Origin of the sequence: Peribacillus sp. AS_2 (genome assembly GCF_026891895.1) — a bacterium.
Taxonomy (GTDB): domain Bacteria; phylum Bacillota; class Bacilli; order Bacillales; family DSM-1321; genus Peribacillus; species Peribacillus frigoritolerans.
The window spans coordinates 1-57,516 of the sequence record NZ_JAPTGA010000010.1 but is presented as its reverse complement, the minus strand read 5'-3'; the positions used below and the strand labels follow the sequence as shown (position 1 = coordinate 57,516).

Sequence of the window (57,516 nt, the reverse complement as noted above, 5' to 3'; positions counted from 1 at the left end):
TCCATTATAAGATGCCGAGACTATGAGAACAGCTCCTTCTTTTGGAAGCCGATCGGTGTAATCATTTAAAGGGGCAACTTCGGCATGGAAGCCTTGCCGCTTCCCTGTTTCGGCAAGGTCGCGAGCAATCCCTTCCGCTGTTCCCATGTTTGATCCAAACAGGACGAGTAATGGTGTTCCATGTACTGATTCGGTTGGAGATACCGCGGCACCTTTTTCCGGAGACTTTGGTTCTGAAGAAGCAACGGTAAACGATAACGCCTTCTTCCTCGGTGAAACGCGCATGGTCAATCCGTCCGGTTTAAGAGTCAATGTTTCTTTAACTTCCAATTGATATTCTTCATGATCGATTAGGTCAAAGTGCTGTAAAACCATGCCAAGCACCAGTGTCGCTTCATGAAGGGCAAACTGCTGTCCGATACAGGCGCGCTGCCCGTTTCCAAACGGTTTATACGCATGATAAGGGATGGAATCCAAATCCTCGAACCGCTCAGGAATGAACGATTCAACGTCATCACCCCAAACGGATGGATCACGGTGAAGCTCGGGAATGAGCAGTGAGAAAACATCATCTTTCTTCACATTGTATTTTCCATCCAGCATGGTATCTTCTTTTGCATATACGGAAAACGACGGAGCTGTCGGCCATAGACGAAGCGTTTCATTCAGCACCATCCGGACATATTTCAGCTTTTTCACTTGTTTGTAATCAGGAACATCATCACCAAGCACTTCATCTACTTCTTGCTGCGCTTTTTTTAACTTGTCTCTGTTATTCATGAGGAAATAGATGGCGAACGAGAGGAGACCGCTCGTCGTTTCATGCCCAGCTATTAAAAAGGTAATGATTTGGAAACGAATATTTTCATCATCCAGTGATGCACCCGTTTCAGGATCGACTCCTTTCAACATATGGGAAAGAAGGTCATCTTCTCCGTGATCGCCATTTTGTTTTCGTTCGGCAATCAATTCATCCACTAGAGAGAACATATATTGAATGTCTTCCCTGAATTGTTTTTTAGATTTGATCATCAGTTTATCTTGGATGCCAAGCCGCTGCGTTTGGCTCATCGCTTCATCCAGCGCACGCACCATACTGTTGACAAATGGATGGGTGGTCTCCCGATAAAAACTGTTAAAGCGGTAATTGAACCCGCATAGACCGATCGTATCCAAGGTCAATCGTGTCATATCCTCAGAAACATCTATCTCATCAGCCGGATTCAGGCGAGCCCATTTTTGAATGAGCTGGGTAGCAAGATCCACCATTTTAGCATGATAGCCCCTCATTGCCTGCTGGCTAAAGCTGGGCAGCAGGATGTTATGTGCCTTTTTCCAATTCGGTTCCTTCGTTTCACTTGTGAAGAGACCATCACCGCCAAACGCCCTCACTTTCTGCAGGGCTGGACCGACTTTCTTATCAAATCTTGTTTCATCACATATTTCTTTAGCAAGGGCAGCACTGGATACAAATGTAGTGATTCGACCCGGAAATTGAAACTGAAAAATCGGCCCAAGTTCCCGTGCCAGCTTCATGAAAGACTGAAGGGGCTTATCCTTATCAATGATAGGCAGGCTGCCTAGGGGGCCATATGTCTTTGGCTGTGGAAACTGAGTTGTATTTTCCATTTTATTAGCACCTCATTACGATAGTTAGAATGCGGAATGAACGTTCATTCCGTTTATATTGAAAGTGTCTCAAACATGCAATCGCACTGCATCCCAAAAGCTTTCTTCCACATCTGCCAAAAGTTTAGGGTCAGGTTCAAACTCCCCGATGCGAACAAGTCGCTCAAGCTCAAGAAAAGCTCCGTAAATGATGGCAATCAAAGCTGAAGAAGGAAGCTCCTTAATTTCTTTTTTCTCTTTTCCTGAATCAAAGAAGTTTTTGAATATATTCAATAGCCCTTGAAAGCTGGCATGACTATCTTCATTTAAAAAATGGGCTCCACTATGGATTTTAATAAAATAAAGAGCTTGGTCCTGCTCGGTTGTAAAGTGAACCATCGTTTTAAAAATATGGTGAAACTGCGTGCGAATTGAATCATCATGAGGAAATCCATTCTTGACCGTTTCAGTGAAAATATCCAAGTACTCTTGAAAGATCTTGTTGCCCAGCACTTCCTTATTCTCGAAATAACGATAAATGGTACCCGCTCCAACTCCGGCCGATGCAGCAATCATCGGAATCGTCGTCGCATCATATCCCCGTTCTGCGAAAAGCACTAAAGCGCTTTTTACTATACTGTTTCGTTTATTTGCTGCCGTGATCATAATGATCCCCCCTTTTTTCAAAAGATGCGGAATGAACGTTCATTCCTTTAATCCAAGTGTATACCCAATAAAATCCAATCTCAATCGCGCATACTACCCATATTTTGTGAATTATTTATTAATGGAGGGGGATAAAAGTCTGAAATTATTTCTTTTCAAGGAATAAAATGGGATGATGAACTATCGTTTGCCCCATAAGAAAAAGAGCTGATAGTCACAGCTCTTTCACAGGTTTACTGAAATTATATAGGCAAACTTTTTGTTCACACGAAAAAAAACTTATGCTTGATCATAGCGTTCAGATAGTTTCTTTTTATGGGCATTGAACACTTCCTCCAAGGGGATATTGTATTTGTTCGCAATCACAATCAAGTTTCCTAACACATCTCCCAATTCTTCGGTTAGTTCCTGTATATTCTCTTCAAACGAACCAATCACTTCATCAGGTCTATCCCTGCCGATCTCAAGGGAGCGAATGGCTCGTGCAACCTCTCCAGTTTCTTCTGCCAAAAAGCCAATGCGAATGAAAATGTCCAATTCTGACCATCCCCGTGCTTCATAATATTCTTTTACCCATTGTTGAAATTCGGTGACGTCCATATCGATCCACCCTTCTTTTTTATCATTCAAGTTTAACAAATCCCCTTTAATTTTGTATGATAAGAAAGCAAGATTACTAAATGGGAGATGTGATATTTTGAAAAGTCTAGCTGTATTTTGTGGATCAAGCAAAGGTGCATCTGCTGTCTATGTAGAAGAGGCTAAAAAACTGGGTGCGGAACTGGCAAAACGTAAGATTACCCTAGTTTATGGAGGATCAAGTGTAGGAATCATGGGTGCAGTTGCAGATTCCGTCTTGGAAGCAGGCGGAAATGTAATTGGCGTAATGCCGGATTTCCTGGAAAAAAAGGAAATAGCACATAAGAACTTAACCGAGCTGATCGTCGTGGAATCCATGCATGAAAGAAAAGCAAAAATGGCTGAGCTTGCAGATGGGTTCATGGCTTTGCCAGGCGGGCCTGGAACATTGGAAGAATTCTTTGAGATTTTCACTTGGGCTCAGCTTGGTCTTCATCAAAAACCTTGCGGACTCTTAAATATCAATCACTATTATGATCCCTTGGTCGCTTTATTCAACCATATGGCCGACGAACAGTTCCTTCATGAAAAGTTCCGTTCCATGGCGCTGGTGGATGTTGAACCTAATGGACTTCTTGATCAATTCATTACATATGAACCGCCAACCGTCAAAACTTTCATTACCGAGAAACAAACCTGATCATTAAAAAACAGCCGGTCAAGATCAATAATGATCTTGGCCGGCTGTGATAAACTGCAGGTTAGGTAAATATCCGGTTTAAATAATCTCCATGCCCTTTGATAAGTTGCACTTCATGTTCGGATGAAATCCAGAAGAAATGAAATGTCAGCCCCGCTTCATCTCCTCCACCCGTCGGCTGATGGTCCCATTCATCAGGAACATTCGATACACTTATTTGATAAAAATATCTATTATGTATGGCACCATCGACGTTCTCCCAAAAATCTTCTGTTATTAATTTCTCCACATGAAAATTTTCCAGACCTGTTTCTTCTTTCATTTCCCTAATGACTGCTTGGTAAGCATCTTCTTGAGGCTTCACCGTTCCCTTGGGTATCTGTATACCGGCTTCCTTAATGGGATGTTGAAAAACCAATACCTGTGTTTCTCCATTATTGATTCTTGTCACATACCCGTAAGCTTTTTTTATCGGTATCATCATCAATCACCAAAAGCAAAAATGAGCCCTGTCTCGCATACAGTTTCCCCCTCGACAGTAGCCCTTCCTGTACCTTTACCGATAGGACCTTTCAAGCGAGTAATCTCCACTTCTAAACGTAATTGGTCCCCTGGTTTTACTTGCCTTTTAAAACGGCATCCATCGATCCCGGCCAAAAGCCCGATCCGCCCTTTATTTTCTTCTTTTGTAAGCATGACAACAGCACTTACCTGTGCTAATGCCTCTACGATCAACACACCTGGCATCACTGGGTAATCGGGAAAGTGACCAGAAAAAAACTCTTCATTTGCCGTGACGTTTTTAATGGCCACCGCCCTCTTTCCTTCTTCCAGTTCCAAAACCCTATCAACTAAAAGAAATGGATAGCGATGCCTGATAATGTCTTTGATTTCTTGGATATCAATCAATATTAAGTCCCCCATTGCGATGGATTGCTTTCACTTAATTTTACCATTAGAATCACGATATGGATATTTTTGTATTATAACAACCCTGCTTTCGCTTACAAATCCTTTGATTTTTTTTCCTTCGATTTAGTTAACGGGGATAGAACCATTTCTTCATACCTCTCATATCCCCCTAATAATTTATGAATCAAGCTTATTTTAGGAACAATAAGGTATACCGCCAATCCTGAAATGATGCTCAGTATTGCTCCTGCCAGCACATCCGCCGGAAAGTGGACACCTACCCAAATACGGGAAATGCCAACAAGGAAATCCAGCATGATCCATAACAACCACCAACCTCTTTTGAAAAGCCAAAACGATACACAAAACGAGAAAAACAAGATCGTATGGTCGCTTGGAAATGAATTATCCACTGCTTTTTCAATTAACTGATTAACATTGGCCAATTCGGCAAATGGCTGATTATTCGAATGTAATCTCCCTGCCATTTTTCCCATCATTTCAGCTATTACAAATGTAATCATCCCACAAACAACCATCATCCTACTCTGTTCATTTCGAGTGAACCATATTACGATGACTGCCAAAGCTAATAAAAATACCATGTACTCGGCAATGAAAATGGCAGAAGGGTTTAAATAATCGTACTGTTTCCCTAAGTCATTGATCATTCTGAATACATTGGTATTCAACTCAAAAAAGTCCATTTCATACCCAACCTTCCTCTTTTTCTTACATATTAAAGAGAAAGGAAATATATCGCCATCGTTCTTCCTAACAGTTTAAGCTGCCATCTTACAATTTTGTCACCGGTTAAAGAAGCTTAGTGAGGTCTTGTATATTCCCTGAACTTTCTATATAATCCAAGGAAAAATACGGAGGTCAGTCAAATGAATAATGATAGGAACTCTGTTCTAATTCATGAAAAACAGGAAACGATTTGGAATGCGATCACGAATGATGAAATCATTTCAAAATGGTATGCCCCGGGTTCAAAATGGAATATTCCTAAACTCCAGGTTGGAGAGAAGGCAATCTTCGTATTAATGCCCAGTGCACATAACAGCCTTAAAGAGAATGAAAGCATCCCAATGAGCTTTACAATCCAAGAGATAATCCCTTACGAAAGGTTTTCTTATTCCTCGGATTCGGATAAACTCGTTTACACTTTTGAAATATTCCCAGAATCCGAAGGCACTAGAGTATCTATTAACATGGACGGATATGAACTTAGTTTGGCTAACTTAAAAGCATATTTAGAAGGAAAAGAACTTCCCTATACCTAATCATTCATTTGAAAGAGAATCTAGTTCATTTCATAGCGTCTGAAGGGAGACGGCTGTATTTATAATAGAAGAAATTCGCACAAGGAGGTAAAAAATGCTGAACATACAGAAAAAGTCCGATACTGTCATCATTGTCATTCACGAAATATATGGCCTGAACCGACATATGCATGGTTTTTGTGAGTTATTATCAAAACAGGGTTTTGATGTGATCTGTCCGGATTTGTTAGAACGTGAGACGCCATTTGATTATTCCCAAGAGGAAGCTGCTTATCGGCATTTTATGGCGAACGTAGGTTTCACGGGTGCTTTATATAAGATAAAGGATATAATATCGGATATAAAAGATGCATACCAAAAGATTTTCATTCTTGGATTCAGTGCAGGGGCAACTGTAGCTTGGCTGTGCAGTGAGGAAGAGTGTGTCGATGGAATTGTTGGTTACTACGGTTCGCGTATTAGGAATTATGCAGAATTGGCGCCACGATGCCCTGCACTGCTATTTTTCCCGCTAGAAGAGCCATCATTTAATGTCGACGAGTTAATTTCAGCTTTAGAAAGTAAGGATGTCGAAGTTCATAAATTCATAGGGGGACACGGATTCAGCGACCCTTACCATTCAAAATATCATGCAGAATCAGCACAAGCAGCCGTTAGCAAAATGCTGGAATTTTTTATGGTGAATTAAGGTTCCACATTCACCCTACTGCCGTTTTGTATGGATCCAATGTATGGAACCCGCATCACTATGGGGGTGACAGTCATTTTGAACCTTTTTATATTCTGTTTCCAATTCTTTCAAGGTTAACTTCATAAGCTGTTCCACCGTCTTATTTACAGTATGGATCATAAGTTTATAGATTAATTCCTTCCGCCTTTCTTCCGCACCCTTCCTCATTTCACCCTCTCCTTCTATTCTGATATTATATGAAATGTATCCCTAGACAGGGGGAATGATCGTCGGATTCCTTCTCTTCGAGTTTGCTTATTTTAATATATTCATTTTCTAAATCGGTTAAGGTCAATTCAAATAGATGGATGTCATTCTTTTTATAAACTCCCTTGTTAATCAACTTATTGATCAGGAAGTTCCTTTTTTTCTCAATGGCTTTACGCAATAATATCCCCATGATAAATCCTCCTTTTTAATACGTATTGACTTGCCCATTCACAAAAAACCGGAGACACCTCTTTACATGAAAGAAAAGTCTCCGGTTTTCCGGTCAATTAACCTATAATTCCTATTTAATTACTTGGTATTATTATAATACTAACTACATGCTCCGCAGTCAACTATTTTTTCCTGTATCTTATTTATTTTTGCTTCGCTTCATGAAATGCCGCTTTCACTTGATCCAACAGGTCTTTATCCGAAAGCAATTTATACGCTGTAAATGCTAGAGCTTTTGCTCCGGTCAAGATGGCTTTGTCTCCAGCAGGAGATTTGGCACAGTCGCGGAATTCATTCGTATGGGCAATCAACTCATCATGTCCAATTTTTATATAAGGATGTGCTGTCGGCACTGCATGGCTTACATTACCTGCATCCGTCGAGCCGAAGCCACTCTCTTTTCGAGGAGCCACCGCTTCCCCTAATTGAGTCAGTTCTTCTTTTAGCAGTTCATCCAGAACTGGATTGATGACAAAATCGAGTACTTCATTTTGGAAACGTTCCACTTTAACCGTGCTTCCTGTGGCAAGTGCTGCCCCTTCAGCAACTGCACGTATTTTATTGGATACTTCTTGGCAAAGTTTCCATGTTGTTGCTCTAATGTAAAATCTGGCGGAAGCATATTCAGGAATGATGTTAGGCGCTTCCCCTCCATTGGTGATGATTCCGTGAATTTTGACCTCGGCCGGGAGCTGCTGACGCAAAGCATTAATGCCATTGAACAGCTGAATCACACCGTCAAGTGCATTCACGCCTTCTTCAGGTGCAGCTGCTGCATGTGCTGACTTCCCGTAAAAATGAAAATCAAGGGGGTCGACAGCCAAAAACGGACTTGTTACACCCGTTTTTCCTGCAGGATGGATAAGGATGGCCGCATCCACCCCATCAAATAGACCGTGCTTCACAAAGCTTCCTTTTGCACTTCCATTCGGCCCGCCCTCTTCAGCCGGTGTTCCGAAAACGATCACCTTTCCGCCCGTTTCCTCCAGCACTTGAGCCAGGGAAATGCCTGCCGCCACGCTCGTTGTGCCGATGATATTATGGCCGCAAGCATGACCTAAACCCGGCAATGCATCATACTCGGCTAAAAAGGCAATTGTAGGTCCTTGCTTTGAAGAGACTTTTTTGGCGATGAATCCTGTTTCATGCCCGGCAATATTGCGGGTCACTTCAAATCCTTCATTTCGAAGTATTCCGGTTAACGTATCCGAAGCGAAGAACTCTTGATTCCCAATTTCAGGTTTGGCATGAATGGCTTGGCTCGTTTCGATATATAATTCGGAATGAAGGTCGATATGATCTTCAATGATTTGCTTATGCTGCTTCAGCACTGATTCTCTCGCCATGTCTTAATCTCCCCTTTTTCTTGAATGCATCCATTACTTTTCATTAGCTGGTTTTGTCCAAGCGTCCTGATAATTCACTAATTCATCTACAGAAACATAAGCAGGGATGGTGTTTCCTTTAAACGTTTTTTCAATGAACGCTTCCACTTCTTTCGATTGATAAAGCTCCACTAATTTTTGCAGCTCAGGACGATCGGCATTTCCCTTTTTAACTGCAATGATATTAATATATGGTTTCGCCGTTTTACTTTCATGGAATAAAGAATCTTTTAATGTAAGGCCTGCTTCGACGGCAAAGTTATTATTGATGGCTGAAGCATCGGCATCATCCAATAGACGCGGTGTATTGCCGGCAGCAACAGGCTGGATTTTCAAGTTTTTCGGATTTTCCTTAATGATTTCCAATGATCCCGATCCATTGAATTCTTCTTTCAATGTAATCAATCCAGCTTCCTGAAGCAGGAGCAGTGCCCGGCCAAAGTTTGTTGCTTCATTCGGAACGGCTATCGTAGCACCATCCGGAAGATCTTTGAGACTTTTATGTTTTTTCGAATAAAGGCCCATAGGTGCAATGACAGTCGACCCGATGGCCTCCAATTTCAGATTTTGATCTTGAACGAATTCATCGAAATAGGCGACAGTTTGGAATGAATTGGCATCAATTTCACCTTCGCTTAACGCAAGGTTCGGTTGGATATAATCATTGAAAGTGACCAGTTCGATATTAAGTCCTTCCTCTTTCGCCAAGTCGACAATGTATTCCCATGTTCTCGTATCCCCGCTGCTGACACCGACTTTCACAGTTTTTACATCATCCGAACTTCCTGATGCACCCTCATCGTTCCCGCATGCTGCAGCCACGATGGCCAATGCCAATACCATGATCGTTAATAAGATTTTTTTCATTTTTCCAACCTCCTGTTAGTTTTATCTTCTTCTTATTTTTCTTGAAACAAAGTTCCCGGTGGATTGCAATAATTGAACGATGATCACGAGCGCCGCCACTGTGACGATCATCGTCATCGTATCGAACCTTTGGTAACCGTAAGCCAAGGCTAAATCCCCGACCCCGCCTGCACCGACGGCACCTGCCATCGCCGTAGATCCAACAAGCCCGATTGTCGCTGTTGTAAATGTCAGGATCAACGAGCTGAGTCCCTCGGGAATCAAAAAGCGGTAAATGATTTGCCATGTCGTTGCTCCCATCGCCTGAGCTGCCTCGATGATCCCTTTGTCCACTTCCAACAGCGAGTTTTCCACAAGTCGGGCAATATAAGGAGCCGCGTAAAAGATTAGCGGAACAATGGCCGCATTCGTTCCGATCGCACTGCCGACAATCATTCTTGTAAACGGAATGAGTGCTACAAGCAAGATGATGAAAGGAACGGACCGCAGGATATTGATGATCGGATTCAATACATTAAAAATCCATTTATTCTCCAGGATGTGACCCTTTCTTGTAATGACAAGCAGGATACCGAGCGGAAGCCCGATCAATCCGGAAAATATCAATGAGATGGCTACCATATAAAGTGTGTCACCGAAAGCTGTCGACAGCTGCTCTGCCGTTATTTCCATTCCCCAAAGCGTATTACCCATTTATACTTGCACCTCCTGGACGAGAATCCCCTCATCTTTAATATATTGATAAGCCTTGTCGACCTCATTTTTGCTCCCTGTCACTTCGATGATCAAATTCCCGAAAGGCGTTTCCTGGATTTCAGAAATATTGGCTGATAAGACACTTAAATGAACATCATATTTCTTCGAGATGGTTGAAAGTAAAGGAGTACCCGAAGTAGTTCCAATAAAATTAATTTTCCAAATAATCGGGATATGGGACCCTATGCTTTTTAAGAAACTTTGTGGAATTTCGTCATGTATGACCGTTCTCACGAAGTTTTTTGCAATATCCGTTTGCGGCTTGGCAAAAACTTCGAAAACCGAACCTTGTTCAACGACGCAGCCGCCCTCCATGACCGCTACCTTATTGCAAATTTCCCGAATGACAGACATCTCATGAGTGATTAGCAGGATGGTGATATTGTATTCTTTATTAATTTTTTTTAAGAGCTGCAGAACTGCACTCGTTGTTTGTGGATCCAATGCCGACGTAGCTTCATCACACAATAAGATCGATGGATTCGTAGCCAATGCCCTCGCAATGCCGATCCGCTGCTTTTGCCCGCCGGATAATTGTTCCGGATAACTCTTTGCTTTGCTCGATAAGCCAACGAACTCCAACAGCTCGCCTACACGTTTTTGAATTTCCTTAGCCGGAGTTCCCGATAAAACCAGCGGCATAGCAATATTATCAAAAACAGTCTTTGAGTTTAATAAGTTGAAATGCTGAAAGATCATCCCGATTTTTTTCTTTTCTGCCCGTAATTCCTTCGGGCTTAATTTGGTTAAATCCTTGCCACCGACAATCACCGAACCATCTGAAGGATGTTCAAGCAAATTGACCAACCTGATCAACGTACTCTTTCCGGCCCCGCTATAACCGACTACCCCGAATATATCCCCCTTTTCCACTGTCAAATCAATGCCCTTCAAAGCCTCGACAGTCTGTTTCTTTGTTTGATAAACCTTTTTAACATCCTGAAACTCAATCATCCAATCTCCCCCCATGCTGTTTATTTGTACGAATTCCTTATCCAGAGAGAAGAGCTCATAAAGATAGGGTAAAATTCTGCGAAACTTACGAGTATTTGCGAAATTCACGAGTAAAACTGCAAAATTCACGAGTAATTGCGCCAAACTCACGAGTAATTACGTGAAATTCACGAGTAAGTCTGCGAAACTCACGAGTAAATCCACCAAACTCACGAGTAATTACGTGAAACTCACGAGTAAGTCTGCGAAATTCACGAGTAAATCCACCAAACTCACGATTATTGCGCGAAACTCATGAGTAATGCACCCATTCTCCAAATAACCATATACATTTTGAATAAACAAAAGAGGCCTCTTCCGTCATCAGACAGAAGAGGCCTCTTTTAGACATAAAAAAGAGTAAACTCTTAAATTAATTATCTAAGAAAAGCTCCTTCTTATCTTTCAAACTTTCGTCCGTTGGAATTAGCACAGTATTTTTACAAAAGTAAAAACCCGCTGCCGAGGTATCATAGGGCCAAGTCCCTCCACATCTCTTGATAAGAATTAACGTTATATTTAATTATGTCCTTCACTATATATTCTAATTTCGCTAAAGTCAACCATATTTTTCATCGCGATAAATAGTTTCATAGTATAGTGAATCGAAACTTTTTTATTATATCAATATATTTTATATTTCTACTTTTATAATGATTTACTCATTCTCCATACAGGGTATTCTTCATTTTCTTCCCTTATCTTCACCATGCCTGAATTCGTATATAAAGAAATCGCCCTTTGATTATCCGGAGAAACCCTTAAGTGATATTCGGATACATTAAATTGCCTGAAAAAGTTTTCTGCGTAGCGGACCAATTCCTTGCCAAGGCCTTTACTGCGGTATTCGGGAATAAGATAAAATAGATTCACATAGCCAATTTCAGTTCCTTCGTACTCCCGAATTTGAAGTTCCATTTGTCCAATCGGTTCTTGGTCCTTTTCAATGATCACCTGTCCATCCGGAAATTTGCGGACCCTTTCTTCCATTCGTTGCAGATAGGCATATTCATCTCCAAAACCCGCATCAGTTCCAAAACTTACAATAAAGGAATCTTTCCGAAATTTAATGATAGTATCTTTATCTTTGTCCGTATCAATGGTACGAAAGATCAACTTCATCCACCCCTATCATTTTAGTGAAATAGTTTCCAAGCAGAGAAAACTTTCTTTTTCATAAATAAAAGTCTTAAAGGGGCCCTTTTGTTTTTGTACCTTGATGAAAAAACATCTGCCATCTTCCATTCGCACATTTCCAGATTGAACTTCTTAAGGTATGTTCCAGCTTATCTTCATCAAAAATCCGGTATGTAATTAACACGGTATCATCAGACAATGGATGCATCTCAAATTGACTTAGGGTCATGTTCACTGCTCCGGCTCCCTCTTGCCCCATAAAATCGCTTTTTGACCATATGTTACCCGAACTGCCGAACTCAAAGAAATCATCTTTCAATAAGGATGAAAGCTCTTCTGGAGATGTCCGAACTTCAGATTTTAACAATTTCTCCTCCAGCTGATACAAATGCTCTTTTAACAATGAAGATTCCATTCATCTTGTCCTCCTTTTTCAACTATTGGTGAAGTTCATGATCCATGCTGGCAAAGATTTTATATCCAGTTGGTTTGGTTATAATTGCGGTCACAGCATTTTTTTCTTTTTTTGTTTGGCTGTTTTTCCATACTTTATTGCTATTTACCAAGTAATGTAGAGTGGTTGATTTCTCCTCCAGATGCTCGCTTTCCTTGGTGCGGGCGGTGAGCCTCCTCGGCGTAAACGCCTGTGGGGTCTCACCTGTCCCGCTGCTCCCGCAGGAGTCTCGCACTTCCGCTCCAATCAACCTTAAATTGTTTCGTTTTAAAAACAACAATCATTACGAAAAGAGCCTTTCTTTTTTAACCGTTTTTGTCCTACCTATTTTCTTATTAAGAAACTGGACTCACGACGGATTTTTCTAAGTGTTAAGAACAATTTAACCACAATACTAGCGGTAATTCCTTTTTTACTGCCGTCCAATGCGAACTATTCCTTACTAAAACATAATAATAAGTTCCTCAAAATGAATCATCGAGTCCATAAAAAAAAAGGAGCTGCAATAACAGCTCCTTTCTTCTGTGCATCCGGTCGTTTTCCCATCAGTGTTATCGTGATAGGGTTCCTTGCAGACGATTGGTTTCGGCGATTACTTTTTCTTCATCGATCGTTAAGCAGCGGCCATCTTTCACGACCATTTTGCCATCGATGTATACATCACATACGTCATTTCCGCGCGCTGCATAGAGCAGGTGCGAATAGGCTTCACTCAGTGGCTGCAGGTGTTCTTTGTTATATGGGTAAATGGTGATGAAATCTGCTTTTTTACCAGCTTCCAGTGATCCTGTGTGACCCATGCCTATCGCTTCGGCGCCCATTCTTGTGGCCATGGCGAGTGCTGTTTGGGCAGGGAATTTTGTGGCATCCTTATACATTCCTTTTTGCAGTAATGCGGCTGTCCTCATTTCTTCGAACATATCGAAGTTGTTATTGGAGGCGACGCCATCTGTTGCCACTCCCACTTTAATGCCTGCATCAAGAAGGGCGACGACATCTGCTATCCCAGATCCGAGCTTCAGGTTACTGATTGGATTATGGGCAACGCGAACATCATACTGTTTTAGGATCGCCCGTTCTTCATCATTAAGGACCACACCATGTGCCATCACTGTAGGCTGATCGAACAGGCCTAGACGGCGAAGGTGCTCGACAGGACGGGATCCGTACCGTTTTTCGATGTCGAGGATTTCAAAGTCCGTTTCCGATACGTGGATGTGCACCATCAAATCATTCTCTTTCGCAATTCGTGCACTTTCCATGATCGCTTCAGGTGTGCAGGCATATGGGCTATGTGGTGCGACCATGGTAGTCAGGCGGCCATCGGCAAATGCTTTATAGTTTTTTGAAAACTGCTCAGCCCCCATGAGGTTCGCTTTTTGGTCTTTTTCGGTACCCAAGCTGAAGATCGTATAGGAAAAGGCTCCGCGCATTCCTGTTTCGCCTATCGTCTCCATGACAGCACCTGCATCTATTCCATTAGGATTGAACATATCCGAAAATGTCGTGGTTCCTGATTTCATCATTTCCATAATGCCTAGCTGTGAACTTACAGAGGCGATTTCCGTTGTAAACTGGCTTTCAATAGGCCATATTTTCGTTTCAAGCCATGGCTTCAGCAGCATATCGTCCCCGATACCGCGTAAAAGGGTCATTACAATATGCGAATGGGCATTCACAAGACCTGGCATGATCCATTTCCCGCCAAGGTTGACCACATGATCTGCATCTGCCAATTGCTGTTCATCATGCTGGCCGATGTAGGATATGGTATGATCTTGTACAATCATCATGCCGTTTTCAATGATTTGGTTTTCCTTGTCCATCGTAAAAAATGTAGCATTCACATATATTGTTTTCATAAGTATTTCCTCCAAAGTCGTATCAGTATCAACATGTCCTATTCCGCATTCTAAACTAGCACCTTACAGGTAATCAAGTAATTCCATATTATCAGGGGCCATTTCACTTTACCTTAGGAACCTATTGGAAGAGCACCAAGATAAATGCTTCAATTAAATGGTTATCCTTTGTGAAATCAGCTGCTTAAAAATATCTTCCCTTTATTGCTCGTGACAATAATTGCTTCTTGAACATCTTGAAGGCTGTAGTGGGAATTGGGCATCATGAACTTCAACTTTTCATCAGCAATGAACCCCATCAAAAGGTTAAATGTTTCCTGCCAGGTTCGAACGGAAGCCTGCTGATTCCAATGCCGAAGATGAAACATTTTAACATCCACTTTTGTCCTTCGTGAAATTTCCGCCCAATTCACTGACTGTCCTGATAAAAGGCCAATCGTCAATAAGATGCCATTTGGCCGTAAGCAAAAAGCCAGTTCTGAACCATCGATGCCGCCCACTGAATCTATGGCCGCTTTCGCGCCGCGCCCACCCGTCATTTCCATCAATGTATCATGCAATGATGATCGGGATGTATCGATCACATATGAAGCACCAAGTTTAAGCAGTTCTTCCGTATACTTATCGTTTCTCGTTACAGCAATCAGCTTAAATCCAAGAATCTTGGATAACTGGGCGAGTATACGGCCAATGGAAGATCCGCAAGCATTTACGAGTAATACATCATCCGGTTTCAAAGTTAATACTTCTGTACAGATTAGCCATGCGGTTACCGGATTTATATATAATTGCGCTGCTATATGGTCTTCAATCGAATCCGGAATGACGATGGCCAGCTCCGCTGATGTTTTAACAAAATCCTGCCAGGTCCCTTCACCGCGCAAAGGCAGAACACGCTTGCCTATCAGCTCTTTCGAAACTGCTGGACCCACTTCTTCAACAATGCCGACCCCTTCATAACCAGGTATGGAAGGCAAGGGGATTCGGTGGGAATAGGCACCGCGAATGGGCAGCAAGTCAGACGGATTAATGGGACGTGTGATCATCCGGACGAGGGCTTCCCCCTCGAAAGGTCTTTGAATACATTTATTTTCAACCTTTAAAACCTTTTGCGGATCCCCAAACTCATAGAATTTAATACATTTGGCTTCCAAAATAATAGTCTCCTTTAATATATAAGTCTTTCCATTTTAACATTTAACTGTGGAATTATTATATTATGATTCTGGTTTTCCACGTTTTAATCCCTCCTTCCATAAATTTGTCGTTAAGAATCTTCTTGTTGTTCCAAGCATATGTTTTATAAAAGTTTTTTTATTATGTACAAGGGGTGAAGAGATTGAATAAGGTAGGAAAAAATGATTTTGTATCTGGGTTTGTACCACATCACAATCATGGATCTGTTGATTATACTTCCATAGCGGACGGCCATGTCCATCAATGTTTAGATGTAACATCCCCGCCAATTTCATCACAAGAGGGAGGACATATTCATTATACTGAAGGATATGTGTTATTTGAGGATGGACATTCCCATTATTATAAGGCATATTCGGGACCGCCCATTCCGGTTGGAAATGGAATGCATGTTCATTACTATGATTTTTATACAACGGAAGATGATGGGCATAGACATAGAATTACAGGGGTCGATCAACCTGCCCCAGGAAATAAATAAGAACAAAAAAACATCAGGGGGCTGGGAAATCCCCCTGATGTTTTTTTGCCTTCGATAGACTCTAAATGCATCTCTAACTTTATTAGAAATAGTTTTTCTAATCCTGAGATAAACCTATGGGAATGCATAGAGGCGTTTGATCAACAGGGTTTTCAATAATGCAGCATTCCAGTCTGAAAACGTCCTTGATCATCTCTTTTGTGAATACCGTTTCAGGCGGTCCCTCTTTATAGATTTTTCCCTGCTTGATGCTAATCAGATGATCGGCATACTGTGCCGCTTGATTCAAATCATGCAAAACCATGACAATCGTGCGTCCATACGCTTCGTTTAAATCGCGCAGTAATTCCAATATTTCAATTTGGTGCGCTAAATCCAGATAGGTTGTCGGTTCATCTAACAGTAAAAGGTCGGTTTCTTGTACCAAGGCCATCGAAATCCATGCTCTTTGCCTTTGTCCTCCAGATAAGGCATCCAATGTCCGATCAGCGAACTCCGTCATTTTTGTTGCTGATAAGGCACGTTCGACAATCCTATGATCTTCTGGGGTTTGTCTGGAAAATAAGCCTTTGTGCGGATGCCTGCCATAATAGCATAGTTCTTTAACGGTTATATCTTCCGGAGCTTCCGGAGCTTGGGTTAAGATGGCCAATTTCTTGGCCACTTCTTTGGAAGATTGCTGATGAATGGACTTTCCATCTAAATAGATCGTGCCTTGCTGCGGCATCAATAATCTAGCTAGGGACCGCAGAATCGTAGATTTGCCACAACCATTGGAACCAATGATTATACTGATCTTACCTTCAGGAATTTCCAAATCGATATTATCAATGATTTGAGTTGCCCCATAAGAGAGCGAAAGATGCTCTGCTGATAATGTTGTCATGATATTCAGCCTTCCTTATGTTATTTTTCTTTCACGGCGCAATAGATATAAAAAATATGGTACACCAATCACCGCAGTGATAATTCCGGCAGGGATTTCTATTGGAGGGAACAATCCTCTTCCCAGGCTATCGGCAATAAGTAGAAAGATAGAACCAAAAAGAGCTGAAGCGGGAAGTAAAACCTTGAATTTTGACCCTACCACTCTCCTTGCAATTTGGGGGGCGATCAAACCAATGAACCCGATTGAACCAACCGCAGCTACACAGACTCCGATCAATATGACTGAAACGCTTAACAATATATAACGCAGTAATTTTGACCTTTCACCGAGACCTGTGGCCATATCGTCTCCAAGGCTCAGTACATCCATTTTTGAAGTTAATGCAATCAATACCGGTACAAGCACAAGACATGGAAGCAAAATGAATACTTGATCCCATCCTCTTCCCCATAGACTGCCAGTCAACCACAGCAGTGTCGTGTTTACATCATCCGGGAACTTGACCATGAAATACTCTATGCCAGCTTGACATATGGCCCCTAAAGCAATTCCGACCAAAGCTATCGTATTTGGTTGTGCTCCTTTTTTATAAACAAATATCATCAAAATGGCCGCCATGACCGCCGCCCCGATAAATGCTGAAAGAGGCAGTATGATAATGGGCGATTGCGGAAATAAAACAATGACGATAACTGCTGCCAATCCGGCCCCTTTTGTTACCCCAATCACATCTGGAGAAGCCAGCGGATTTCGAAGGACCCCTTGCAGAATGGCTCCGGCCGTTGCCAATCCAGCCCCCACTATCACGGCAATCAGAATGCGCGGTATGCGATAGTTGTGCAGAATGAATGTCTGACTTTGCATGCCATTTCCAAGGAAATTTTGGAGAATTTCTAAAGGTGAAATATAAATGGCCCCTAAGCCCAGGCTCACCATTGCTAAAATCAGCACAGTAACCGAGAGCAACAGGATAATGGCATAAGGGGATTTCAACCCAAATGTCCGTTTTAGTTTCATTGCTTAATATTCCTCCCTCTCTTCGCTAAATAAAGGAAGAATGGCGCTCCGATCATAGCGGTTACGATGCCTACCGGCGACTCAAAAGGATAAGCGATGAAACGTGCGAGAATATCTGCGTACACTAAGAGTAAAGCGCCGAATAATGCAGAAAAAGGGATGATCCTTCGATAATCCCCGCCCACCAGCCTCCTGACGATATGAGGAATGATCAAACCTACAAAGCCTACCGGTCCTGCGACGGCAACCGAAGATCCTGCCAAAATGATCACCAATATTCCTGCTAAAATACGGATTCGGTTCACGCGCTGCCCAAGTCCCTGCGCCATATTTTCTCCTAAGACAAGGATGGAAACAGATCGAGAGAACATGGCAGCAACAAGCAGCCCGAAGATAGACCAAGGAAGAATCATGTTCACGTGGGCCCATGTTTTTCCATTAATTGACCCGACTAACCAATAGAGCACATCTTTCGCTTGTTCATTAAAGATGATCATGCCTTGCGTTAAAGAAGATAAAAAAAAGTGAACAGCCATTCCAGCCAATGCCAGCTTCACTTGGGTCATTCCTCCTCCCGAAGCAAAAGAATAGACTGCCATCCCTCCCATTGCTGCACCAATGAATGCAACGCAAACTAGAGACACGGAAGAAAGGTTAGGAAAGAAAACAAAAGCTGACACAATAAAAAATGAGGCACCGGCATTAACACCAAACACTTGTGGAGAAGCTAATGAATTCCGGGTAATAGCCTGCATGAGAGCACCCGCTACCGCTAAATTGGCACCGACCAATGCTCCAACTAAAGCTCGTGGCAATCGAAGAGTCCTTATAATAGTCTGTTCCTTGGACGAGTCGGCATCAAAAAATGACTTCAAAACCATTGATGTATCTATATCGGCCGCTCCCACAGAAATACTCGTCAGGATGCCTAAAATTAACAAAACGATCCCAGCTATAGCCGTACATAATACTTTCAGTTTACTTCTACCTACAGTTTCCATTTTCTATACAACACACTTCCTGACAAAATTTAAACCTAAGGGAAAGCGAAGTAAGAATGGGATCTCTTACTTCGCTTTTGTTTGTCTATTCTTCTCCAAGCAGTTTTAAAGTGTCTTTAGCAATGGCCTCTGCGGATACAACACCGCGGTATCTCGTCCATAAGTCTCGATCAACACTATACACTTGTCCGTTTTTTACAGCCTTCAAGTCTTTCCAAAGTGGATTGTCTTTCCACTCATCAGTAAGTAATTTACCCTCATTATTCGCTAAAAGCAGCACATCCGGATCGATCTCGACAAGCTGCTCAAGGTTCATCTCGGCATGTGGCTGTTTCTGCTGAATGGCATTTTTCAATCCCATGCGCTCAAGCAATTCTCCATCATAAGAAGATGAAGTATGGGCTTGGAATGAAGTATCTCGTACAACTGCTGGTAAAACCGTCATATTTGAATCAACAGTAAGCTTCGATTTAAGTTCCTTAATCGTTTTTTCATGCTCACTCAATCTTTTTTCTGCAGCATCTTCCTTGTTCACTGCCTTTGCAATCGTTTTAAAAGAATCCAGGTTTTCTTGATAAGTAGATTCCCGGCTTTTTAAGACGATGGTAGGAGCAATCTTCTGCAAATCTTTATAAATCCCTTTATGCCGCTCAGCATCTGCAATGATTAAATCCGGCTGTAAAGAACTGATCACCTCTAAATTAGGCTGCTCACGTGTCCCTACAGAAGTATAATCCATTTCTTGACCTACAAGTTTTGTAATCATATCTTTTTTGTTGTCATCTGAAATCCCGATAGGTTTTATCCCTAGGGCATTTAAAGAATCAACGAAAGACAGCTCAAGTGTAACGATTTTTTTCGGAGTATCTTTCATTTCCGTTTCTCCCATTTCATGCTTAATCGTCCGTGTTTCTTGATTACTTGTTTTGGCAGAAGTCTTCTCTGCTTCTGTTGTTTTTTGAGAATTATTACATCCTGATAACATCACCATAATAGCAAGTAACAGGATGAATGCTCCTCCCCCAAACGTTCTTACTTTTCTAAATTCCCTCATATTTTGCACCCTTCCCGTCATCTATACCTTCTTCACGAGTTAATCATAATTGAAAATGATTATCATTATCCTGCTGTTATGATAAAGTCATAGATTGATACCGTCAATATTAATGAAATTTTGTGAATAAAAATCATTATGGCCATTAAGACAATCTGCATGCATTTTATTGATAACGTGAAGTTGAACTTTAAAAAATGTAAAAAAAGAGCAAACCCGTTAAGGACTGCTCTCCTTGCCTTGCCTTTTCAAAGAAACTATTTTCTTTCAATCAGCATCTCTTCGAGAGGAAATTCTTCATTGGAAGCTTCTTTTTTTGAGCGTTTTATGGAGGTTTTGATAAGAATGGTTGAAGCAATTGATAATGCCCCCATGATCAGGTAACCTGTGGATCTTGAAAACACTTCAATCAAGATGCCAATTAGGACTGGACCCAAAAACATTCCAGCCGAATATAAACTTTGGAACAGGCCCATTCTCGTAGATTGTTTAATCTCCGGGATATTTTCAACAGCCCAGGAAGTGACGACCGTAAAGATCAGCCCGTAACCGAAACCTTGGAATGCTTGCAATAGGAAAAGCATCGTTAAATTTTCAGCATAAGGAATCAATATGATGATGACCCCTTGTAATACCGCTCCCAAAATCGCCGTATTCATTAAACCGATTTTTTTATAAAAAAGGGCTCCGCATAATCCTGCGGCTAAGCCATATATGATCAGATGTGTGTTTGCCAGCATGCCAATCAATAGCGGATTTGCTCCAAGGTCGGTTGCAACTAAAGGTGTGAACGTATCCCTTGTTCCGATGGTGACCATCAAAGCAATCGTTGCCAAAACGGAAATGACCCAGATTTTTTTATCGGTGATTTGCTCGACAAGTATTTTCTTATCGTATTTTACTTTTACCCCTTTAATACTTAGGTCTTTTGTGAAAAATGTTAAAACGAGTGCAAGTATGGCGGCAGCCACCGCTACTAAAAAGCTATACCGATACCCATAATTATTGGCCACTACTGCACCGATGGTTGTCCCTAGTATGGAGCCAACCGGCGATGCAACACCCAATATCGCCACTGCTTTTGCAGCTTCCTTCACACCAAAATAAGAGGCGAACATAACATTGTAAATAACCCAGGTGGAACCTGTTAACCCGTCCGAAATTTTCCCAAGGTACAATGTGGTTGCATTCGGTATGAAAAAGGCTAGCGTCCACATTACAATGGTTATCAGCAACCCGATTTGGATAAACAATCTTCGTTTATGCAGCATATCCGAAAATACGCCTATCGGAAGTCGTGTCAATAAGGCCACAATTCCTGAAATGCCGATTATACTGCCTATAATAACTGAATCGAACCCTAGATCTTTAGCATAAGAGGAGATAAATGGATCAAATGCGGTAATGGTGACAAAGAACAACAAGCTAATGATAAAGAATAAGATGGTTTCTTTCCGATTATTAATTTTATTCGTTTTGTCCATATATTCCACCCTTTCATTCCCCTCCCTTTCGTCCCACTGGACAGAAAGGCGATGCTATTAGTATTTACACTAATTCTTCTAACTTGCTTCAAGGAAACACTATCAAATCAGTGTTTGATGGCGAGGATTGATTTCCTCTATGATATTTTGCATCCTTAAAATATCCTCATTCAAATGCTGGCTGATCTTTATAACCTCCGGATGAGAGGTTCCTTTATTCTTCGTCAATACATACATATCCTGGCGGTGCCCATCTATCATCTTACTTAATTCTAATACTGTCTTTAAGATCATTGATCTTGTATCCTTTCCTATTAAAACAAGTATCATTAAGGGTAGTTCTGTGGTAAATTCAAATATCGAAATATTATAGATATACGAGTTTCATAATAAGTTGGGAGAACTAGCAAATAATAAATGTACCATTACTACTTACTCCCAGTTTTTCAACTCACCAATAGAAGAACAAGAAATCGGTCCTGGAGCCAAAACCATTTGATCATTGCATTTTAAGATGCCTCTCAGAGTAAAAACTTGTCAAGGCATATTGCTCATAAGCATACCCAGCACGAAATAAGAGGTCTTCTCTATTGTGATTGGCGATTAACTGCAATCCGAGAGGGACTCCAGGTTCTGTAAGCCCAAAAGGGATCGATAACGCCGGATGCCCTGTGATGTTAAAAAGGCTGGTGTAACGAATCATACAATCCCCGAGAGATTCATTTTGTCCCCCAATGGTAACTTCTTCTGTCTGTAGGTCAGCTGTGGCAATAGGCATCGCTGGGGTAATCATTACGTCAACGTCCAAAAAGATTTCTGAGATCCTACGAGTCCATTCCGCCCTTTTTTGCAAAGCATTTAAATAGTCATAGGCCGAAATAAGGCGACTTTTTTCAAATGTTTTTTGCGCGCCTTCACTGTAGAGGTGAATAGCCGACTGAATACGTTCTTTATGAACAACCCCAACTTCTGACGTCCCAAGTGTCGTTGCAATACTTACTACATCCGATAAAAAAGAAGTATCTACTTCTACTATAGCAGCTCCTAAATCGATCATATGCTGTACAGCTTTTTCATACATTTTCTTGACTTCGTCATCCATATTTTCATTGAAATAATGTGTCGGCAGGCCGATTCTCATTCCTGACAGTCCATTCAACCCTGTCGTTGTGTAAGGGATGCCTGTAAGGGTTTGCATGATTATCGCCGTATCTTCAATGTTACCTGCAATCGGTCCTGCATGATCAAGAGTCGACGATAATGGGGTCATACCCTTCATGCTAACTAAGTTATAAGTAGGTTTTAAGCCCACGACACCACAACAAGCTGCTGGTACACGAATTGATCCGGCAGTATCTGTACCGATGGAACCTAAGCAGAGGTTTGCTGCTACAGCAGCAGCTGAACCACCACTGGATCCACCTGCAGTCTTATTCTTATTCCACGGGTTTATGACATCACCAAAAAAAGGATTCTCAGAGGTTATGCCAAATGCATATTCATACATATTATTTTTACCAAGTAAAATACTGCCCTCCCGTTCTAACATTGTGACGACTTCAGCATTTTCGGTCGGGATTCGCTTCTCATCAATTATTGAGCCGCTAGTTGTTAAGATACCTTCAGTATCAATAGAATCTTTATACGAAATAGGTACCCCTAACAAACCTCCTCTTACTTCTCCTGAATTAATCATCATTTCCGCCTTTTTTGCCTGATAAAATGCCTTTTCCTCTGTTACGGTAATGTAAGAATGCATTTTTGGATTTAGTTTTTTTATTCTTTCCATATACCATTTAGTGATTTCAGTAGGGGAAAACAGTTTATTTTTATACCCTTCCATCAGTTCTTTTATCGTTAAAATCAATTTGCATGACCCCTCTATCTGTGCTTTATCATCAATAGGCCGAATTGTTCTTTTAACTAACCTGATCCCTCACGTTTGGAAAGCTTTCATTTGCTTTTGTTCTAATAAAAAGTTTTATCAATATACCTGAAATAGCCGAAAGGATTCCTATTATTATAAAGCTAAAACTTCTTGAGAATGCCTCTGTCAATATCCCCATCAAAACCGGACCAAAAAACATTCCAAACGAAAACACGCTTTGAAAAAATCCCATCCTCGTGGATTGCTTATGTTCTGGAATATCCATAATACTTAATGACATTAAAACAGTAAAATTCAATGCAAAGGCGATACCGGAAAGCGCTTGCAAACAAAAGAGCAATGGTAAGTTTGGTGCAAATGGTGTCAAAATAGCAACAACACATTGTAAAAATGCTCCTGCAATAGCTGTGTTCACTAAGCCCAACTTTTTATAAAAAAATCCTCCACATAATGCAGCAGCAATCCCTCCTGCAATTAAAAACGTATTCGATAGCCAACTCAGAGCAATCGCATCAGCCCCTAAATCTCTTGCCACAAGAGGTGTAAATGTAACTCTCATTCCAAAAGAAGCCATCAGCGTTATGATTGCTAGCAGAGATAAAAGCCATAAGTTTTTATCGGTAATTTGTTCCTTAACGATTCTTTTTATATCATCTTTTTCCCTTTTCACTGTAACTTTTTTCTCTTTCAAAAGGAACGTTAAAACAAAGGCGATAGAAGCAGCAAAAACGGCAACAAGAAAAGAATATGAATATCCGTAACTGTTTGCGACAATTCCACCTATTACCGAACCCACTAAAGCCCCAATGTAATCTGCCAAAGTTAAAAAAGCAACAGCTTTTGCAGAATTATGGACACCGAAATAAGAGGCAAACATTACAGTATATAGAACCCATGTAGCCCCCGTTATACCATCCAAAAATTTCGCGAGATATAAGGTAGTGGCGTTTGGTTCTATAAAAGCGATTATCCAACCAATGATTGTAATTAAAAGCCCAACTTGAATGATCAATCTTCTTTTGTTCAGCATATCCGAGAATACGCCAAGCGGGAAACGGAAGAACATGGATGCTAGCCCCGTCACTCCCATCACACTGCCTATCACTGCAGGTGAGATCCCTAAATCTTTGGCGTATGATGAAATAAATGGATCAAAGGCTGAAATGCTAATAAAGAAGAGAACGGTTATGATGAAAAATAATATAATATTCAACCGAAATTGGACTTTGTTCATTAGGTCACCTCATTGTTATTTTTCACTTACCTCTTGCCAAAAAAGGAGCAGTTGAATCAGCTCGAAAATTCGTGATGCCTGAAGGCCTTTATCGAATGCCCTTAAGTAAGCCCCTTAGATGCCACAACCAAAATATCCAACAAAGAGTAAATATTAAGGAATATATTTATTACCGTCCTTTGGGCTGTGATATAAAATTATGAGGCAGGGTAAAACGAGGATATTATCCTCTAATACACTTTTTTAAATTCTAATGGTATTAGCGTATAAAGTCCTCGCTTTGACCTCAGTAACCTACACTTCACTTAAGTTAAATAGACTAAAGGAATTCATTTTTTTACAATATCATAGGCATTCATTTGCTTTTCACTAAATCAATAGAATAATATTCTACGGCGACTGTAGACAAAATCGATGAAAAAACGAGTTTATCTACATTTTTTTGAACATTGATCTCTTCTCCAGGCGCGCGCTTTTCCGGCAGGAGTCTCGCATACCCGCTCCAATCAACTTTGTTTTAACTTTTAGATAGAACCCCTTTATCTTCAGTCTCCTAATTTTTATATGCTCAACATCATGTCAACCTGACAGTGGCCGATAATTTATGGCCTTCCAAGCCTTCGATTTCGGATTGATCTTCCGCATGGGATGCCAGGAATTGAATGCCTTGACCTGTGATTTCCTGATGTGTCATGACCTTCACATAACTTCCTGCCCAAAGTCCTCCTGTATATCTTGCTGCTTTTTGAGTCGGCAATGTATGGTTCGTTCCAGAGACTTTGTCTGAGAAGACGACGGAACTGCCCTCATCAAGGAATAGTGATCCATAATTATTTAGCTTATCCATCAATTCACGGCTATTTTTGATATGCAAATGGAGATGTTCAATGGCATAATCATTGCAAATATCCAGTCCTTCTTGTAATGAATCTGCATAAATGATTTCCCCTCTTTTTTCCCATGATTCGTGTGCAGGGGAAGATGGTGAGAAGGTTTTCAAAAAGCCTTCGATTGCTTTTTCTGTTTCTTCGGCAATCGTTCTGGACGTTGTGACAAGAATGGCCCGTGCGTACGGATCGTGTTCGGCCTGGGCAAGTAAATCGGCCGCTATTTTCTGAGGTGAAGCCGAATCATCAGCAAAAACCATCACTTCACTTGGTCCGGCAATAAGGTCTATGCCCACTTTACCGAACACTTGACGCTTTGCTTCTGCTACAAACCGGTTTCCTGGTCCAGCGATGATATCCACTTCCGGGATGGATTCGGTTCCATATGCCATGGCAGCGATGGCCTGCGCCCCGCCAATTGCAAAAATGTCTGTAGCACCGGAGCGGATCAAGCCATATAAAACGGCCGGATGGATACCGCCTTCATAATTGGCCGGGCTTGCTGCAACGATTCTTTTTGCTCCTGCTACCTTTGCCGGGGCAACGACCATGGGTCCTGATGATAATAATGGGAATCTCCCCCCTGGAACATAAGCCCCCACCTTTTCGATCGGTACGATTCTATGCCCCATTTTAATACCCTCGCCAAAATCCTTTTCGAATGGAGTGAGGCAGCTTAACTGTGCTTTAGCAAAATCGGATACTCTTTCCACGACTCGATCGATCAGCACCTTTACCTCTTCTGGAAGAGTCCTGATACAATGCTCGATCTCCTCTTCACTAACCCGGACCGGACGATCGGAATCACCGAATTTTTTTTCATATTCCCGTACGGCATCATCCCCGCCTGCTTTTACATGTTCAATAATCGACTTCACCGTTTGTTCCACGTCATGTGAAGAGGTCTGTTCAACTACGTCCGCTTTTTTCATATATTCCATCCTATTTTCCCCCTAATCGTTGTTTAATGAAGAGACGGCTGCAGCACAGCCGTCAACTGGCAATCATGATACGCCGGTAAAATTCCCATCATCCATTGTGGATTCACCATCTTGTTGTGATTCGTTTTCATCTGGCAAATAGATTTGACGCAACACTTCCATTCCATCAAACAATAGCCATTCCTCCGAGATTTTTTCATTACGGATTTTATAGTGGCTGATGCCGGCAATATCAATGGCTTTTCCGCTAGGGGCGCCGAAGTATCCCGTTCCTTCGTGCACTCCTTGTATTCTCCAGCGAACCGCTACATCCCAATCACTGTCAGAGCCGCGCCTATTGCAAGTTACCCTCTCAAGAATCACCTTCCCATTCGGTATGGAGGCAAAGAGGCTCATGAACATTCCTTGAATTTCACTTACTCCGATTACATCCTTGTTGCAGACATAATGAACGACTGCATTTTCCTCATAATATTCCCGAACAAAGTTAAATGAGCGCCGAGCCCAAATTCGATTGAATACAAGCTGCATGAACTCCCCTATCTCGAACTCATCAGAGGATGGCGTGAATAGTTTAGGAGGTAGCCCCGTTTCTGCTGTCTCTTTAAATCCAAACTGTATAGCAGGAGCAAGCTTCTGCGTACTTTTAGCCATTTTTTTAGCAAACTCGACCGGATCCAAGCCAAGTTGCAGGACAAGATGATATGTATCCATCACAAGCCATTCTTCGTAAATCTTATTATTTAAGATCATACAATCAGCGCTTGTTCTGAACATCACTTTCTTTCCAGTGGCAGGACCGTATAAACTATCTCCAAGGTTCGTTGCAACAGAACGGCCCCGGTGTGAAGTGAAAAATCCTGCTTCATCATCCCCTGACCAGATTACACTCCAACCAAGCCCCTTCCGATCCGGAAAAGCATGCAGTGTTTGCAGCGTACCTGAGATGACTTCGTTAACCCCATGGCTATTGATCAACCCTTTATGAACGGATATGCTTGTGCTATACGTATCGTAAATAAGTCCGATGTCTTTCTCTTTCCAGATTTGCCGTGTGATTTTCACAATATAATCTACGATGTTGTTGTATTCCGGGTCAAAGCCGTTCATTCTCTGTTTCTTTTGATTCGTTTCTTCTATATTAATGTAATCATAATCATCTTTTGTATCGAGCATATTAACGTCTTCAGCATCCGCATAGAAGATGAAGTTCGGTGTTTTCTTGACCGGTTGGCTTGCATTCATTGTTGTTTTTTCTTCTTTTGGAGCCACTTGCACTGAACCTGTCTTTTTTTCTGCCATTATTACCATCCTTTTCGTATAAAGTAGTTTCGTCAAAATGCTGTACTTCTTGTAAAGTCATTTAACAGATTGAGTGGCCTTGCCTGCAGAGACAACATCATTTAACGCAGACGTAATCACATTATTCAATATGACCCCGACATATTGGGCGCCTTTGTCAAAAGCCCCATTAGCGGCAGCGCTGTTACTGGCAACGGTACCAATTGGCATATCAAGCTCTTTCCCTTTTATGAACAGTTCATCGATGACCTTTTGCACTTCAGGATGACTTGCGCCTTCCAGTTGGTATCCCATGTTCACCGAGAGGTCTGTAGAACCGATAAATGCCAAATCAATACCAGGAACTGTTGCAATGTCTTCAAAATTGTTTGCTGCAGCGAGTGTCTCAATATGCACAATTATCATAACATTTTCATTACTCTCATCTAAATAGGGTTTTCCGCCATCTTTTCCGTAGCGCGCCGGTCTGGTGGAATACGATACTCCTCTATTTCCATATGGAGGGAATTTAGCCCGCTTAACTACCTCAAATGCCTCTTCCTTTGTATTGACCATTGGCACTTGTACACCTTTTGCTCCGCGATCTAAAGCCTTTTGAATACTCGAAGGGTCACATGAAACACGGACGATCGGGACAACCCCAACAGAATCCGCCGTACGGATAATGTTTTCAAGCTCTGATGCACTGAATGCACCATGCTCGTCATCTATTACGACGAAATCAAAGCCGGCATAACCGAGCATTTCGACTAATGGCGGGGAATTTATCCCTAAAAATGCACCAAGAACTTGTTCCCCGCGTTTGATTTTGTCCTTTATGGCATTATTCTTCATCGTCTTCCCTCTCTTTCTGCAGACTGTATCTCGTTCCATGCTGCAAAATCACGTCCAGTTCCCGGCACTTCAATGACAACCATTTCCTCATTGCAGCGCTCACTTTTTCAGGCTGTTCTAACGTACTTAAATGACCCGAATGACTAATGATTTCAAGACTCGCCGCCGGGATGTTCTCTTTTAGAAATTCAGACATATGAACAGGACATACCCTGTCTTCCTTTCCTGCCAAAATCATGGTCGGGCATTCAATAGCAGCAAGGATGGGACGTTGGTCAGAGCGCGTCATCACGGCTTTTATCTGATTGATATACCCTTCTTTGCCGACCTTTTCAGCCATATCGATGATCTTTGAAACTAATGCTTCATCATTTCTCCGGTCTGGATGGATTAACACCGGGAGAAGATAATTGCGTGTAATATCGAGAAATTGGCCATTATTCGCCATTTCGATGAACCTCTCCCAGCCTGTTATTTGTTCAGGTTGGGGAGGGTTTGGATTCGTATCAAGCAACGCTAGCTTTATGACCCGTTCCGGTGCTATTCGCATGATTTCCAGAGAAATGATGCCACCCAGGGATAAGCCTGCAAGTGCAAACTTATCAGGTGCCTCTTCCAATACCGACTTTGCTATTCCTTCTATAGTATCAGCCTTCGACACATCACAGACTTTCACATCCGCTAGATCTGAGAGGTTCACCAATTCCCATAGACGCTCATCACAAAGCGTACCCGGAAGCAAAATGAGCGGTACTTTACCCATGTTTATTTTTCACCCATTTTCAATTTATCGGCAATTTCCTTTTCAAGTTCTTCAAAGTTATCGGGTTTAATCATTTTGCCTAAATCATTGGCAAAGAATCCATATTCAGCTGCATCCTTGATCACCTTTGGCGACCAGTAAGGGTCTTTTCCATCAAATACTTTATGTTGTTCAAGAACGGCGAAGATCCAAGCATCTTCTTCACTGATGTTTTCGAATCCTCTCCATAAGCCTGGCGGTAATGAAATTAAATCCCATTGATCGATGATCGTTTCGCCATCAATTTCATCAGGACCCTTCCCCCAGTAGAAACGCCATTTTCCTGAGAGAGGAAGGAAGGATTCAATGTAATCATGTGTATGGTAAGCAGGGCCGTTTCCTTTCTGGGCTTTCACCATTCCAATTTGAAAACCATGCGGCTCGGTAATTTCAGGTGTGAAATTATCATTTTCGCTTGCTGTATCCCCAATTAATGTATAGTTGAGACGTTGATGACCCGGAATGATACTATCAATGAACATTAACGGTATTCCTTTTGATTTCATTTGATCAAAACGGACGATCCAATTGTTTTCCATTTCCTCATTCGTTACCGCTTTTTTTACTTTAGGTTCTTGTACTGACATTTTAATTTCCCCTTCCGTGTTCGTTAATTTTTTTATTTTCATGATCGCGCTATTTAGAGAGTAAAGACGGCTAGTTTTAATTCAGTCATTTCCTCGACTGAATACTTAATCCCTTCCCTGCCAGTCCCGCTGTTTTTCACTCCGCCATATGGCATGTGATCCACTCTGAATGATGGGATGTCATTCACGATGACACCTCCGACCTCAAGCCGTTCTACAGCATCAAAAGCTTTTGGCATCGAGGTCGTATAGACGCCTGCTTGGAGGCCGTATAAAGAATCATTCACAAGGTCGATGGCTTCATCCCATGTTTTATAGGAATTGACTGAAACGATGGGGGCAAATGCTTCTTGGCAGCTTACTTCCTGTGTTGACCCCGCATTTTTGATAATAGTTGGATGAAGGATTGCACCTGTTCTTTGACCGCCATATGCGATTTCCGTTCCAGCGTTTCTAGCCGATTCGATCCACCCTTCCACTCGTTTTGCTTCATTTATACTGATTAACGCGGAAAGATCTGTATCTTCTGATTCCGGATCCCCAAATTTTAGCTGCTTCGTCTTTTCGGTAAACTTTTGCAAAAACGACTCATATAAATCTTCCTGTACATAAATTCGCTGGACAGAGATGCATACCTGACCTGAATAGGCAAAGGAACCTTCGACACAGCGCTGTGCAACGGCATCCAAATCAGCAGCACTGTCGATGATGACAGCAGAATTGGAACCAAGCTCCAATGTCACCTTTTTCAAGCCAGCTCTTTCTTTGATCCCCAAACCGACTTCAACACTTCCTGTAAATGTGACCATTTTAATTCTCGGATCAGTGACCAATACGTCGCCGACGACGCTTCCTTTACCTGTGACAACATTCAGGGCGCCTTTAGGTAAACCTGCTTCTTCAAAAATTCTGGCTGCGGCCAATGCACTAAGCGGTGTCTGTGAAGCCGGTTTTAAAATGACCGAGTTGCCTGCAGCAAACGCGGGACCAAGCTTATGTGCCGCTAAATTAAATGGAAAGTTAAATGGTGTGATGGCAGCAATGACGCCGAGCGGTTCACGCTTTGTATAAGCAAAGCGTCCTTTGCCATTTTTAGCCGCGTCCATCGGAATCGTTTCACCATGAATCCGTTTTGCCTCTTCTGCTGCAAACTTGTATGTTTCAATCGTGCGTAAAACTTCGCCCCTTGCCGCCTTTAATGGCTTAGCATTTTCCTTAGCGAGTATTAATGCATATTCCTCAAGTCTTTCCTTGAAAATTTCGGCTGCACGTTCCAAGATATTGGAGCGCTCAAGGGCTGTTAGCTTTTTCATTTCTTTTGCACCTTGTTCCGCACATTTTATCGCTTTTAGTACCGTCTCCTTTTCTGCCAAAGGCACTTGCGCGATCACTCTGCCGGAATAAGGGGACCGAAGATCGTAATGATCATTACCTTCCAGCCACTCGCCGCCGATGTATAATCTCTTTTTATCGGAATTTGTCTTGATCAAGTCAGTTTCCCACCCTTCCCTTAAAGGCGCTTTGATAGATTCCGAGAATCTTTTGTTCATTTAGCTTATAAGGAGTGTTCGATAGCAAGCGATCAATTTTGGCCGCCTGTTCCGCCAGTATCGGTAATGATTCCTCTTCAATCCCAAGTTCTGATAACGATGTAGGTAAATCAAGATCCTCCAGAAGCTGATACATATAATCAACAACTGCCTTCAATGCTTCGCTTGGCTGTGATTTGAAATCACCCAACTGTAAAAAGGACGCTACCTCCATCATTTCTTCCGTGCATGTCTTCCCAATCACTTCGAAAACGAATGGCATTAAAAGGGCATTTGCGACACCATGCTCAATATGGTATTTACCTCCTAGCGGATAGGCCAGTGCATGAACCGCCCCAACCCCTGCATTTGCTAGAGCCACACCCGCTAATGAACTTACCCAGCTCATTCCTGTCCGTGCATCCAAATCATTTCCGTTATGGACAGCTCTCGTAATGTTCGCAGGAAATAGTTTCATTGCTTTCTCTGAATAAACTTTCGTAAGCGGTGTAGCCTTGGTGGCAATATAAGATTCAATGGCATGTGTAAAGGCGTCCACCCCTGATGCCGCAGTAACTCGTGCCGGGCAGGAAATGGTCAATTCCGGATCGATGATCGCTACATCCGGAAGGAATACCGGGCTTACGATCCCTCTTTTTACTTGCAGCTCCTCATCACCGAAAATGGCATTCATCGTCACTTCCGAACCTGTTCCTGAAGTTGTCGGCAAAAGAATGCATTTAACCGTTCTCGTTTTCACCACTTTTTCACCGTTAAGATAACTTGTTATATCGTCTTTCCCGCATAAAGCTGCCGTTGCTTTGGCTACATCCAGCGCACTTCCCCCGCCGATTCCGATGATTACATCACATTTCTCGGCATCTAGCGTTAGTACGGCCTCCTTTAATAGCTGAAACGTCGGCTCTCCCGATATCTCCGTATATGTAATGGTTGGTACGGATAGAGGCTTAATATGATCCAACACTTTTTGAACAACGCCAACCTTTTCCAGACCCTTGTCACTTACAATCGCAACCTTCTTGGCTCCCAGCTCTTCAATTTCCTTTACTAACGTCGTAAATGCCCCAACACCAACCCGGAAAACTGTCGTCATTCGAAAATCTTGGATTATATTTTGAGCTATAGACATCATTCACCCTCCTTTTGAATACGTATTCAAAAAACTCACCAGACGGTCCAACCGCCATCGACCACCAATGTTTGACCTGTCATCATATCTGAACAATCTGATGCCAGGTAAACCACGCCGCCAAATAAATCCTCCGTTTTAGCAAGTCTGCCAAGCGGAATCCTGCTCAATACTTCATCTTTGAACGTTTCATCTTCAAACATCTGCTTGGTCATCGGTGTTTCAATGAAGGTTGGAGCAATGGCATTGACATTGACTTGATGCGGTGCCCATTCTATCGCGAGCGCTTTCGTCAACTGTGTAATTCCTCCTTTACTGGAGGAGTATGCAGCCCGTTTGTAATAACCGACGAATGCCATTTGCGAAGACATGTTTATGATCTTGCCTTTTTTTTGGTCGATCATATACTTCCCTGCCGCTTGGCTCGTAAAAAATACACTTTTTAAATTAATGTCCAGGACGGTGTCCCACTCTTGCGATGTCAACACTTCAGCTGGCTTTGCCACGTTTATTCCTGCATTATTTATTAAAATATCAATCTTACCGAAGTGTTTGTATATCCCTTCCATTACTTGTGCCGTTTCTTCAACCTTTGTTAAGTCGAATGAAACGGGTAAAACATTTACACCGGTTTGCCCGATTTCATGTGCTGCTTCTTCAAGTTGCTGTTTATTGCGGGCAACTATTGCTATATCGGCACCGGCCTGCGCAAGCAAATGGGCTAAGTCTTTACCGATTCCTTTACTTGCACCTGTTATGATGGCCACTTTACCGCTTAAATTAAATAAATGATTTATATCCAATCTATCACCTATCTTTACCTCATCGAGGCGATTTTTCATTTTGCATTTTGATTTTGAATACGTATTCAAAATGATGCAAAATACTTGTTAGCGATTACAAATTAAAATATAAACAACTTTCTGACTTTTGTAAATAGTAAAATTTTAAAAAATCCCGATTTTTATGAAAGTGAATACACATAAGGTCAGATCCAAAACCGGCCATTCCCCTTAATCTTGTACGGGGGCTGGCCCTGTTGTTTTACGGACCATCAGTTCAGGCTTAAGAAAAATTTGTATGGATGAAGATGATGTTTCTTTATTTTCGATGAGAAAGATTAATTTTTCCAGAGCTGTTAAAGACATTTGATCCATTTGTTGGGATATTGTGGTCAGACCTATGAATTCATTAGCGGACAATCTTATATTATCAAACCCAACAACCGATAAATCAGCAGGGATTTTCAAATTCAGGCTTGAAGCTGCATCTAGGACTGCGAGAGCCATCTGATCGGATGCGGCTATGATTGCCGTCGGCCTGTCCTTCTTTTTCAGCAGTTTTTTTGTAAATGAATAAATCTTGTCATAGGAAAACTCGCTATTGAAAATCAAGCCTTCATCAATTTCATACCCGTTCTCCATCATCTCTTCTTTATAACCAACCGTTCGTTCATATGTTGCCAAGTATTTGGATGGGCCGGATATTTTCGCTATTTTTTTATGTCCTAATTTTATTAGATGCTGAACAGCGAGCCTGGCACCTTTATTATTGTCCATTACGATAAAATTAACGTCCTTGATATCGAGGAAACTATTATATAATAATACGGGAAATCCATTATCATGTAACTTCTTAATTTTTTCAGTATAATTTTTACTCACGCTTGTAAGGATGATTCCCTCTACCCTTTTGCCAATCAGCAAGTTAATGGCTTGTTCCAAGTTTTCATCTTTATGCCCCGTGTTGTAAACGATGACATCATATTTTAATTCTTGTGCCCTTTCTATGATGACTTCCGCCGTTTCGGCAAAGAATGGATTTGAAATGCTTCCCAATATCAACCCTATTGATTTGGTTCTTTTTTCAACAAGGCTTCTGGCTATTTCATCCCTTGTAAATCCCAGTTCATTAATGACAGCAAGAACCTTGTCACGCGTATTTTTCTTAATATAGGGGTAATCATTCAGCACCCTGGAAACGGTTGATTGTGAAACACCCGCTATTTTGGCCACATCTTCTGTCGTCACTCTCTTCATGCTTCATAAATCCTTTCTACGTCTAGTAATTGTTATCCTAGGAAACTAAAATAACGTATTTATATCAATATAAACATTATGATTTCCCTTTAATATATCATAATATTTAAAATTTTACTTCCAGTTATGGAACTGTTTTGGGTTTTGGATTGCGTCAGGTTGTATTTTTCGGAAAATCTGAGGATTTAAAGTAAGCGTTTGTTGCTCATCTTATCCTATAGGAAAAAGAGCCGATCTTTATAGATGGGCTCTGGAGATAAGCTCGATATTAATTGAGTTTGCAAAAATCGTTAATTTCCAATACAGGCACTCGCTTTCCGCGGGCGGTCCGGAAGCCTCCTCGGCGCCTTTGCGCCTGTGGGGTCTTCCCTGGACACGCTTTTCCCGCAGGAGTCTCGTACCTTCCGTTCCAATCAACTTTGCCTTTAAAACTTAGATGGATCTCTTTTTGTCTATAAACTGCTGTAACTTCTAGACTGTAGACAAATTAAAACACGTTCCAGTTGATGTCAGAAATCCGCTCCCTTTCCGCCGGCTGTCTGCCAAGCCGCATCAAAGCAAGCGTCTGTGGGGTTTCTTCTAGCCTGTTATTCGGCAGGAGTGTCGCAAATTTCTTCAATCCTTTGAGGGTTTCAAACAGTTTAAAACCATTAAGGAATCTTGTTTAATATCAAGGTCCGGAATGATACCATTCCGACCCCTTTTGTAGACATAATTAAGTTGTCAAAACTCATACGTTGTTTGGAACGTAAGACACTCGCTCTTCCAGGTTTCAGTGAAACTTTGCCTTTAAAAAGCGATACAGTCCATCTTCTCGATATGAATACTCCGTCACTTCATCGGCTTGTTCTTTGACAAGGTCAGTGGCGTTTTTCATGGCAACGCAATGTCCGGCGAGTTTAAATAGCGGGAGGTCATTTTCGCCATCGCCTACTGCCAGGATCTCTTCGGGTGCTAGCTGAAAATGTTTCAGCAGCAGTTGAACGCCTGTTGCTTTTGTGATGCCTTCCACGGTCACTTCTACATTATGATGGGTGGAGGAAGCTGTGGTAAAGGCATTGTACTGCTTGATTTTCCCCAACTCCGCTTTCCATTTTCGAATCGTATTCATTTCATTGCTGAAAAAGTAGATTTTGGCGACGCTCTTTATATCCAGTTGTTCTGACCATCTTATTTTGTCTTCGACTGCATCCTGTCTTGATAGCCATTCATTTTCATCGACTGTTTCAGGTTTTGGTTTCAAACCTTGTTTAACCATATAGTCTTTATCTTTAAGTAATGCCATCCGTGTTCCTTCGTTCGGATGAACTTCGTAAAAAATCTCTTCCGCCCCTGCTTTGGCGACCAATTCTTCGACAAGTTCCGTCGACAGGGCGTGTTCGACAATCTGTTCCTTTCCGATGAATACGGACATTCCATTGGCGGTCACCATTCCGTCGGCCTCCATGCCGGCCGGCAAAACGTCCCTCACCTCTTCCAGCGTTCTTCCTGTTGCAATGAAAATCAGCTTACCGCTTTCCCTAAGTTCGCCTATGTATTGTTCCAGCGTCTCATTCACAGTATTTCTTTCATTCAATGTCGTGCCATCCAAATCAAGCACAATTGCTTTGTTGGCCATGCCAATCACCTCAAAAATCAGAATGATGATAAAATGCCAACAGCCCATTATCTATAAGATCTTAGGCTGTTGGTTTCATTCATATATTTTTATTTCTGTACCTTATCAGTATAACAGTTTAGGATAATCCTAAAAGTTTCATGACACTCAGGATCAAGAGACCTACCACACCGAAGTCCGAATCACCAAATGTGGTGCCTTCAAACCCTACATCTCCCAAGAAGACCAGGAGTATTGCCGGCAGGAAACTGATGATGAGTCCGTTGGCAAACGATCCAAGCATCGCTCCGCGTCTGCCTCCCGTGGCATTTCCGAAAACACCTGCTGCAGCTCCGGTGAAGAAATGCGGTACGAGCCCAGGAACGATTACTTTCAATCCAAGTGCCGGAAGGAGGAACATGGATAGTAGTCCAGCCAGGAAACTGAATAGAAACCCGATGATCACTGCATTTGGAGCGAATGGAAAGATGGTCGGACAGTCCAATGCAGGTTTTGTATTCGGCGCGACTTTATCGGCAATCCCTTTGAATGCAGGGACGATTTCAGCAATTAACATCCGTACTCCTGCAAGGATGATGTAGACTCCCGCAGCAAATGTTATCGCCTGGATGAAAGAGAATACGATGAAGTTCGAACCGCCGGATAATTCCGTTTCAATATAGTTCTGCCCGGCAAACAATGCGACGATCACGAAGAACATCGTCATCGTAAGCGATACAGCGACCGATGTGTCCCTCAGGAATCCTAAAGACTTGGGAACCTTGATTTGCTCTGTCGTTTTTTCCTTATTTCCAAACCATTTTCCCACATTCGCGGATACGAAATATCCGATAGTCCCGAAATGGCCGATGGCAAAATCATCGCTGCCGGTAATCTTCCGTACGTATGGCTGAAGGAGGGCTGGGAACAACACCATGCATACTCCTAATAAGATGGAGCCGACCAAGATAAGCGGAAATCCGCTGAGCCCGCCGACGGATAGGGTGACTGCAAGTAAACAAGCCATGAATAAGGTATGGTGTCCCGTTAAAAATATATATTTAAATGGCGTGAAACGAGCAAGCAAAACATTGACAACCATCCCAAATACCATGATAAGTGCAGTCGAAGTCCCAAAATCACTTTGGGCGGCTGCGACAATGGCTTCGTTATTCGGTATGACGCCTTGTACGTTGAATGCATGATCGAACATTTTACTGAATATATCAAGGGCTCCAATGAGCACCGCCGCTCCCGCTCCGATGATAATGAAGCCCATGACGGTTTTTAGCGTTCCGGATACGACATCCGCACTGGATTTCCGCTGTAACAGCAGTCCAATGAGGGCAAACAGCCCCACAAGTATGGAAGGTGTACCCAAGATGTCATTCATGATAAGTTCCAGCATTGCCTCTCCCCCTCTTCTTTATGTTTTCTTCTTATAGATGTGAAGTTAATTTCGATGTGATTTCAGGAATGCTCATCATGTTTTCCAGTGTGACGATCGTCCGGGTTCCATCATCTAGCTGACCGACAATATCCGCCGCTCCCAGGAAAATATCAGCCTGAACCGTTTTTGCGGATGCCAGATCCGTATGGTCCACCTCGGCTGTCTTCCCCATTTCCGTCAATGCTTTCTTCACATTCATCTCCATGATGAAGCTGCTTCCCAATCCATTTCCGCATACTACCATGATTTTCTTCATATCAATCTCTCCTTTTTTTATCCTACATGCATTTCCAATTTAGATTTGATTTCAGGGATGCTCATCATGTTCTCCAGTGTGACGATCGTCCGGGTTCCATCATCCAGCTGGCCGACAATATCAGCTGCCCCCAGGAAAATGTCAGCTTGAACCGTTTTTGCGGATGCCAGATCCGTATGATCCACCTCGGCCGTCTTCCCCATTTCCGTCAATGCTTTCTTCACATTCATCTCCATGATGAAACTGCTTCCCAATCCGTTTCCGCATACTACCATGATTTTCATTCCGCTTCCTCCTTCGAATATTTATGAACGTACTCCATAAGGACCGATTTATCTGAAGTGCTTACTATTTCTTCTATATTGGCCGGATCATTCAATAATTGAGTGAGCTGGATCAATGCCCGCAGATGCGAATCGTTATCTACGGCCGCCAAAATGATAATCAGGCGAACCGGTTTATCCGGAGCAAAGTCCACGGCTTCGTCCAATTTCAGCAAACTCATGGATAAAGACCTGACCCCCTGCTCCGGGCGTGCATGGGGAATCGCCACTCCAGGCGTTATCACTACATATGGGCCATTCGTTTCTATGGCCTCTATCATGGCATCCACATATCGTTCTTCGACGGTACCTAAATCCACGAGAGGCTTGGCCGCGACTTGAATCGCTTCTTTCCAATCGGAAACTTGCTGCTGTAATTGGATCGTTTGCATATTGAGCAGTTCTTCTAACACTGGCTTCTCTGCCTCCTTTAAAGAAAATTGGGTTATTTTTGGTGTATGGGTATACACATTCGACTTCAAAGCCTTTTCAAGCTGATCCTGTTCATGGATGGTTGCATACTTGGAAATGATCTTTAATAAAGCTGCAACATCCACACTTTCCGTCGTATATCCATACAATTCCTGCATGACCTGCTGGCGCAATGTATGTTTGTCCTGCATTTCCAAAATCGGCGGTACAACGAATAATGCCGCTTTTGTTCTCATATGCACCGTCGAGAAAACAAGATCGTACGACAGCGGGTATTCAGCCGCATTTCTAACGGACAAAACATCCAGGAACAAAATATCAGGAAATAACTCCCTCAATGTATAAATGAGGATATTGCTGATGCCGATACCATTCGGGCATACGACAATCGCCCGTTTTCGATCATCCAATGTTGTGCCTTGCCTGCGCAGCCATCCGCCAAAATAAATCGTGAAATAGGCCACTTCTTCTTCCGATACTGGACAGCCAACCTCTTTCTCCAACACCCACAGGGATTTTTTTGTCAAATGATGCAGTTCGGGATAGACCTTCTGCACCCGTCCCGTCATCGGATTCATTTGCGGGAGACCATACCGCAGGCGATAATATGCCGGTTTAAAATGAACGTATAATTGCTGGCATAGCTGCTCTTTGTCTTTCAGGTGAACAAATGCCAGCCTCTCGAACTCTTCCACGATTTCCTGCAATAGGTGTTGAATGACTTCATCATCCTTAAGAGGGGAAATATCCTTCGTTCGATTCATGCTCAATAAATGTAAGGCTGCATATAAGTTTTCCGTTTCGCTCCATACTGATTGAAAGGCATCCGTCCCGGTCATCTCCTCGACCAGTTTGTATTCTTCCGTCGCAACAAACGGCGCCCAGCTCTGGTCGGCCTGTAACTCTTCCCCTTTTCCAATGAGCTGATCTGTACATAGAAATAAATAGCTCAGTTCATGAAGCCGTTCATCCGTAAAGGTGATGCCCAATTTACGTTCGGCCCTTTCAAGCTGTAACCGGATCGAGCTGATTTGCTTTTCATGATTTCCCCATATGCACTCCATGATCCATTCACTATTGGGACTGTTCAGTACATCATGCACGAGACGTTCAATGATATATCTCTTTGTTCGGCTGTCCCCAATCACCACGTAGCCATCTTGTTTGGAATACTGGATCTTGAGCGATATGTCCCTGTTTTTCTCTTTAAGTCTTTTTAAATCCTTCAGCACCGTATTTCGCGAAACCCCGGTGATCGTCTGGAAATGATAGACGGATAATTCTTCTTGGCTTAACAGGATCATGAGGTAAAAAACCTTTTCCCTATCTGTCTCTGAAAATATATAATTGCGTTTTGTCAGTTTTACATACAATTCTTCATCCTTGATTGTTTCAGAAAAGGAGTAGCCCATTTCACGATTATATTGAATCGGTTGATATCCATGAAATTGGAGCCAGTCATTCGCTTTGCTCAATCCATATTGAATCTGCCTTCTCGTCAGACCTGTTTGGGCTTCAAGTTCTTTCATTTTTGAAATGGGCGAATGCTGTAATAGTTTTAGTAAATTGGCGCTTCTTTCATCTAAAAACATTCTCAATCCCTCTCCCTGCTTCTACGATATCTCACTTCTTATTAAAAATGTAGCGTTTCTCAGTCCGAATGTTGTCATGGTTACTGCACAATAATATACTCTTTAAACATTTGTGCACAATACTGCATGTAATCAGTTTTCAATACAGGCTATATTTGGAGGGTTTGTACATATGCAGTTTGGAGGCAAGTGAGGTCATGAGGACAAGGTATAAAGGGGATTCGGGGATGAAAGTTGAGGGGGTGGAATGAGCGTTTTAAAGGGCTAAACTTAGCTTCATCTAATCAAAATGAAAGGGAAATCAACGTTCATATTTTACAAAACCCAAGAAGAAGTAGCTTGATTTCAGAAATCCGCTCCCTTTCCGCCGACTGTCTGCCAAGGCCAACTGGTTTTTTGGTAAGAACGGCGGACTCACGAGGTCTTGATGCCCAGTCCAATGCATTTTTTAATACGTCTGGCATTCCAGAATCGTACTCAGGACTTACGATAATGATACCGTCGACGTCCTGGATGGCGGATTTAAATGATACGAATCAACCATATCTATCAATGATTGAGCAATGATTCGATTATAAGGATTTTCCCGTAAACTGCCGCGAATAAGACCGATGGTTCGGGTCATCTACTTCCCTCCCTGTTTATCTCATGCGGCACCACAATATAGCAAAAGTAAAAAAGCGACGTTACTCCTAATTACAAGCTTGTATGTACTAAATTTGGCTTAACTTAATATTGGAAAAGAACTTCATATCTTCCCCCAAAGTTATATTGGACCCCTTCCATTTTCTGAATGTTTCCAACATACTATAACCTATAAGGCGTTGGGAGGAGTATAGAAATGGATGAAAAGAAAGTTACATGGTTAGAGCTCTTTTATGATTTGTTATTTGTGGCGGCCGTTGCGGGCGCAACTCATGTTTTACTGCATGTTGAAGATGGATATATCCATCCAGAGTATTTATTAAAGTTCGTGCTGATTTTTATTCCTATCTGGTGGGCTTGGGTAGGGCAAACCATATTTATTAACCGGTTTGGAAAGGATGTATTTCATCAACGGCTATTTTTGATATTGCAAATGTTTTTTGTCCTGATCATGACATCAAGCTTATCTGCAGATTTTGATCCTTATTACCTTTCTTTTTTAATTGGTTATATTGGTTTAAGAGCCGTTACTGCTATCCAATATCTCGTTGTACAGCGGATAGAAGAGGGATTTCGAAAAAAGGCAGCACTCTTTTTGGGAAGGTATTTTTGGATTGGAATCGCCATTTCAATATTGTCCGTCCTTTTTGATTCTTGGCTTCGGTATGCTGTGTTATATTTGGGCATCCTGGTCGATATCATTGTCCCGATCCTTGGAAGAAATTGCCTGAAAAATGTTCCTACAAATACGGCCCACCTGTTGGAGCGCTTTGGCCTATTTACCATCATTCTCTTTGGGGAAGCTCTTGTCAGCACGCTTGCGGTCATTCAACCTAAACAAGGAAATTGGGACTCGATAGCCTTTTCCATCATTTCATTTGCCCTGATAATAGCCATGTGGTGGCAATATTTCGATAATATGGACAAGAAAGTCGACAAGTCTGTACAATCTTCCGGCCAAATCATCATTTACGGTCATCTGTTTATTTTAATGTCGATAAGCATGATTGCAGCAGCCATCAGGTTATTGTTTTTACATGAGGTCCATTATTCATTTATCCTCTATTTTGTTTTTGGTTCCGTATTGCTCTATTTCATGTCAGCAACGTTTGTTTTCCACCAATATAGACATAAGCACCAGCGGTTGCAAATATATCATTTAGGGTTATTTTTAGGGATTTTAGCCGTCTTTTTTATTTTTAATTTGTTTGTCGGTGTACCGAATATTGTGATAATAGCCGAATTAACACTGTTCTTTATCATCTATGCTAAACTAACGACTACATAAAATCTTAGTCGGTGAATTAAAAGCGATTGATATGTTAATCAACGAATTCATTCAATTATTTGAAATACAAGAAAATGAAGAAACAGCCGAAAAGGGCAGTGAAGAAAAGGAAACTTCCAATGAGAAAGGAATGGAAATGAATGAAACAAATTAACAGTTATATCGATTCATTATTTTATACTGAAGATGATCTTTTGGAAGAAGTCATTGCGTCCATACAAGAAAACGGAATGCCGTCCATTTCGGTATCTCCCTCATCTGGAAAACTTCTTACCATGCTCATATCCATTTCAGGAGCTAAAAATGTGTTGGAAATAGGCGCGCTTGGAGGTTATAGCGGGATTTGCCTTGCCAGGGGATTCGGCAGCGAAGGTAAATTAACCTCCCTTGAATTACAGGAGGAATACGCAAAGTTAGCTTATCGCAACCTATCCAAAGCTGGCTTTGGCGATCAAGTATCCTATATGACCGGAGAAGCCCTGCAAAGCCTTGAAAAACTCGCTCGTAATAACAAGAAATTTGATTTCTTCTTTATAGATGCTGATAAGGACAATTATGAAAATTACCTGCAATATTGCATTAAACTCGCAGAACCAGGCGCTTTAATCGTCATGGATAACGTACTTGCAAGGGGCAGTGTCGCAGATCCGGATGCTGAACCTAAACGTCACACTGCCTTTATGAAGGCATTCAATGAAACCGTGGCCAAACACCCTCAACTGGAATCCATGCTAATCCCAATCGGTGACGGGCTGACCCTTTCAAAAGTAATCAATCAAATTCACGAGTAAATAGTGTGAATTAACGAGTAAATTGCCTAAACTCACGAGTAAACTGCTCAAACTCACGAGTAAACGGCCCAAACTCACGAGTAAACTGCCCAAACTCACGAGTAAACTGCTCCAACTCACAAGTAAACTGCCCAAACTCACGAGTAAACTGCTCAAACTTACGAGTAAACGGCGAATTCACGGGGTTATCGCACGAATTCTCGTGGATATCGATCAAACTTTTGATTTTATCGATCAAACTCAGTTTATATCTGCCAAAATCACGAATTTATCACTCAAACTCACGAGATTGTCACCCAAATATCCTTTTCATGAAGAAAAATAAAATGAATTTCTATATTCTTGAATGAAAATGATTTTTATTATCAATAATAAAATGAAAGAGGGTAACCAGTTGATGGTTACCCCCGATGTTTTAAATTTCTGGATCAAATGTTTTGCAATCCGTTTCTTTGCTATTTGATGCTTGGTTCCCTTTATGGCTGACAACATAAATAGCATCTGCGCTGCATTTGTTTCCAGAATCCCAATATTTACAATTATTCACTTCACATAGAACATCTTTTGCCATCTTATCACACCTCCTCATTTGCTATCATTAACAAAGTTGGGGTTATTGATACTTTCCTTTTTCAGGTTTTGATGTCTTGATTTTAATTGCGGGCGTCATGTCGTACAAAAATCCGGGCAGTTTCCGCCCGGATTTTTTTATGCTTATGCTGATCTTTTCAATAGTTCTGCTTGAGGGATTTTCCAAAGCTCCCGCCATTTTTTCAAGGCGGCAACCAGGATAATCAAACCCAGGATTAACATGGTGATCGATAATATTCCGTTCAAGATGCTGAATCCTGCAGAGTCCGGGTTCAGGTATACGTTTCTCACCATCCAGTACCCTGCTACATTGACTGTTACATATAAGTAGGCAAGGGGTACGAGGCATGTCCAGATATACCAGCGTTTGTCTGCAATTTTCAATACGACGGTCGCACCGATGATGAGTCCAATCGAGGCCATGAGCTGGTTGGATACGCCAAAGAGTGCCCAGATCGAACTAATGTCCCCAGAGTAAAGCAGGTATCCCCAGATAAAGCAGGCTAACGCGCTGGCAAAGATGTTTCCCGGCAGCCAGTCGACCCTTTTTAATGGTTTATAGAACTCCCCGAAGAAGTCCTGGATTAAGTAACGGGCAACACGTGTCCCTGAATCGATTGCGGTTAGTATGAACACCGCCTCGAACATGATGACGAATTGGAAGAAAAACGAAGCCAGTTTATCAAAGAAGGGGATTTCGGTAAAAATATAGGTCATGCCGACAGCAAGTGTAACTGCCCCGCCTGTCCGTCCTTCCAGATTAATGCCGATTTCTTCACTAAGTTCGTTAAGGTGTACGGTTTCCATACCTAATGTTTGAAATACTTCAGGTGAAGAGTTAATCGCAAAATAATCCCCTGGCTGCAGCGAAACCGCAGCAATCAATGCCATGATGGCAACGACACATTCCACAAGCATCGCTCCGAAACCGACGGATTTGATATCACTCCAACGGTTTAACATTTTTGGAGTTGTGCCCGATCCGACAAATGCATGGAATCCTGAAATCGCGCCACAGGCGATGGTGATTGAAATGAATGGCCAAACAGGACCGGCTACAATCGGGCCCCCGCCATTAATGAATTCGGTAAACGCAGGAAATTGGATTTCTGGATTCACCACGAAAACGCCGATAATCAATGCGGCAAAAACACCGATTTTCATAAATGTACTCAAGTAATCCCGAGGTGCCAGCAGCAGCCAAACAGGCAATGCGGCAGCGAAGAAAGCATAGATCGGCAAAATGATGGCAAGTGTGCTCGCCTCAAGTGTCAATAAGTCACCAAGTGCCGTTCCTTGAATGTTCGGACCAAGTAAAATCGCGGCCATGATAAGCGCAAAACCGACGATGGTCGCACCTTTCAGGTTGCCGGTTTTTTTATGGTAAAGCCCTACTCCCATGGCGATGGGAATGGTGATCCCGACTGCAAACGTCCCCCATGGATTATTTTCCAAAGCATGCAGAACGACCATTGAAAGCCCTGCCATTGTGATCGTAATGATAAAAAGCATCGCGAGTCCTGTACAGAAGCCTGCTACAGGTCCAAGTTCTTCTTTCGCAACTTCCGAAAGGGATTTTCCATCTTTACGCATCGACGCGAAAAGAACGACGGCATCATGGACCGCTCCCCCGATTACAGCCCCGATCAGTAGCCATAATAAACTTGGCAAATACCCGAATTGTGCAGCAAGGATCGGTCCCACCAAAGGACCAGCCGCTGCAATGGCTGCAAAATGGTGGCCGAATGCCACCCATTTATTTGTTGGAACATAATCTTTTCCATCTTCTAATTTATGGGCCGGAGTCGGCTTGGAATCATCAAGTTTTAATACTTTGAGTGCTATGAATGTCCCGTATAAACGGTAGGCAATCATTAATATACAAATGGAGCCTATGACAATTGTAACCGCATTCATATTTGAACCCCCTCTATTACTTACATCGTAAAAAAATGATATCACAATGAAAGCGAATTCAATGGGTTTTCAAGTTATAATGCAGTTATCGAGGGATGGACTGCATTATGATGAAGCTAAAATGCAGAATTATGAAAATTTTTAAAAACCGATCAGCTGCTTTAGTTCCTTCACATACGTCCGGCTTACCGGGATGTTTGATCCGTCACTCATAATGAGATTGTAAGTCGAGTTGAACCAAGGCTGTATTTCGGATATATGGGTGACATTCACGATAAAACTGCGATGCACCCGTAAAAATGAGTGCTTATCGAGCTTCTTTTCAAGCACGATGAGAGGGTCGCCGATTTTATATTCATTTTTCCCGGTTTTAATGACCGTCTTTCCTTCCACGAGACCTATGAACAAAATATGATCCCGGTCGATCAAAACGATCCGATCATCTATTTCTACAGCCAATTTACCTGTCTGTTCCACTGCCATTCGGCTGGCGGGAGCTGCTGTTCCGGATTCGTCTTTCCCGATTTGACGCTGCTTCATGAGCTTATCCAATGTTTGACGTATCCTTTTTTCATTAAAGGGCTTCAATAAATAATCAAATGCATATAACTCGAAGGCTTGGAGGGCAAACTCATCATAAGCGGTCGCAAAAATGAGCGAAGGTGCGGGGTCAAGTTCCGCCAATTGCTTAGCCAACTGCAAACCATTGCCATCTGCAAGCTCTATGTCCAAAAAGATAAGTTCAGGTTTAAGGCGGGAGATATCCCTCATGGCATCTTCTATCCCCTCGGCTTCACCCACGACTTCAACTTGCCTGCTTCTCTTCAATAAATATTTCAATTCATCTCTAGCCAGTGGTTCATCCTCTACGATAAATGCCTTCATCATCGTTGCCATACTCCTTTCTCGTTGAGTGGTATTGATATGTTCACTTTGGTTCCGTGTCCCGCTTCACTTTCGATCGAGAGGCTGGCCTGACCTTTATAGATCCCTTCCAGCCGTTCACTGATATTATGAAGGGCCGTTCCTGTTCCCTTAGCCGATTCTACAGCATGCTTGCCCAATTCATCTATTCTCCCGCCCGGAATCCCTTTTCCGTCATCCTCGACAACAATGTGCATCGCATCGTCTTTAAAGTATGCGCGGATGATGATTTGACCTTTGTTTTTCACATGTGGAAATGCATGGTGTACCGCATTCTCAACAAGTGGCTGCAATGTGAATGGGGGGATGAGAACTTCCTTAAGCCTTGGCTCAATGCGATAATCGATATGATATTTATCTGGAAAACGCGCCTGCTCCAGTGATAAATATGCGTTAACATGCTCTAATTCCTTTTCCAGCGGCACCAGTATTTGGCGTGCCCCTTGTAAATTAGAGCGAAAGAAGGCACTGAGCTCCTGCAATAAACTTCTTGCCTTCTCGACATCCGTCCGGCATAGAACGGATATCGTATTGATTGCATTGAATAAAAAATGAGGATGGACCTGTGCCTGCAAGGCCTTAATTTCAGCATCTTTCAATAATTTCGTTTGCATTTCCGCTTTTGCCAGTTCCAATTGAGTGGAGAATAGTTTGGCCAATCCTTCAGCTAACTCTTGTTCCACTTGGCTTAATTTATCCGGATGCTTGAAATACATCTTCAAAGTCCCGACCGTTTTCTGTTGGACCTGCAACGGCAGGACTACGGCCGCTTGCAATGGACATTGATCATGAAAGCAATAAATGTCCTTTTTTGTTTTGGCCACGATGATTTTCCCTTGTTCAAGGGCTTGTTTCGTTAAGCCTGTCGCTATCCCCACCTTAGGGACATGGTGATCTGACGCAGCACCAACATGGGCAAGCACGCTATGTTCATTGGTAATGGCCACGGCGTCGGCTTCAGTCAGCCCCAAGATGATTTCGGCTATTCTCTTGCATGAAGTTTGACTCAGGCCTTGCCGGAAAAAGGGCAAAGTCTGATCCGCAATCAGGAACGCAAGATTGGTTTGTACGGCCCGAGTCCGGTCTTCGTCCCTTGTGATCGACTGAATGATGAGCATGAAAAGTAAAGTCCCGAATCCATTGATGATGATCATGGGAATCCCGATTACTTGTACGAGCTCCCACGCCCTTTCAAAGGGTTTGGCCGTCACCAGGATGATGCCCATTTGGATCGCTTCCAATGCCATGCAAATGGGCAGGGCAAACCAAGGGGTGATCGTCCCGTGCTTTCGCCGACTTTTCCCCAAAAGACCCGATAAAACCCCAGCTAAAATCGCAGCGATCGCACAAGCCCCCGCCGTAAAGCCTCCGAGAAAATAACGGTGAAGCCCCGCAATCAAACCTACTCCCAACCCAACAAAGGGTCCTCCCAGCAGACCGCCGATAGCCACTCCCATAATTCTTGTGTTGGCAATCGCGTTATCGGGATCAATCTCAGCATGCCAATCACCCTCCGGCATGCCATGGTTTCCAATTTCGATCCCTGTATAGTTACTTATGATGCCGAATGTTCCAAAAAGTGCGATAAACATGATTTTCTTCGACATTTCATGTTCATGGCCTATCATTTGCCGAAAGGGTTTCATATAAGAAAGCAGGAAGGCAGCAATCACGATGATCCCCACTTTTTCAAACAGCGACGGTAATAAATCAACCAAAGCATTCACCCCATTTCTGGCTTTTTCATTCATCTTACACCAGCCATGAAATCCTTGTCGAATTTTGTTTTTACGATTTTAAGAACATGGAAAAAATGAGGGACCATATCGGAGAAAAAGCTAGAATATGATTCAATCTAAAAAAAGCCTATAAGTACCAAGGCTTTTTCAATAGAAAGAAATCATTTTTATCCGAGTCGTTTATCGAGTAAATGGGACATCAGGGACCAAAGGCAGTAATTGGATCATTTATTAACATCCTTTGGCCGCCTTTGAATCAGAACGCTTTTTTCTCACTATTCCGATCACCAACAATAACACCGGGAGAAGAAAACAAATGGTTAAGGAAAAGGGCGTCCATGCTTTTACAGTAAAGTTTTGACTATGTACTGTGTTCGGATGTGTAATGATGGAGAAGGCAAAAATTAAAAATGCTAATGGAAAATGAAGAAGTTTGTGATTTTTCAATCCCAGCACTTGAGCTAACCCGAGAGACAGTCCATAATAACAAATCGTTAGCTTGAAATACACGGATAGAATCCAAATGAAGGCTACAGTGACTTCAATACGCTCCAAAAAATCACCAAGATTCATCCTCTTTCCCAGTCTATAAGAAGGATAGTTTTGAATTGCAGTTATATCAATGCCCAATACAAGGATAGAGAAAATAACCACTAATAATAGAATGATGCCTCCTAATAATGTTCCTCGATAAAAGTTCTTTTTCATTTCATCCTTTTCATTTACATAGGGCATGATCATTAAAAAGAAAATGAGCTGTACATAAGGGAGCGCTAAAGTGTGATAGGAGCCCTTAATAATTGGTTTCATGCCTTCTTCAAAAATAGGTTGAACATGTTCTAATTTGATTTCAGGGATAAGAAGTAAAAATAACATAAAAAGCATAAAGACAATCCAAGGAAAAAAGATCAATGCAGTTCGACTGATGACTTCCAATCCTAATCTTACACCGATTATGCATGTCAATAAAAAAAGAATCATAATCATTTCAATAGGTGTTCCAACCAAAATTTGTGTCGTTGAAAAACTCCCTATTTCATACAATAAAGCAGACGAAAGGTACAAAATATAAAAAAGGAAGAGCAGTGCCGAAACTTTCCCAACCCATTTCCCCAATATTTTTTCATTAACTTCGACATAAGTCTTAGAAGGATAAATCGAGGCTAATTTATTATATAAGAAAACAAAACACAAACCGACGAGAGTAGTTATTATATAGGAAATCCAGGCATCCTGCTTTGCTAAATGGACAAGCAGCGCAGGTACATTAAGTATCGAACCTCCTATCGTAAATATGATGACCAATATAAGAAATTCTCCTGAGCTAATTTTGCCTTTCTCAAGCATAATCAATAAATACCCCCTAAGACAGAATCCGTTCCATGAAAGATGTGAAGGGGTTATAAAATTTTGTTATCCAGTCTAAGGGATTAGGAATGGTAACATCTTTAATTAATAAAATACTCAACGTCATGCCAACTAAAAGCAATAGAATAAAGACGGAGATTTCCCTCCAGCATTTATTTTTAAAAAGTTGAGGTATTTCAAAATATGAAATAATTGCTCCAGTAAACACGGTTCCAATGATTGCCCACATAGATCTTTACTCCTCGGCTTCTTTTTGAAAGGATTCTGTTATGGTGCCTAAATGGCGAATCCTTTAACGGTTACATTCACTTCCGAATGCATATCCACCTTCTGTTTCATCCCCAAGGAAGTAACGTTGGCAAGTTCATTCAACTCATTGCTGCTTCAACACCCGGGCAGACATATGAACGTTACGGTTATGTTTTCACCTTGGATGGAAATATATCCATTTAAATGTAATAACTTGTCATGAATTCCTTAAAGCTCCTGTCATGCTTACTTCTGCTCTACCTGATTGGAAGGTTTATGATCGGTATCATTTCTGAAATAGCAGTCGTCATTTTTGGAACCCTACACACCCAAAAACAGTTTATTGTTAAACGAGGAAATAAACAGGTTATATCATTTTAGGAACGAGTATGAGGTAGAATATGGAATTGAGAAATCAAATCATTTATATCAGTAAAAAAGTATTGAATAGCATTAAGAATTTCGAATTTAATTTTGAAACTACTATATTTATCTTTGATAAAGAGCTAAATGTTTTATACGCTAAAAGTAATGATGAAAATAAGGATTTATGTAAATTGGTTATAGAAGAATCTGTTGAAAATAATGCATTTATTTTAAGTTCATTGCAAAATACTACTGTAAAAACGAAAAATCAAATTTCCGGAAAGGATTTTAGTGTTATATCTTCCCCCTTCCATGAAATTAAAAATAAGGAATTGCAAGGCTATGTAGGTATATTCACAACGGATGATAGTGAAAATTTCAAAATGATTACTGAAATGCTCGCTAATCAAATCTCCTAAGAGTTACATGTCTACCGTGAGAAATTATTAATTGAAGAAATAATAAAAACAGATAGATCGTCTTTATTCACCAGGGAACCGCATAATGTTGATTGGCGAATCATCCAGAATATAACGCAAGGTCTCAAAGATAAAGAAATAGCTGATAATCTGCATATTAGCGTTTCTACAGTTCGTAACCATATAAATAAACTGTTTGAAGAATTAGACGTGGCCTCCAGATCACAATTAATCAGCTTGCATTATGAAAATAAATTGCATGAAATTCTTCATGAAGTGAAGATGGAAAACCGCAATTTAAAGTACTTTTAGAAATAAAAAGCGAAATTCATTTTGAAGGTATGCAATGAGCATCATAAAATCTACACATATATAACAATCAAAAAACAGCCGTAAAAACACTGATGAATTTAATCCCATTTCTTTTCTGCGAAATGGGATTTTTTATGCTTACCCGAAATATGTTACCCATTGTTAAGAGGGGTAAAGCTTATATTATGTTAAAATTTAAAGGAATGATTATTGCGCTTGATAAAAAAGGAACTACATATAATATATAAGCTCATTTGTTTATGCTTTCAGTTCAGGAAAATTTCATAATAAAGTAAATAAGTCGGAGGCGATTAATGTGTTGGTAGTTACCACAGAAAAAATTGAAGGATACAAAATTGTAGAGGTAAAAGGGCCTGCCTTCGGTCTAATTGTAAGAAGCAGAGGGATTGGCGGCGATATCATGGCAGGGTTAAAGTCCCTGGTAGGCGGAGAGATCAAGCAATATACAGCGATGCTTGAAGATTCAAGAAAAGAAGCTATGGACCGTATGATAAAAAATGCCAATGAAATGGGTGCAAATGCAATTATAATGATGAGATATGATTCTGGGGAAATCGGTACGAATATGAGCGAAATCGTTGCATATGGAACTGCCGTCATTGTGGAGAAAATATAATGAAATTCATCATAGGGTACTATATATTACAAATTATTATAGCTATCTTATGCATTTTACTTGGATACTTTATCTATGATAAACGGTTTAAACGCAATCACGGTGTAAAAGTTCCTGATGGATTTCAATCGACAGATGAAATAAATATAGACCCCGTGACAGGAGAAAAAACAAGGGTATATTATAATCCTGATACGGGTGAACGCTTTTATAAAAAAGAAAAATAATTTAAAAGCCACGTGTTTACAATTAAAACCCCTTGTAATCATACAAGGGGTTTTGATAACAACATTATTTTTCCATTACAGGCTTATAGTGCCCTGGTATGTTTTGGGCTGAAATGGCCAATCGGTTCCAGCCGTTGATGGTGATGATTATGGTAACGAGATCGATATATTGTTTTTCATCAAAATGCAGGCGGACCCTCTCATACAGTTCATCAGGTACACCGTTTGCAGAAATGGCCGTGACCGCTTCCGTCAATTCCAGCGCTGCCCTTTCCGAATCAGAATAGAATGGTGTTTCACGCCAAGCACTCAAACAGTAAATTCTTTGTTCCGTTTCACCCATTGCCCGGGCATCCTTTGTATGCATATCCAAGCAGTACGCACAGCCATTGATTTGGGAAGCGCGAATTTTAATCAATTCGATTAATGCGCTATCGATTGCCGTTGTTTTCTTGTACTCCTCCAAACCCATCATTAATTTGACCACTTCACGATTTGTCTTCATATAGTTAATCCGTTGTTCCATGTCTATCTCCTCCATTAAACCTTTTTTGGTTCCACTTATAAGACAAAATAGAGGTTTGATTTGTGACATTCAAAAAAAGACCCCTCAATCTATATCAGGAATATGATTTAATTTATCGGGATTGGTGACAATGAAGATTTTGCGGATATTTTTTTGTTTTGGATCTAATTCAAAGCAGATGACTTTGGTAGGCTTTCCTTCTTTCATTTGCAAAATTCCCTCCTGGCCATTGACCATCACCGGAAGAAGTTCTCCTATGAAGCCTCCTTTAGCGGAAATGCCTTTAAGAAAGGCGGATACGCGCTGTCTGGTTACAATTGGGTTTAATGCAGAAAGCACTTTTCCTCCGCCGTCAGTAACAAGGACAACATCTTCTGTAAGAAGGTCCAAAAACTCCTCAAAGTTTCCTGTCGCAGATGCTTTTATGAATTTTTTTGCCAAAAGATCGACATGTTTCGTATCCTCCGGATGGACTGGCCTATCATTCTGTAATTTCCGCTTAGCCCGGCTGTAGATCTTTCTGCAGTTCACTTCATTCTTTTCCAGCATCTCGGCGATATCTTCATAGCTGTAAGTGAATGCTTCCCTAAGCACGAAAACCGCTCTTTCAACAGGTGAAAGCTGTTCCAGCAAAACGAGGAAGGCATATGCCACCGTTTCATCCGTTACGACCTTATCTAGAGGCTGATCTGTTTCGTTTACCCGAGGTTCTGGCAGCCAAGGACCTGTGTAAACCTCTCTTCTCTTACGGGCTGACTTTAAAAAATTCAGACAGCGATTTGTCGTCATTTTCGCAAGATATGCTTTCATGTCCTTAATTTCGTCGATATCAAGCTTAAGCTGCAGGAATAAATCATGAACGATATCTTCTGCATCGGTAACCGATCCGAGCATCCGGTATGCGATGGAAAAAAGAAAAGGTCGATATGTCTTATATAATGTATCCAACTCCACTTGATTCACCTATTTTCTATCAAATTCGTTTTTCGAAAACCTATCACTAATTATTCTCTAACCCAATCATTTATCCTTCTTCACCTAATTAGACCAGACTATCCTATCATACAAAAAAGAGCAGCAAAAGAGCTGCTCTCGGACTGTAGACAAACTAGCTCCCTACCGTTCAACAGGATTCCTTATTGGACAAATATATTACCACTCTCTGTTAAAATGGTGTACCCAATTTCGGATACTCATTGATCAAGTTGCTTCATACCATACAATATCGTCAAACATTTTTACAACCCGCGGTATGAAGCCTTCTTCATAATCTTCCGGGTATTGAACGATCGCATAGTAAACGCGGCCGCCATATTGAAAAACGGACACTGTACCCAATATGGAGTAATTACTGCCCTTCTGACTAATGTCAAATTCCACCTCAGACCAATCAAATCGGTTAGGCGAATTATCAGATCGCTGTTTTATCTCAAAGCCGTTGCTTATCACAACTTCCCTCGCAAACTCCGTCTGTTCTTCTATTGTTGCATTCGCACCCTCACTTTTGGAAAAAATCTGAACTTTGGCATCCTCATTTCTCTTGCCTGCAAAATTCGCAAAAACAATCATTGCATCTCCTTCACCAGAACTAGCCTCTTCAACGACCATGTCATCCACGATGTAGGTTGAGAATCCCAATGCCTGACTATGATGAAGCGTGAATTGGAACGGTTCTTCCATACCTTCCAATATGATCGTATCCGTTTTCGTATTTGGCAGACCTTTTGTCGGGTCTTCAACCGATTCACCTGGAGGATCTTCATCTTGCCCGTCGATTTGCTTAGGATTATCATTTGGCTTTTCTGAAATTGGCGGAGATTCCTTATTTCCCTCCTGGACTCCTTTACAAGCACTAAGCCCTGTTACCAAAAAAACGGCTGCCAAAATCAACAATATCTTTTTCATTGGGACCCTCTTTTCTTGTGTTTTAACAAATTATTATACGGTCCCATATGGAAAAAAGTTACACTATGCTTCATCGAAATATCAGACTTATCGACTAAAAAAGATCGATACTCCACTCGTTCCGAAAAAGAAAATATGAGATGATTCACTTTGATGCGTCTATATCTTTATTTAACTAAACTATTCAATAGATAGTTTGAGTAGGAGTGCTTGAATGTATGATAATGTAAAGAATCGCACGTTCAAAAGGCCGCCAATTGGCGGCCTTCACTTCCCTTGCCTTATATGTACTAATTGAAAAATATATGTTTTGGTTAAGATCCAATGCTATGTTCTACTGCAGTATCCCAATTAGGAAAATAATACAATGCATTCTTCATTAACTCCGGATCTGACTTCTTTACCTCTTTCTTTCGAGGTAGCTTCCCTTCTTTTTCTACTAAGTCGGAAATTTGATTCACGACTTCTTCAACACTCATATTCACTTCCATCTCTGTTCCCTCCTTCTTGTTCCTATTTATATTTTTTCCCAATTGATGAAAAGTAATACAATTTTTCTTAAACTAAACTACCAGTTTAGTTTAAGAAGGTTACTTGAAAGTATGATAATTGAAAGGATCCTACAAACAAAAAGCCAACGAAATCGTCGGCTTTTTGTCTAAATAATTCCCAAAATACTTTCTAGAAGTAACATGATTAGCTGTCTCAGTTTCGCCATGTTTTTTATGTTTTACTTTTTATGAATAGTTTCGCAGCCTATTCAGCAATCCTCTATCATTCTATGCAAAGCGATTTGCCGCTCACCCTTCATATCAGCTCAGGAGCTGTTTCTGGATTTTGCTTGAACCGGTCTTCATGATGAGCTTCAATCGTGTTCAGAAAGCTTTTCATGGAGTTTGTCATATAAGCATCTTTACGGTGAATGAAGACTGTCGAGATATTGCGGTATTCTTCCGGAATTGGATGCACGTGGACTTTTTCATTGGCTGTTAGGTGATTTACCGCCGATTGTGGTACGAGGGTAATGCCAAGGCCGAGTGTTACGCTGGTTAAGATCGTTTCCAATACATTGAACTCCATGATTCTTTTGGGCATCACCTCTTCTTCCCTCAGCCATTGTTCCAATTTGGAGCGATAGCCACACCCCTGACTGAATACTAAAAATGGTTCTGTTATGATTTCTTCAAGGTTAAATGTTTCATTTCTTGTAACTAATACAAGTTTTTCTGTACAGACATCGTATGGCTGAATGAGCGGATGTTTGATCGGTCCTGTAACAAAAGCGCCATCCAGCCTGTGTTCAATGACATCTTTGATTAAGTCTTCCGTTAACCCCGCCTTTATGGATAAATCGACATTTGGATACTGTTTATGATAGGAGGCTAGAATCTTGGGAAGATCGCTGACCGTTTCAACTGTACCGATGTTAAATATCCCTGTAGGTGTTTCACTATCCAGGAATACTTGCTTGAGTTCTTCTACATCAAGCAAAATTTTGTTTACATACTCCAGCATCTTTCTGGCCTCCGCAGTTAGTGACATGCCACGTTTATGCCTATTGAATAAAGGCGTCCGTAACTCCTGCTCCAAATGCTTAATCCTCGCCGTTACATTGGATTGGACGTAATTCAACTCAACAGCCGCCTTACTTACGCTGCCATATTTAGCGACACACTGGAATATTTGCAAATCCCTCATTTCCACAAAAGTGCCCCCCTTTCTCAACTATCATTAATAATGATGATTATATTCATTTTAAGTCATTTTACATGATAATGACTTTATCATAAGGTGTGTATAGGAATTAAATCAATCATTATTTTTGAGGGGAAGCTTTTATGAAAAAAAATCAAGTATTAATCGGTGCACTTTTATGTTTGACTGCCAGCATTTCTTGGGGAGCGATGTTTCCAGTTGCAGAAAGGGCCTTAATGTATATTGATCCTTTTTATTTCGCTTTTTTGCGATATTTAGCTGTTAGCGTCATTTTAGGGATATTGCTTTTAATGAAAGAGGGTAAGAAGTCTTTTAGCCTGGAAGGGCAAGGGAAGAAATTATTGTTTTTTGGGACGATGGCTTTCACTGTCTACAACTTTCTCATTTTCGCAGGTCAAGACTTACTGGGGCATAACGGGGTGATTGTTGCTTCGATCATGGAATCATTAATGCCCATGATTTCAATTTTAATTCTGTGGGTTTTCAAAAGTGCCAGACCCATGAAATATACCATCGCCAGCATGCTCCTTGCCTTGATAGGGGCCATTCTTGTCATTACCAATGGCAGCTTATCATTCGTATTTTTATTGAAAGATAATGTCATCCCTATCGTTTTCATTCTTATCGGGGTTATAGGGTGGGTTATTTATACGATGGGCGGCAACCAATTTAACGGATGGTCAACACTTCGCTATTCGACTTTAACGTGCATTTTAGGAACATCCGTATCAGCCATCATAACATTCCTCGCAACGGCAATGGGCCTGTCCGTCCCTACGGCAGAGGTTATCCAATCCATTTATGGCGAGATGATTTTCATGATTATTTTCCCTGGTGCCATAGCCCTTTTAAGCTGGAATTTAGGCATTAAACTATTAACACCGATCAATGGAATCCTATTTATCAATTTAGTTCCAATCACCACGTTGGCCATCGTTTTCATCCAAGGGGGGTCACTATCATCCTACGAATTACTCGGAACTTTTTTAGTGATATATGCTTTGATTCAAAACAATTATTATCAAAGAAAAAACTTGCCTTTCCGGGTTGAGAAAATGAATCCAAGTGAGAAGAAACACTTAATTAAGGGTACACAACATCAATAGGAGGGCAACAATGGATTTACTAACGCTTATGCTAATCCTTGGATTGGCTGTACTTTGGGAATTGGCAACGATTAATAAGAATGTGAAAAAGATGAATGAGCAAAATGCAGAATTGATCAATCTGTATAATGAAAGAAGGAAAAGAATTCAATAAAGTGGACTTTTGGCAATACAACTCAAAAAAGCCTCTCATTTAGAGAGGCTTTAGACTGTAGTCAAACTTGAACTGCCCCGTAAATGTTAGACACCAAACTAACATTTACGGGGTGTTTTTCATGGCTAATTTTTCTACCGAACAGAAAATATTCATTACACGACTTTACCTTGAAGGAGAGCACAGCTATATGGATCTTCAAAAAATATTTGAAGTTTCGTATCAAATGATTCAAGGTTGGGTTCGCTTATACCAAATTCAAGGAGCCGATGGATTTAAGAAATCCTATACAAT

64 protein-coding genes, 1 pseudogene and 1 riboswitch (1 of these 66 only partly in view) are annotated in these 57,516 nt (G+C 41.5%); of the genes and pseudogenes, 14 read left to right on the top strand and 51 right to left on the bottom strand.

Translation table 11 applies throughout. The features are described from left to right. The 3 genes from OTG27_RS17950 to OTG27_RS17940 all read right to left on the bottom strand — a co-directional run. Window positions 1–1,629 carry the 5' portion of a bifunctional cytochrome P450/NADPH--P450 reductase gene (locus tag OTG27_RS17950; protein ID WP_268937633.1) on the bottom strand. The gene continues 1,542 nt to the left of window position 1, outside the view, so 1,629 of the gene's 3,171 nt are visible here — the first part of the coding sequence; the start codon lies at window positions 1,627–1,629; the stop codon falls past the left edge of the window. A gap of 69 nt (window positions 1,630–1,698) precedes the next feature. Further along, a complete protein-coding gene (locus OTG27_RS17945) occupies window positions 1,699–2,274 on the bottom strand; it encodes a TetR/AcrR family transcriptional regulator (RefSeq protein ID WP_268937632.1) in 576 nt (191 codons plus the stop codon). Window positions 2,275–2,553: 279 nt separating this feature from the next. Beyond that, window positions 2,554–2,874, bottom strand: coding sequence for a MazG-like family protein (locus OTG27_RS17940; protein WP_268937742.1), 321 nt, complete (start codon window positions 2,872–2,874; stop codon window positions 2,554–2,556). A gap of 97 nt (window positions 2,875–2,971) precedes the next feature. Between OTG27_RS17940 and OTG27_RS17935 the strand changes: the two genes are divergently transcribed. Beyond that, the gene (locus OTG27_RS17935) at window positions 2,972–3,553 is read left to right on the top strand and encodes an LOG family protein (protein ID WP_034304154.1); all 582 of its coding nucleotides are present in this window, start codon (window positions 2,972–2,974) and stop codon (window positions 3,551–3,553) included. Between the two features lie 61 nt (window positions 3,554–3,614). Here OTG27_RS17935 and OTG27_RS17930 read toward each other — a convergent pair whose 3' ends face one another. From OTG27_RS17930 to OTG27_RS17920, 3 genes are all read right to left on the bottom strand, one after another. Then, the gene (locus OTG27_RS17930) at window positions 3,615–4,034 is read right to left on the bottom strand and encodes an NUDIX hydrolase (protein ID WP_034304156.1); all 420 of its coding nucleotides are present in this window, start codon (window positions 4,032–4,034) and stop codon (window positions 3,615–3,617) included. Between the two features lie 2 nt (window positions 4,035–4,036). Next, window positions 4,037–4,462, bottom strand: a complete 426-nt coding sequence (gene fabZ / locus OTG27_RS17925; protein ID WP_098863884.1) for a 3-hydroxyacyl-ACP dehydratase FabZ — start codon at window positions 4,460–4,462, stop codon at window positions 4,037–4,039. 95 nt (window positions 4,463–4,557) lie between these two features. Beyond that, window positions 4,558–5,172 (bottom strand): undecaprenyl-diphosphatase, encoded by a 615-nt coding sequence (locus OTG27_RS17920; RefSeq protein WP_268937631.1) that lies wholly within the window; start codon window positions 5,170–5,172, stop codon window positions 4,558–4,560. 183 nt (window positions 5,173–5,355) lie between these two features. On the opposite strand from OTG27_RS17920, the gene OTG27_RS17915 reads away from it, so the two are divergent. Both OTG27_RS17915 and OTG27_RS17910 read left to right on the top strand, forming a co-directional pair. After that, the gene (locus tag OTG27_RS17915) at window positions 5,356–5,751 is read left to right on the top strand and encodes an SRPBCC family protein (RefSeq protein ID WP_268937630.1); all 396 of its coding nucleotides are present in this window, start codon (window positions 5,356–5,358) and stop codon (window positions 5,749–5,751) included. A gap of 94 nt (window positions 5,752–5,845) precedes the next feature. Next, on the top strand, window positions 5,846–6,439 hold the full coding sequence (locus OTG27_RS17910) for a dienelactone hydrolase family protein (RefSeq protein WP_268937629.1): 594 nt from the start codon (window positions 5,846–5,848) through the stop codon (window positions 6,437–6,439). 15 nt (window positions 6,440–6,454) lie between these two features. Here OTG27_RS17910 and OTG27_RS17905 read toward each other — a convergent pair whose 3' ends face one another. From OTG27_RS17905 to OTG27_RS17855, 11 genes are all read right to left on the bottom strand, one after another. Further along, on the bottom strand, window positions 6,455–6,649 hold the full coding sequence (locus OTG27_RS17905; RefSeq protein WP_268937628.1) for a Fur-regulated basic protein FbpA: 195 nt from the start codon (window positions 6,647–6,649) through the stop codon (window positions 6,455–6,457). Between the two features lie 25 nt (window positions 6,650–6,674). Continuing rightward, window positions 6,675–6,881: a Fur-regulated basic protein FbpA gene (locus OTG27_RS17900; RefSeq protein ID WP_057277034.1), complete on the bottom strand. Its 207-nt coding sequence runs from the start codon at window positions 6,879–6,881 to the stop codon at window positions 6,675–6,677. Between the two features lie 184 nt (window positions 6,882–7,065). Beyond that, window positions 7,066–8,268: a M20 family metallopeptidase gene (locus tag OTG27_RS17895; RefSeq protein ID WP_268937627.1), complete on the bottom strand. Its 1,203-nt coding sequence runs from the start codon at window positions 8,266–8,268 to the stop codon at window positions 7,066–7,068. A 33-nt stretch (window positions 8,269–8,301) separates the two neighbouring features. Then, window positions 8,302–9,174, bottom strand: coding sequence for a MetQ/NlpA family ABC transporter substrate-binding protein (locus OTG27_RS17890; RefSeq protein WP_098863891.1), 873 nt, complete (start codon window positions 9,172–9,174; stop codon window positions 8,302–8,304). Between the two features lie 21 nt (window positions 9,175–9,195). Next, window positions 9,196–9,846 (bottom strand): methionine ABC transporter permease, encoded by a 651-nt coding sequence (locus OTG27_RS17885; RefSeq protein ID WP_034304722.1) that lies wholly within the window; start codon window positions 9,844–9,846, stop codon window positions 9,196–9,198. A gap of 21 nt (window positions 9,847–9,867) precedes the next feature. Then, window positions 9,868–10,884, bottom strand: coding sequence for a methionine ABC transporter ATP-binding protein (locus OTG27_RS17880; protein ID WP_106026237.1), 1,017 nt, complete (start codon window positions 10,882–10,884; stop codon window positions 9,868–9,870). 219 nt (window positions 10,885–11,103) lie between these two features. Next, entirely contained in the window at window positions 11,104–11,229 is a 126-nt protein-coding gene (locus tag OTG27_RS17875) for a hypothetical protein (RefSeq protein WP_268937626.1), read from the bottom strand. 89 nt (window positions 11,230–11,318) lie between these two features. Next, a riboswitch (SAM riboswitch) is annotated at window positions 11,319–11,430 on the bottom strand. Between the two features lie 141 nt (window positions 11,431–11,571). After that, window positions 11,572–12,039, bottom strand: coding sequence for a GNAT family N-acetyltransferase (locus tag OTG27_RS17870; protein WP_268937625.1), 468 nt, complete (start codon window positions 12,037–12,039; stop codon window positions 11,572–11,574). A gap of 73 nt (window positions 12,040–12,112) precedes the next feature. Beyond that, entirely contained in the window at window positions 12,113–12,475 is a 363-nt protein-coding gene (locus OTG27_RS17865; protein WP_214805887.1) for a nuclear transport factor 2 family protein, read from the bottom strand. A 590-nt stretch (window positions 12,476–13,065) separates the two neighbouring features. Next, window positions 13,066–14,376 carry an amidohydrolase family protein gene (locus tag OTG27_RS17860; RefSeq protein ID WP_268937624.1) on the bottom strand — a complete coding sequence of 437 codons (1,311 nt, stop codon included), beginning with the start codon at window positions 14,374–14,376 and terminating at the stop codon, window positions 13,066–13,068. A 176-nt stretch (window positions 14,377–14,552) separates the two neighbouring features. Further along, complete coding sequence (locus OTG27_RS17855; RefSeq protein WP_268937623.1) at window positions 14,553–15,530, bottom strand: zinc-dependent alcohol dehydrogenase family protein; 978 nt, start codon at window positions 15,528–15,530, stop codon at window positions 14,553–14,555. Window positions 15,531–15,715: 185 nt separating this feature from the next. Here OTG27_RS17855 and OTG27_RS17850 point away from each other — a divergent pair, with 185 nt between their 5' ends. Next, window positions 15,716–16,054 (top strand): YmaF family protein, encoded by a 339-nt coding sequence (locus OTG27_RS17850; RefSeq protein WP_053537360.1) that lies wholly within the window; start codon window positions 15,716–15,718, stop codon window positions 16,052–16,054. A gap of 97 nt (window positions 16,055–16,151) precedes the next feature. On the opposite strand, the gene OTG27_RS17845 is transcribed toward OTG27_RS17850, so the two are convergent. From OTG27_RS17845 to OTG27_RS26745, 23 genes and pseudogenes are all read right to left on the bottom strand, one after another. Beyond that, the gene (locus OTG27_RS17845) at window positions 16,152–16,940 is read right to left on the bottom strand and encodes an ABC transporter ATP-binding protein (RefSeq protein WP_268937622.1); all 789 of its coding nucleotides are present in this window, start codon (window positions 16,938–16,940) and stop codon (window positions 16,152–16,154) included. A 15-nt stretch (window positions 16,941–16,955) separates the two neighbouring features. Next, window positions 16,956–17,960, bottom strand: a complete 1,005-nt coding sequence (locus tag OTG27_RS17840) for a FecCD family ABC transporter permease (RefSeq protein ID WP_268937621.1) — start codon at window positions 17,958–17,960, stop codon at window positions 16,956–16,958. Continuing rightward, complete coding sequence (locus OTG27_RS17835) at window positions 17,957–18,961, bottom strand: FecCD family ABC transporter permease (protein ID WP_268937620.1); 1,005 nt, start codon at window positions 18,959–18,961, stop codon at window positions 17,957–17,959. The genes OTG27_RS17840 and OTG27_RS17835 overlap by 4 nt, the downstream gene beginning before the upstream one ends. Window positions 18,962–19,046: 85 nt before the next feature. After that, window positions 19,047–20,015, bottom strand: a complete 969-nt coding sequence (locus tag OTG27_RS17830; RefSeq protein WP_268937619.1) for an ABC transporter substrate-binding protein — start codon at window positions 20,013–20,015, stop codon at window positions 19,047–19,049. A gap of 257 nt (window positions 20,016–20,272) precedes the next feature. Further along, window positions 20,273–21,499, bottom strand: coding sequence for an MFS transporter (locus OTG27_RS17825; RefSeq protein WP_268937618.1), 1,227 nt, complete (start codon window positions 21,497–21,499; stop codon window positions 20,273–20,275). 102 nt (window positions 21,500–21,601) lie between these two features. Continuing rightward, window positions 21,602–21,793, bottom strand: coding sequence for a Spo0E family sporulation regulatory protein-aspartic acid phosphatase (locus OTG27_RS17820; RefSeq protein WP_095391509.1), 192 nt, complete (start codon window positions 21,791–21,793; stop codon window positions 21,602–21,604). 205 nt (window positions 21,794–21,998) lie between these two features. Next, window positions 21,999–23,366, bottom strand: a complete 1,368-nt coding sequence (locus OTG27_RS17815) for an amidase (RefSeq protein WP_268937617.1) — start codon at window positions 23,364–23,366, stop codon at window positions 21,999–22,001. 52 nt (window positions 23,367–23,418) lie between these two features. Continuing rightward, the gene (locus OTG27_RS17810) at window positions 23,419–24,600 is read right to left on the bottom strand and encodes an MFS transporter (protein ID WP_268937616.1); all 1,182 of its coding nucleotides are present in this window, start codon (window positions 24,598–24,600) and stop codon (window positions 23,419–23,421) included. Between the two features lie 595 nt (window positions 24,601–25,195). After that, window positions 25,196–26,449, bottom strand: a complete 1,254-nt coding sequence (hisD, locus tag OTG27_RS17805; RefSeq protein ID WP_268937615.1) for a histidinol dehydrogenase — start codon at window positions 26,447–26,449, stop codon at window positions 25,196–25,198. A 63-nt stretch (window positions 26,450–26,512) separates the two neighbouring features. Continuing rightward, a complete protein-coding gene (locus OTG27_RS17800; RefSeq protein ID WP_053536252.1) occupies window positions 26,513–27,751 on the bottom strand; it encodes an ester cyclase in 1,239 nt (412 codons plus the stop codon). A gap of 57 nt (window positions 27,752–27,808) precedes the next feature. Beyond that, a complete protein-coding gene (locus OTG27_RS17795) occupies window positions 27,809–28,585 on the bottom strand; it encodes an HpcH/HpaI aldolase family protein (RefSeq protein ID WP_268937614.1) in 777 nt (258 codons plus the stop codon). Beyond that, entirely contained in the window at window positions 28,575–29,348 is a 774-nt protein-coding gene (locus tag OTG27_RS17790; RefSeq protein WP_268937613.1) for an alpha/beta fold hydrolase, read from the bottom strand. The genes OTG27_RS17795 and OTG27_RS17790 overlap by 11 nt, the downstream gene beginning before the upstream one ends. 2 nt (window positions 29,349–29,350) lie before the next feature. Continuing rightward, on the bottom strand, window positions 29,351–29,974 hold the full coding sequence (locus OTG27_RS17785) for a cupin domain-containing protein (protein ID WP_098863906.1): 624 nt from the start codon (window positions 29,972–29,974) through the stop codon (window positions 29,351–29,353). Window positions 29,975–30,027: 53 nt separating this feature from the next. Next, window positions 30,028–31,461, bottom strand: coding sequence for an aldehyde dehydrogenase family protein (locus OTG27_RS17780; RefSeq protein ID WP_268937741.1), 1,434 nt, complete (start codon window positions 31,459–31,461; stop codon window positions 30,028–30,030). A gap of 4 nt (window positions 31,462–31,465) precedes the next feature. After that, window positions 31,466–32,653 (bottom strand): iron-containing alcohol dehydrogenase, encoded by a 1,188-nt coding sequence (locus OTG27_RS17775; RefSeq protein ID WP_268937612.1) that lies wholly within the window; start codon window positions 32,651–32,653, stop codon window positions 31,466–31,468. Window positions 32,654–32,688: 35 nt separating this feature from the next. Continuing rightward, window positions 32,689–33,456, bottom strand: coding sequence for an SDR family NAD(P)-dependent oxidoreductase (locus OTG27_RS17770; protein WP_223255775.1), 768 nt, complete (start codon window positions 33,454–33,456; stop codon window positions 32,689–32,691). A gap of 210 nt (window positions 33,457–33,666) precedes the next feature. Next, window positions 33,667–34,692 carry a LacI family DNA-binding transcriptional regulator gene (locus OTG27_RS17765; protein ID WP_098863908.1) on the bottom strand — a complete coding sequence of 342 codons (1,026 nt, stop codon included), beginning with the start codon at window positions 34,690–34,692 and terminating at the stop codon, window positions 33,667–33,669. 772 nt (window positions 34,693–35,464) lie between these two features. Then, window positions 35,465–36,310, bottom strand: coding sequence for an HAD family hydrolase (locus OTG27_RS17760; protein ID WP_268937611.1), 846 nt, complete (start codon window positions 36,308–36,310; stop codon window positions 35,465–35,467). Between the two features lie 118 nt (window positions 36,311–36,428). Then, window positions 36,429–37,697, bottom strand: coding sequence for a PTS ascorbate transporter subunit IIC (locus OTG27_RS17755; protein ID WP_063575201.1), 1,269 nt, complete (start codon window positions 37,695–37,697; stop codon window positions 36,429–36,431). A 31-nt stretch (window positions 37,698–37,728) separates the two neighbouring features. Beyond that, window positions 37,729–37,995 (bottom strand): PTS sugar transporter subunit IIB, encoded by a 267-nt coding sequence (locus OTG27_RS17750; protein ID WP_053536259.1) that lies wholly within the window; start codon window positions 37,993–37,995, stop codon window positions 37,729–37,731. 17 nt (window positions 37,996–38,012) lie between these two features. After that, window positions 38,013–38,279, bottom strand: a complete 267-nt coding sequence (locus tag OTG27_RS17745; protein ID WP_048883162.1) for a PTS sugar transporter subunit IIB — start codon at window positions 38,277–38,279, stop codon at window positions 38,013–38,015. Further along, window positions 38,276–40,342 carry a BglG family transcription antiterminator gene (locus tag OTG27_RS17740; protein WP_268937610.1) on the bottom strand — a complete coding sequence of 689 codons (2,067 nt, stop codon included), beginning with the start codon at window positions 40,340–40,342 and terminating at the stop codon, window positions 38,276–38,278. The genes OTG27_RS17745 and OTG27_RS17740 overlap by 4 nt, the downstream gene beginning before the upstream one ends. A gap of 380 nt (window positions 40,343–40,722) precedes the next feature. Then, window positions 40,723–40,967: pseudogene (locus tag OTG27_RS26745) on the bottom strand (NAD(P)H-dependent oxidoreductase); the annotation flags it as partial. A gap of 216 nt (window positions 40,968–41,183) precedes the next feature. Between OTG27_RS26745 and OTG27_RS17725 the strand changes: the two are divergent. From OTG27_RS17725 to OTG27_RS17715, 3 genes are read left to right on the top strand one after another with little or no spacing between them, the layout of a single operon-like run. Further along, entirely contained in the window at window positions 41,184–42,275 is a 1,092-nt protein-coding gene (locus OTG27_RS17725; protein ID WP_268937608.1) for a low temperature requirement protein A, read from the top strand. Between the two features lie 31 nt (window positions 42,276–42,306). Beyond that, a complete protein-coding gene (locus tag OTG27_RS17720) occupies window positions 42,307–42,429 on the top strand; it encodes a hypothetical protein (RefSeq protein ID WP_262983586.1) in 123 nt (40 codons plus the stop codon). Then, complete coding sequence (locus tag OTG27_RS17715) at window positions 42,416–43,066, top strand: O-methyltransferase (protein WP_268937607.1); 651 nt, start codon at window positions 42,416–42,418, stop codon at window positions 43,064–43,066. Before OTG27_RS17720 ends, OTG27_RS17715 begins: the two co-directional genes overlap by 14 nt. 10 nt (window positions 43,067–43,076) lie before the next feature. Here the strand turns inward: OTG27_RS17715 and OTG27_RS17710 are convergent, their stop codons facing one another. The 6 genes from OTG27_RS17710 to OTG27_RS17685 form a co-directional block, all read right to left on the bottom strand. Continuing rightward, window positions 43,077–43,304, bottom strand: coding sequence for a hypothetical protein (locus tag OTG27_RS17710; protein ID WP_268937606.1), 228 nt, complete (start codon window positions 43,302–43,304; stop codon window positions 43,077–43,079). Between the two features lie 177 nt (window positions 43,305–43,481). Then, on the bottom strand, window positions 43,482–43,637 hold the full coding sequence (locus tag OTG27_RS17705; protein ID WP_065310844.1) for a DUF1540 domain-containing protein: 156 nt from the start codon (window positions 43,635–43,637) through the stop codon (window positions 43,482–43,484). A gap of 143 nt (window positions 43,638–43,780) precedes the next feature. Beyond that, window positions 43,781–45,574, bottom strand: coding sequence for a carbon starvation protein CstA (gene cstA / locus OTG27_RS17700; protein WP_268937605.1), 1,794 nt, complete (start codon window positions 45,572–45,574; stop codon window positions 43,781–43,783). A gap of 141 nt (window positions 45,575–45,715) precedes the next feature. Next, complete coding sequence (locus tag OTG27_RS17695) at window positions 45,716–46,462, bottom strand: LytR/AlgR family response regulator transcription factor (protein ID WP_268937604.1); 747 nt, start codon at window positions 46,460–46,462, stop codon at window positions 45,716–45,718. Then, window positions 46,459–48,216, bottom strand: a complete 1,758-nt coding sequence (locus tag OTG27_RS17690) for a sensor histidine kinase (RefSeq protein WP_268937739.1) — start codon at window positions 48,214–48,216, stop codon at window positions 46,459–46,461. Before OTG27_RS17690 ends, OTG27_RS17695 begins: the two co-directional genes overlap by 4 nt. Before the next feature lie 252 nt (window positions 48,217–48,468). Next, window positions 48,469–49,584 carry a GerAB/ArcD/ProY family transporter gene (locus tag OTG27_RS17685; RefSeq protein WP_268937738.1) on the bottom strand — a complete coding sequence of 372 codons (1,116 nt, stop codon included), beginning with the start codon at window positions 49,582–49,584 and terminating at the stop codon, window positions 48,469–48,471. Between the two features lie 671 nt (window positions 49,585–50,255). Here OTG27_RS17685 and OTG27_RS17680 point away from each other — a divergent pair. The 4 genes from OTG27_RS17680 to OTG27_RS17670 all read left to right on the top strand — a co-directional run bounded on the left by OTG27_RS17680 (window position 50,256) and on the right by OTG27_RS17670 (window position 51,815). Further along, the gene (locus OTG27_RS17680) at window positions 50,256–50,639 is read left to right on the top strand and encodes a phospholipase D-like domain-containing protein (protein WP_268937603.1); all 384 of its coding nucleotides are present in this window, start codon (window positions 50,256–50,258) and stop codon (window positions 50,637–50,639) included. A gap of 30 nt (window positions 50,640–50,669) precedes the next feature. Further along, on the top strand, window positions 50,670–50,951 hold the full coding sequence (locus OTG27_RS26740) for a response regulator transcription factor (protein ID WP_374941273.1): 282 nt from the start codon (window positions 50,670–50,672) through the stop codon (window positions 50,949–50,951). 316 nt (window positions 50,952–51,267) lie between these two features. Next, the gene (locus OTG27_RS17675; RefSeq protein WP_034304199.1) at window positions 51,268–51,588 is read left to right on the top strand and encodes a YbjQ family protein; all 321 of its coding nucleotides are present in this window, start codon (window positions 51,268–51,270) and stop codon (window positions 51,586–51,588) included. Further along, window positions 51,588–51,815: a hypothetical protein gene (locus tag OTG27_RS17670; protein WP_053536275.1), complete on the top strand. Its 228-nt coding sequence runs from the start codon at window positions 51,588–51,590 to the stop codon at window positions 51,813–51,815. The genes OTG27_RS17675 and OTG27_RS17670 overlap by 1 nt, the downstream gene beginning before the upstream one ends. A 64-nt stretch (window positions 51,816–51,879) precedes the next feature. Here OTG27_RS17670 and OTG27_RS17665 read toward each other — a convergent pair whose 3' ends face one another. From OTG27_RS17665 to OTG27_RS17645, 5 genes are all read right to left on the bottom strand, one after another. Next, window positions 51,880–52,341 (bottom strand): carboxymuconolactone decarboxylase family protein, encoded by a 462-nt coding sequence (locus OTG27_RS17665; RefSeq protein WP_268937602.1) that lies wholly within the window; start codon window positions 52,339–52,341, stop codon window positions 51,880–51,882. Between the two features lie 84 nt (window positions 52,342–52,425). Then, window positions 52,426–53,295, bottom strand: a complete 870-nt coding sequence (locus OTG27_RS17660; protein WP_268937601.1) for an RNA polymerase sigma-70 factor — start codon at window positions 53,293–53,295, stop codon at window positions 52,426–52,428. A gap of 246 nt (window positions 53,296–53,541) precedes the next feature. Further along, entirely contained in the window at window positions 53,542–54,246 is a 705-nt protein-coding gene (locus tag OTG27_RS17655; protein ID WP_268937600.1) for an LptM family lipoprotein, read from the bottom strand. A gap of 314 nt (window positions 54,247–54,560) precedes the next feature. Further along, complete coding sequence (locus tag OTG27_RS17650; protein WP_164468801.1) at window positions 54,561–54,737, bottom strand: hypothetical protein; 177 nt, start codon at window positions 54,735–54,737, stop codon at window positions 54,561–54,563. A 316-nt stretch (window positions 54,738–55,053) separates the two neighbouring features. Next, window positions 55,054–55,950, bottom strand: a complete 897-nt coding sequence (locus OTG27_RS17645) for a LysR family transcriptional regulator (protein ID WP_268937599.1) — start codon at window positions 55,948–55,950, stop codon at window positions 55,054–55,056. Window positions 55,951–56,084: 134 nt separating this feature from the next. Here OTG27_RS17645 and OTG27_RS17640 point away from each other — a divergent pair, with 134 nt between their 5' ends. The 3 genes from OTG27_RS17640 to OTG27_RS26735 form a co-directional block, all read left to right on the top strand. Next, window positions 56,085–57,068, top strand: coding sequence for a DMT family transporter (locus OTG27_RS17640; protein WP_268937598.1), 984 nt, complete (start codon window positions 56,085–56,087; stop codon window positions 57,066–57,068). A gap of 10 nt (window positions 57,069–57,078) precedes the next feature. Further along, window positions 57,079–57,222, top strand: coding sequence for a YrzO family protein (locus OTG27_RS17635; RefSeq protein ID WP_134402094.1), 144 nt, complete (start codon window positions 57,079–57,081; stop codon window positions 57,220–57,222). A gap of 121 nt (window positions 57,223–57,343) precedes the next feature. Next, window positions 57,344–57,516, top strand: a 173-nt coding sequence (locus tag OTG27_RS26735) for a helix-turn-helix domain-containing protein (RefSeq protein WP_374941272.1), incomplete at its 3' end; no start/stop codon positions are given.

Coding starts and splice junctions, on each gene's coding strand:
- OTG27_RS17755 (WP_063575201.1), bottom strand. CDS start 37,697: ATGCTGGAACTTATCATGAATGACATCTTGGGTACACCTTCCATACTT.
- OTG27_RS17790 (WP_268937613.1), bottom strand. CDS start 29,348: ATGGGTAAAGTACCGCTCATTTTGCTTCCGGGTACGCTTTGTGATGAG.
- OTG27_RS17745 (WP_048883162.1), bottom strand. CDS start 38,279: ATGAAAATCATGGTAGTATGCGGAAACGGATTGGGAAGCAGTTTCATC.
- hisD (WP_268937615.1), bottom strand. CDS start 26,449: ATGGAATATATGAAAAAAGCGGACGTAGTTGAACAGACCTCTTCACAT.
- OTG27_RS17640 (WP_268937598.1), top strand. CDS start 56,085: ATGAAAAAAAATCAAGTATTAATCGGTGCACTTTTATGTTTGACTGCC.
- OTG27_RS17720 (WP_262983586.1), top strand. CDS start 42,307: ATGTTAATCAACGAATTCATTCAATTATTTGAAATACAAGAAAATGAA.
- OTG27_RS17795 (WP_268937614.1), bottom strand. CDS start 28,585: ATGAAGAATAATGCCATAAAGGACAAAATCAAACGCGGGGAACAAGTT.
- OTG27_RS17715 (WP_268937607.1), top strand. CDS start 42,416: ATGAAACAAATTAACAGTTATATCGATTCATTATTTTATACTGAAGAT.
- OTG27_RS17635 (WP_134402094.1), top strand. CDS start 57,079: ATGGATTTACTAACGCTTATGCTAATCCTTGGATTGGCTGTACTTTGG.
- OTG27_RS17750 (WP_053536259.1), bottom strand. CDS start 37,995: ATGAAGAAAATCATGGTAGTATGCGGAAATGGATTGGGAAGCAGCTTC.
- OTG27_RS17655 (WP_268937600.1), bottom strand. CDS start 54,246: ATGAAAAAGATATTGTTGATTTTGGCAGCCGTTTTTTTGGTAACAGGG.
- OTG27_RS17705 (WP_065310844.1), bottom strand. CDS start 43,637: ATGGCAAAAGATGTTCTATGTGAAGTGAATAATTGTAAATATTGGGAT.
- OTG27_RS17830 (WP_268937619.1), bottom strand. CDS start 20,015: ATGAGGGAATTTAGAAAAGTAAGAACGTTTGGGGGAGGAGCATTCATC.
- OTG27_RS17680 (WP_268937603.1), top strand. CDS start 50,256: ATGGAATTGAGAAATCAAATCATTTATATCAGTAAAAAAGTATTGAAT.
- OTG27_RS17740 (WP_268937610.1), bottom strand. CDS start 40,342: ATGTTTTTAGATGAAAGAAGCGCCAATTTACTAAAACTATTACAGCAT.
- OTG27_RS17920 (WP_268937631.1), bottom strand. CDS start 5,172: ATGGACTTTTTTGAGTTGAATACCAATGTATTCAGAATGATCAATGAC.
- OTG27_RS17760 (WP_268937611.1), bottom strand. CDS start 36,310: ATGGCCAACAAAGCAATTGTGCTTGATTTGGATGGCACGACATTGAAT.
- OTG27_RS17685 (WP_268937738.1), bottom strand. CDS start 49,584: ATGCTTGAGAAAGGCAAAATTAGCTCAGGAGAATTTCTTATATTGGTC.
- OTG27_RS17670 (WP_053536275.1), top strand. CDS start 51,588: ATGAAATTCATCATAGGGTACTATATATTACAAATTATTATAGCTATC.
- OTG27_RS17890 (WP_098863891.1), bottom strand. CDS start 9,174: ATGAAAAAAATCTTATTAACGATCATGGTATTGGCATTGGCCATCGTG.
- OTG27_RS17945 (WP_268937632.1), bottom strand. CDS start 2,274: ATGATCACGGCAGCAAATAAACGAAACAGTATAGTAAAAAGCGCTTTA.
- OTG27_RS17915 (WP_268937630.1), top strand. CDS start 5,356: ATGAATAATGATAGGAACTCTGTTCTAATTCATGAAAAACAGGAAACG.
- OTG27_RS17820 (WP_095391509.1), bottom strand. CDS start 21,793: ATGATCTTAAAGACAGTATTAGAATTAAGTAAGATGATAGATGGGCAC.
- OTG27_RS17895 (WP_268937627.1), bottom strand. CDS start 8,268: ATGGCGAGAGAATCAGTGCTGAAGCAGCATAAGCAAATCATTGAAGAT.
- OTG27_RS17775 (WP_268937612.1), bottom strand. CDS start 32,653: ATGTCTATAGCTCAAAATATAATCCAAGATTTTCGAATGACGACAGTT.
- OTG27_RS17665 (WP_268937602.1), bottom strand. CDS start 52,341: ATGGAACAACGGATTAACTATATGAAGACAAATCGTGAAGTGGTCAAA.
- OTG27_RS17940 (WP_268937742.1), bottom strand. CDS start 2,874: ATGGACGTCACCGAATTTCAACAATGGGTAAAAGAATATTATGAAGCA.
- OTG27_RS17930 (WP_034304156.1), bottom strand. CDS start 4,034: ATGATACCGATAAAAAAAGCTTACGGGTATGTGACAAGAATCAATAAT.
- OTG27_RS17765 (WP_098863908.1), bottom strand. CDS start 34,692: ATGAAGAGAGTGACGACAGAAGATGTGGCCAAAATAGCGGGTGTTTCA.
- OTG27_RS17880 (WP_106026237.1), bottom strand. CDS start 10,884: ATGATTGAGTTTCAGGATGTTAAAAAGGTTTATCAAACAAAGAAACAG.
- OTG27_RS17695 (WP_268937604.1), bottom strand. CDS start 46,462: ATGATGAAGGCATTTATCGTAGAGGATGAACCACTGGCTAGAGATGAA.
- OTG27_RS17845 (WP_268937622.1), bottom strand. CDS start 16,940: ATGACAACATTATCAGCAGAGCATCTTTCGCTCTCTTATGGGGCAACT.
- OTG27_RS17785 (WP_098863906.1), bottom strand. CDS start 29,974: ATGTCAGTACAAGAACCTAAAGTAAAAAAAGCGGTAACGAATGAGGAA.
- OTG27_RS17860 (WP_268937624.1), bottom strand. CDS start 14,376: ATGAAAACAATATATGTGAATGCTACATTTTTTACGATGGACAAGGAA.
- OTG27_RS17885 (WP_034304722.1), bottom strand. CDS start 9,846: ATGGAAATAACGGCAGAGCAGCTGTCGACAGCTTTCGGTGACACACTT.
- OTG27_RS17840 (WP_268937621.1), bottom strand. CDS start 17,960: ATGAAACTAAAACGGACATTTGGGTTGAAATCCCCTTATGCCATTATC.
- OTG27_RS17910 (WP_268937629.1), top strand. CDS start 5,846: ATGCTGAACATACAGAAAAAGTCCGATACTGTCATCATTGTCATTCAC.
- OTG27_RS17825 (WP_268937618.1), bottom strand. CDS start 21,499: ATGGACAAAACGAATAAAATTAATAATCGGAAAGAAACCATCTTATTC.
- OTG27_RS17800 (WP_053536252.1), bottom strand. CDS start 27,751: ATGGCAGAAAAAAAGACAGGTTCAGTGCAAGTGGCTCCAAAAGAAGAA.
- OTG27_RS17725 (WP_268937608.1), top strand. CDS start 41,184: ATGGATGAAAAGAAAGTTACATGGTTAGAGCTCTTTTATGATTTGTTA.
- OTG27_RS17865 (WP_214805887.1), bottom strand. CDS start 12,475: ATGGAATCTTCATTGTTAAAAGAGCATTTGTATCAGCTGGAGGAGAAA.
- OTG27_RS17650 (WP_164468801.1), bottom strand. CDS start 54,737: ATGGAAGTGAATATGAGTGTTGAAGAAGTCGTGAATCAAATTTCCGAC.
- OTG27_RS17835 (WP_268937620.1), bottom strand. CDS start 18,961: ATGGAAACTGTAGGTAGAAGTAAACTGAAAGTATTATGTACGGCTATA.
- OTG27_RS17905 (WP_268937628.1), bottom strand. CDS start 6,649: ATGAGGAAGGGTGCGGAAGAAAGGCGGAAGGAATTAATCTATAAACTT.
- OTG27_RS17900 (WP_057277034.1), bottom strand. CDS start 6,881: ATGGGGATATTATTGCGTAAAGCCATTGAGAAAAAAAGGAACTTCCTG.
- cstA (WP_268937605.1), bottom strand. CDS start 45,574: ATGAATGCGGTTACAATTGTCATAGGCTCCATTTGTATATTAATGATT.